33 protein-coding genes and 1 other annotated feature (1 of these 34 only partly in view) are annotated in these 44,608 nt (G+C 48.0%); of the genes, 26 read left to right on the top strand and 7 right to left on the bottom strand.

The genetic code is table 11. The features are described 5' to 3' along the window. Positions 1–91: 91 nt before the first annotated feature. Positions 92–649: an AAA family ATPase gene (locus B9Y93_RS11455; protein ID WP_085494532.1), complete on the top strand. Its 558-nt coding sequence runs from the start codon at positions 92–94 to the stop codon at positions 647–649. Between the two features lie 294 nt (positions 650–943). Here the strand turns inward: B9Y93_RS11455 and B9Y93_RS11450 are convergent, their stop codons facing one another. After that, the gene (locus B9Y93_RS11450; RefSeq protein WP_085494531.1) at positions 944–2,992 is read right to left on the bottom strand and encodes a methyl-accepting chemotaxis protein; all 2,049 of its coding nucleotides are present in this window, start codon (positions 2,990–2,992) and stop codon (positions 944–946) included. Between the two features lie 289 nt (positions 2,993–3,281). Here B9Y93_RS11450 and B9Y93_RS11445 point away from each other — a divergent pair, with 289 nt between their 5' ends. The 11 genes from B9Y93_RS11445 to B9Y93_RS11395 all read left to right on the top strand — a co-directional run bounded on the left by B9Y93_RS11445 (position 3,282) and on the right by B9Y93_RS11395 (position 23,723). After that, on the top strand, positions 3,282–4,052 hold the full coding sequence (locus tag B9Y93_RS11445; protein ID WP_085494530.1) for an ABC transporter ATP-binding protein: 771 nt from the start codon (positions 3,282–3,284) through the stop codon (positions 4,050–4,052). Further along, positions 4,027–5,952 (top strand): ABC transporter permease, encoded by a 1,926-nt coding sequence (locus B9Y93_RS11440; RefSeq protein ID WP_085494529.1) that lies wholly within the window; start codon positions 4,027–4,029, stop codon positions 5,950–5,952. The genes B9Y93_RS11445 and B9Y93_RS11440 overlap by 26 nt, the downstream gene beginning before the upstream one ends. 358 nt (positions 5,953–6,310) lie before the next feature. Then, positions 6,311–7,699 carry an alpha-L-fucosidase gene (locus tag B9Y93_RS11435; protein WP_085494528.1) on the top strand — a complete coding sequence of 463 codons (1,389 nt, stop codon included), beginning with the start codon at positions 6,311–6,313 and terminating at the stop codon, positions 7,697–7,699. 740 nt (positions 7,700–8,439) lie between these two features. Continuing rightward, entirely contained in the window at positions 8,440–10,176 is a 1,737-nt protein-coding gene (locus B9Y93_RS11430; protein ID WP_085494527.1) for a proline--tRNA ligase, read from the top strand. 360 nt (positions 10,177–10,536) lie between these two features. Further along, positions 10,537–12,453: a family 20 glycosylhydrolase gene (locus B9Y93_RS11425; RefSeq protein ID WP_085494526.1), complete on the top strand. Its 1,917-nt coding sequence runs from the start codon at positions 10,537–10,539 to the stop codon at positions 12,451–12,453. 324 nt (positions 12,454–12,777) lie between these two features. Continuing rightward, positions 12,778–12,980: a binding site (T-box leader), on the top strand. Between the two features lie 100 nt (positions 12,981–13,080). Further along, complete coding sequence (gene nhaC, locus B9Y93_RS11420) at positions 13,081–14,481, top strand: Na+/H+ antiporter NhaC (RefSeq protein WP_085494525.1); 1,401 nt, start codon at positions 13,081–13,083, stop codon at positions 14,479–14,481. A gap of 16 nt (positions 14,482–14,497) precedes the next feature. Next, the gene (locus tag B9Y93_RS11415; protein WP_085494524.1) at positions 14,498–15,358 is read left to right on the top strand and encodes an MBL fold metallo-hydrolase; all 861 of its coding nucleotides are present in this window, start codon (positions 14,498–14,500) and stop codon (positions 15,356–15,358) included. 167 nt (positions 15,359–15,525) lie between these two features. After that, positions 15,526–18,648, top strand: coding sequence for a hybrid sensor histidine kinase/response regulator (locus tag B9Y93_RS11410; RefSeq protein WP_176228906.1), 3,123 nt, complete (start codon positions 15,526–15,528; stop codon positions 18,646–18,648). 1 nt (position 18,649) lies between these two features. Next, complete coding sequence (locus B9Y93_RS11405; protein ID WP_085494522.1) at positions 18,650–19,861, top strand: response regulator; 1,212 nt, start codon at positions 18,650–18,652, stop codon at positions 19,859–19,861. Between the two features lie 234 nt (positions 19,862–20,095). Beyond that, positions 20,096–22,843 (top strand): S-layer homology domain-containing protein, encoded by a 2,748-nt coding sequence (locus B9Y93_RS11400; RefSeq protein ID WP_244903379.1) that lies wholly within the window; start codon positions 20,096–20,098, stop codon positions 22,841–22,843. A gap of 253 nt (positions 22,844–23,096) precedes the next feature. Then, the gene (locus tag B9Y93_RS11395) at positions 23,097–23,723 is read left to right on the top strand and encodes a DsbA family oxidoreductase (RefSeq protein ID WP_085494520.1); all 627 of its coding nucleotides are present in this window, start codon (positions 23,097–23,099) and stop codon (positions 23,721–23,723) included. A 135-nt stretch (positions 23,724–23,858) separates the two neighbouring features. Here the strand turns inward: B9Y93_RS11395 and B9Y93_RS11390 are convergent, their stop codons facing one another. Continuing rightward, positions 23,859–26,030 (bottom strand): glycosyl hydrolase family 18 protein, encoded by a 2,172-nt coding sequence (locus tag B9Y93_RS11390; RefSeq protein ID WP_244903375.1) that lies wholly within the window; start codon positions 26,028–26,030, stop codon positions 23,859–23,861. 263 nt (positions 26,031–26,293) lie between these two features. On the opposite strand from B9Y93_RS11390, the gene B9Y93_RS11385 reads away from it, so the two are divergent. The 6 genes from B9Y93_RS11385 to B9Y93_RS11360 all read left to right on the top strand — a co-directional run bounded on the left by B9Y93_RS11385 (position 26,294) and on the right by B9Y93_RS11360 (position 31,721). Beyond that, entirely contained in the window at positions 26,294–26,887 is a 594-nt protein-coding gene (locus B9Y93_RS11385; protein ID WP_085494518.1) for a GNAT family N-acetyltransferase, read from the top strand. Between the two features lie 95 nt (positions 26,888–26,982). After that, positions 26,983–27,744 carry an alpha/beta hydrolase gene (locus B9Y93_RS11380; protein ID WP_169027473.1) on the top strand — a complete coding sequence of 254 codons (762 nt, stop codon included), beginning with the start codon at positions 26,983–26,985 and terminating at the stop codon, positions 27,742–27,744. Positions 27,745–27,896: 152 nt separating this feature from the next. Further along, positions 27,897–28,517, top strand: coding sequence for a CmcI family methyltransferase (locus tag B9Y93_RS11375; protein WP_085494516.1), 621 nt, complete (start codon positions 27,897–27,899; stop codon positions 28,515–28,517). Between the two features lie 223 nt (positions 28,518–28,740). Then, positions 28,741–30,033 carry a globin-coupled sensor protein gene (locus B9Y93_RS11370; protein WP_176228904.1) on the top strand — a complete coding sequence of 431 codons (1,293 nt, stop codon included), beginning with the start codon at positions 28,741–28,743 and terminating at the stop codon, positions 30,031–30,033. 471 nt (positions 30,034–30,504) lie between these two features. Continuing rightward, positions 30,505–30,975, top strand: coding sequence for a coiled-coil domain-containing protein (locus B9Y93_RS11365; protein WP_085494514.1), 471 nt, complete (start codon positions 30,505–30,507; stop codon positions 30,973–30,975). 44 nt (positions 30,976–31,019) lie between these two features. Beyond that, positions 31,020–31,721 carry an AIM24 family protein gene (locus B9Y93_RS11360; protein WP_085494513.1) on the top strand — a complete coding sequence of 234 codons (702 nt, stop codon included), beginning with the start codon at positions 31,020–31,022 and terminating at the stop codon, positions 31,719–31,721. Between the two features lie 116 nt (positions 31,722–31,837). Here B9Y93_RS11360 and B9Y93_RS11355 read toward each other — a convergent pair whose 3' ends face one another. Further along, positions 31,838–33,655, bottom strand: a complete 1,818-nt coding sequence (locus B9Y93_RS11355) for a glycerophosphodiester phosphodiesterase (RefSeq protein WP_085494512.1) — start codon at positions 33,653–33,655, stop codon at positions 31,838–31,840. Between the two features lie 224 nt (positions 33,656–33,879). Between B9Y93_RS11355 and B9Y93_RS11350 the strand changes: the two genes are divergently transcribed. After that, entirely contained in the window at positions 33,880–34,731 is an 852-nt protein-coding gene (locus tag B9Y93_RS11350; RefSeq protein ID WP_176228903.1) for a VOC family protein, read from the top strand. A gap of 205 nt (positions 34,732–34,936) precedes the next feature. Here B9Y93_RS11350 and B9Y93_RS11345 read toward each other — a convergent pair whose 3' ends face one another. After that, entirely contained in the window at positions 34,937–35,563 is a 627-nt protein-coding gene (locus B9Y93_RS11345) for a nitroreductase family protein (RefSeq protein WP_085494510.1), read from the bottom strand. 141 nt (positions 35,564–35,704) lie between these two features. Between B9Y93_RS11345 and B9Y93_RS11340 the strand changes: the two genes are divergently transcribed. Next, positions 35,705–36,598 (top strand): hypothetical protein, encoded by an 894-nt coding sequence (locus tag B9Y93_RS11340; protein WP_085494509.1) that lies wholly within the window; start codon positions 35,705–35,707, stop codon positions 36,596–36,598. 154 nt (positions 36,599–36,752) lie between these two features. Here B9Y93_RS11340 and B9Y93_RS11335 read toward each other — a convergent pair whose 3' ends face one another. Then, entirely contained in the window at positions 36,753–37,229 is a 477-nt protein-coding gene (locus B9Y93_RS11335) for a glutathione peroxidase (protein ID WP_085494508.1), read from the bottom strand. A 211-nt stretch (positions 37,230–37,440) separates the two neighbouring features. On the opposite strand from B9Y93_RS11335, the gene B9Y93_RS11330 reads away from it, so the two are divergent. The 3 genes from B9Y93_RS11330 (at position 37,441) to B9Y93_RS11320 (ending at position 41,369) form a co-directional block, all read left to right on the top strand. Beyond that, entirely contained in the window at positions 37,441–39,567 is a 2,127-nt protein-coding gene (locus tag B9Y93_RS11330; protein WP_085494507.1) for a DNA topoisomerase III, read from the top strand. 265 nt (positions 39,568–39,832) lie between these two features. Continuing rightward, positions 39,833–40,696, top strand: coding sequence for a polysaccharide deacetylase family protein (locus B9Y93_RS11325; RefSeq protein ID WP_244903374.1), 864 nt, complete (start codon positions 39,833–39,835; stop codon positions 40,694–40,696). Positions 40,697–40,715: 19 nt separating this feature from the next. Next, positions 40,716–41,369: a YkyA family protein gene (locus B9Y93_RS11320; protein ID WP_085494505.1), complete on the top strand. Its 654-nt coding sequence runs from the start codon at positions 40,716–40,718 to the stop codon at positions 41,367–41,369. A gap of 321 nt (positions 41,370–41,690) precedes the next feature. On the opposite strand, the gene B9Y93_RS24880 is transcribed toward B9Y93_RS11320, so the two are convergent. Next, a complete protein-coding gene (locus B9Y93_RS24880; RefSeq protein ID WP_085494504.1) occupies positions 41,691–41,900 on the bottom strand; it encodes a hypothetical protein in 210 nt (69 codons plus the stop codon). A gap of 276 nt (positions 41,901–42,176) precedes the next feature. Between B9Y93_RS24880 and B9Y93_RS11310 the strand changes: the two genes are divergently transcribed. From B9Y93_RS11310 to B9Y93_RS25055, 3 genes are all read left to right on the top strand, one after another. Then, positions 42,177–43,154, top strand: coding sequence for an ROK family protein (locus B9Y93_RS11310; RefSeq protein ID WP_085494503.1), 978 nt, complete (start codon positions 42,177–42,179; stop codon positions 43,152–43,154). A 32-nt stretch (positions 43,155–43,186) separates the two neighbouring features. Next, positions 43,187–43,891, top strand: a complete 705-nt coding sequence (locus tag B9Y93_RS11305; protein ID WP_342351855.1) for a bifunctional 4-hydroxy-2-oxoglutarate aldolase/2-dehydro-3-deoxy-phosphogluconate aldolase — start codon at positions 43,187–43,189, stop codon at positions 43,889–43,891. Positions 43,892–44,073: 182 nt separating this feature from the next. Continuing rightward, positions 44,074–44,205, top strand: coding sequence for a hypothetical protein (locus B9Y93_RS25055; protein WP_277351685.1), 132 nt, complete (start codon positions 44,074–44,076; stop codon positions 44,203–44,205). 172 nt (positions 44,206–44,377) lie between these two features. Here B9Y93_RS25055 and B9Y93_RS11300 read toward each other — a convergent pair whose 3' ends face one another. Continuing rightward, positions 44,378–44,608: the 3' end of an HAD family hydrolase gene (locus tag B9Y93_RS11300; RefSeq protein WP_085494502.1), read on the bottom strand. It continues 510 nt past the right edge of the window; only the last 231 of its 741 coding nucleotides appear in the window; its start codon lies beyond the right edge, outside the window — the gene reads right to left on this strand; its stop codon occupies positions 44,378–44,380.

Raw genomic sequence — 44,608 nt, 5'->3', positions numbered from 1 at the left:
CTCTGTAACTCAAGAATAACAAAATCGCTCAAGGCTGACGGATTTCATTCCGTTTTGTGCCTTGAGCGAAGCGAAAGGAATGGGTATAACGATGATTATTTGGATTAACGGGGCGTTTGGTTCAGGCAAGACTTCAACAGCCTTCGAGCTGCATCGCCGTTTGCCGCAGTCGCATGTGTTTGATCCGGAGGAGGCCGGCTTCTACATTCGTGATAATGTGCCGAAGGAGATCGCAAAAAGTGATTTTCAAGACTATCCGATGTGGCGAGAGATTAACTATCATATGCTCTATCACCTCTCTCAGGAATATGAGGGTGCTGTAATTGTGCCGATGACGATCGTAGATCCGCTTTACTTTGAAGAGATTGTAGGCCGCCTGCGGACGCAGCAGGTGCCTGTGCATCATTTTACGATATGGGCCGAGAAGGAAACGCTGCAGAAGCGCCTTCAGAAGCGTGGAGAAGGAAAGGGTTCGTGGCCGGAGCAGCAGATAGAGCGTTGTCTAACGGGATTATCTCACGAGTGCTTTGAAACGAGGATTCCCTCTGATCAGATGAGCATCGAACAGCAAGTGGAGTGGATTGCCGTTAAGCTTGCGTTAGAGCTTGAGCCGGATGAGAGAAGCCTATTAAAGAAGCTCCATCAATAGGGGACAATGCTTGAGCATATCTGTTGGTTACAATGAGAATAATTGCTAAGGTGAATAGGGTCATATATTCAATGTAAGAATACCCCCAATAACCATATGGATCGGTGCATAGCGAATATAGGAGATTTCCTCAGATCTGTCGCCATAGAGAAATGATCATGTTGTATCCTCGCATCTACTTCTTTCTGAATGAGATTAGGTATATTTGGATAGTGTAAAAAAGCCTCTGCGTCCACTGCTGTGGGACGAGAGGCTTTGCATGTTTTATCATATGTTTATGGATTGTTATTCGGATTAAAGCTTGAATTTGTTCATTTCCTCGGACATGAGCTTGGTCATCTGAGACAAGGACTCACTTGTTGCTTGTACTTCCTCTGCCGAAGCAGCGGTTTCCTCAGATGTTGCCGCAATCTCCTGTGAAGAAGCAGAGATTTGCTCTGCAATAGAAGAGGAATCTGAGATTCTACCAATCATCTCATCCTTCATGTGCAGGATGGCGTTAGCATTCTCTTGCAGCAGCTCAATTTGCGGCGTAATGAGTTCAATAGCCGTCACAATCTGCTTGAACGATTGCGTCGACGTATCAATATCCGTAAATTGCTCTTCAATGGAATGCTTCATATTGTGTGCTGTATCAAGCATGATGCTCGAATCATCCGACACCTGCTTGATGCGCTCTGTGATCAGCTTGGCCGAGGTCTGCGCTTGTTCAGCCAGTTTGCGCACTTCCTGCGCTACGACTGCGAAGCCTTTGCCGGCTTCTCCTGCCCGTGCAGATTCGATCGCAGCATTTAGAGCCAGCAGATTGGTTTGCTCTGCAATGTTGTTAATGACATCCGTCATCTGTGTGATTTGCTTGAAGCTTTCACTCGATTGCTCGATGCTTACAATGAATTTCTCAAATCGAGCCTGCATTTCTTTTACCGAATGATCAAGCTTCTCCATATTGGCATTGCTCTCCGTCGCCATGTCAGAGATTTGTTCTCCGCTCTCGCCAACTTCCGAGATGGCATTTGTCATCCACGTTAGCTTATTACCATATTCGTTCATCGCTTCATTAATATGCACGAGATCATTGGTTTGCGACTGAACGCCGGTAGCGACTTCTTGGATCGACATGCTGACGGATTCCGTGGCAGTCGTCATCTCTTCTGCGGCTTGATTGAGCTGCAAAGAGGCCTGATCAATCTGATTGGATTGAGTTTGGACCGTGCCTAACAAGCTGCGCAGGGCATCCTGCATCTTGCGCATCATTGCTGCCATTTCACCAATCTCATCCGTGCGTGTCAAGAGCTTAGGATGAACCTGATGCGTAAGGTCGCCAGATGCTGTAGCATCAATAATGCTGCCAAATGAGTGCAGTGCTCGTGTCAGGCGTTTGGCAAAGATGATAACGAGACAAGCGCCAATGATAAATCCGACAATCGACATCATAAACAGCATATTGCGCACTTGGCGAGTGCCTGCGAGTACTTCGCTGTCGTCAATATAGACACCTACCGAGCCGCCTGTCTTGCTTACGGGTGCAAAGCCTACGCTCTTTGTTGTGCCGTCATAGCTGTAATTGCCAAAGCCCACTTCTCCCGCCACCATGCGCTTTTGAACCTCTGCTAGGCTGGTATATTGTGGATCTTCTTTTACCGCTTCGATGGAATTGAATTGCTTCTGAACGAGTTCGTTGTTTTCGTGTGCGGTGAGCGTGCCGTCCTTGCTTGCGAAGAAGGCATGTCCAGTTTCTCCTACATGAATATCAAGAGCGAATTGTTGGAGATCATCGGCAGAAGTCTCAAAGAACAGCACGCCAGCCACCTTGTCGTTATTGTAAATAGGGGCAGCGTAAACCATGCTCATGTAATCTTCTTTGACGTCTCGGAGCATATCTGAGGTGTTGGTTTCGCCTTGCAGTGCTTTTTTGAAGTAATCTCGGAAGGAGAGGTCGACTCCTTTGTCAGGGCCTAGCACTTTAGTCCCGGATGTGTTAAGAACTCCCCAGCTTAGCGCGCCGTAGTCATCCAAATACTTCTGAATTCTCTTCTCGACTTTGGCCGCTGCCTCGGGAGATTGGATCATCTGATTGAAGTTCTGGAAATCATCCAGTTGAGCCAGATGCTCAGCAAAGTCCAAATCTTGGGTCAAATATTGATCATACAGCTTGGCGGTCTGCTTCGCAATCTCCGGAAGAAGCGTCCGATTAGCATCATCGAGCTCATTCTTCGCGCTGTAATACGAGAACAGGGACAAGCTCAAGCAAAGAATTAATATGATCGTGCCAAAGGTAGAGATTAGCTGCTTCTGAATCGTGAACTTTTGAAACAGACGTAGTTTTTTCATGTTGAAGCGCATAAAAACCCTCCAGTGTCATCTATGAAATTGTGTCAACACTCTATATATCGTAGTTTAAATTTAAGAAGTTAATCACAAAAATATAACAGCGGCGTTTATATATGTAAATTTTCATGAAAGTTTGTGAAAATTGTGTAACAAATGAAAAAATAATTTCAGATTCGCCTCGAAAATTGTCGAAAAAGCTCACTCTTACATGCTTGTAAGCTTGATGAAAGGAAGTGCGATAGGAGCTTTTGGCATCCTCAAGTACACTTTGGATAACGAATGACAAAAAGGAGAATTAGCGATGGAAATGGTACGCGTTAAGGACCTGTGCAAGACCTACAATGAAAAAGTACCTTATACAGCCTTAAGCAATGTGGATATGACCTTGAACAAAGGGGAATTTGTCGGGATCATGGGCCCTTCTGGAAGCGGGAAGACGACTCTTCTCAACATTGTGTCGACGATCGATCATCCGACCTCAGGCGAGGTGCGCATCGAAGGCGACAATCCTCATGCGATGTCGCTAGAGGAGTTGGCCTTGTATCGCCGCAGAGAGCTTGGCTTTGTCTTTCAATCTTTTAATCTTCTATCGACGCTGACGGTGAAGGAAAATATTATGCTTCCCTTGACCTTGGACGGCTCTTCCATTAAGGAGATGAAGGAGCGTGTGCAAGAGGTCGCGCAGAAGCTTGGCATCACAGATATATTGGATAAGCGCACCTATGAGATCTCAGGTGGACAAGCACAGCGAACGGCTGTGGCCAGAGCTCTTATTCATAAGCCCAAGCTTGTGCTCGCAGATGAGCCGACAGGCAATCTCGATTCGAAGGCGGCAAGAGATGTGATGGAGCTGCTGACAAAGCTTAACAAGGAGATGCAGACGACGACCATGCTCGTTACGCATGATGCAATGGCTGCGAGTTTTTGTGACCGGGTTATTTTTATTAAAGATGGACAGCTTCATAATGAAATCGTATGCGGCGACAACCGTGAGGTGTTCTACCAACGAATCATCAATGTACTGTCTTTGCTGGGAGGCTTCCGCCATGACTTTTCGACAGTTCGCGTTTAATAACGTCATTCGCAATAAGCGGATTTATGTCGCTCACTTTTTGAGCAGCGCTTTTTCTGTCATGGTTTTCTTCGTATATGCGCTCTTGCTGTTTCACCCGGACCTGCAAGGGGAGCTTCAATCGACAAGCGAGACGATGAGCAAGCTCGCCAAGATGGGCATGAATATTTCCCAGTATTTGATCTTCATCTTCAGCTTCTTCTTCTGCATGTATTCGGTTAGTGCTTTCCTGAAGACGCGGAAGCGGGAATTCGGCATTCTTATGGTGCACGGCATGTCCACGAAGCAGCTGCATCGGCTTGTGTTTGTTGAGAATCTGATGATTGGCCTTGCCGCGATCGCTGCAGGGATTCTCACGGGGCTCGTGTTCGCGAAGCTGACGCTGCTCATTAGTGCGAAGGTGCTCTATATCCAGAATGGCCTTCCTTTTTACCTGCCTTGGAAGGCAGTGGCAGTGACAACACTTGCTTATGCCGTGATGTTCTTTTTGGTGTCGCTGTTTACTTCAAAAACGGTAAAGGTGACCGAACTCGTAGAGCTTATTCGCTCAGAGGAGAAGCCGAAGCCGGAGCCGAAGGCCTCCCTTGGCTTGTCTGTGCTTGGTATCCTCCTGATTCTAGCAGGCTACGGGACAGTGTTTTTCTTTGTCTTGCAAAGAGCATTTGTGCTTCCGCTGCTGGTTGCAGGAGTAGGCTTGACGGTGCTTGGCACTTACTTCTTGTTCACCCAGCTTAGCGTCTATGCGATTCGCTGGATGCGCGGCAAAGAAAGCTTGTTTCTCAAAAAGACCAATCTGCTGACGATCTCGGAGCTTGCATACCGGATGAGGGATAATGCCACGATGTTTTTTATGACTGCCATCATCTCAGCGGTTGCCTTTACAGGCATTGGCACCTGTGTCGCGATTGCAGATCCAGGGCTCGTGGAGATGGAAACGCCTTATGCTTATTCCTATTACTCCACTTCAGACAACGACAAGGAGTCACAGCACATCAAGATTATTCAGGATCGCCTTACAGAGGCGGGGTTTGCTTATAATATGGCGTATTATGTTCGGGAATTTATGGATGATGGCGGCATGCTGATCAAGCTGTCCGACTATAATGCACTTGCCAAGGCACTAGGTAAAGAGACTGAGAACTCACTAGAAGCCGGTAAAGTCATGCTTGTGCCTGTGAATTATCATGAACGGCAAATATGGCGGGAGGAAGCGAATCGTCCCGCACAAGTCGAGCTCAGCATGAATGGAATCGCTAAGACGCTGTCCGTACAGAAGGCCTCCTCTTTGATGCTCTTCCCGGACATGTACAAGGTATATGTCGTCAATGACGCGATGTATGATCAGATTGCATCTACACGGGAAGAGGGCGCGTCTACGAGCAAGATGTTTCACTTTGTCGTCCCAAATTGGGAGAAATCGCTCGATGTAACGAATCAAATCCTTAAGGAAGTGCCGCAGAATGATGCAGAAGGGAATTATTACTTAAGTCCGCTGGTTAGTTACTGGCTCATGTCGAAACAGCAAAATGGCATTCTGTTTATTTTAAGCTCCTTGGTCGGCATCGTGTTCTTTACCTTTGCGGCGAGCTTCCTTTACTTTAGACTATATACGGACTTGAGCAGGGATCAACAGCAGTTCCAACTGATCTCCAAGGTTGGCTTGACACGCAAAGAGCTAAAGCGGATTGTCTCGCAGCAGCTGCGTCTCATGTTCTTCCTGCCGATGGCGGTAGCCGTCATCCACAGCTCTGTTGCCTTTCTCGCGCTGCAGCAGCTGGTTGATTACTCTGTGCTGCTGGGTTCGCTTATCGTAATCGGAGCCTTCCTGCTCATTCAAGTGCTGTATTATAGCATCGTTCGCTCACGGTATACGAAGAGGCTGCTCGTTCACTTTATGTAATTCTTTTAGTCGGATGGACGAGGATTGTACGCACTATTGGGTTCATCATAGATAAAACAAGAAGGAATAATGGTCCTGCTTATCGGGTTAGCCTAATAAGGATCATTATTCCTTTTTTAACGTGATTGGAGTAAAGGCAAACTGAAAAGTGCCAGCCTGCACAGAAATTTTACATTTGATAAATGAAAGTTTCATGAATGACAAAGAAAATAAACATATGCAACTTTTGATGTTGAATTTGAAGCGCATACATGATATGTTCAGCTTGAACAAAATTGTTACCCATAACCCTAATGGGAATACAGAGTGCCCAGCACTCGTGAAATACCGATAGACAAGGACCAAGGAGGCACACGACATGTCAGAGGAACTGAAGCAAGAGCTAGAGCAAGAAGAGCAGCCGGTTGTCGTGCAAGGTGTACACAACTACAGCAGTGAAGACCATTACGTCCGTCCTGAAGAGCCTGAGCTGCAAGAGCGGCTGGAATGGTTCCAGGATCAGAAGCTTGGCTTGATGATGCACTGGGGAACCTACTCCCAGATCGGTATCGTAGAATCATGGGCACTAAGCGATGTAGACGTTGAATGGTCACGCAATGAAGTGGATTGGGATGTAACGGACGAAGATTTGAAGCGCCAATATTTTGAGCTGAACAAATCGTTCAATCCACTGCGCTTTCAGCCGGACAAGTGGGCAGAGCTTGCAGCCGAAGGCGGCTTCAAGTATTTGATCTTCACAACGAAGCATCATGACGGCTTCTGCATGTGGGATACGCATACAACGGACTATCGCGTTACCCATAAGGATTGCCCGTTCCACGGCCACAAGTATGCAGACGTTACTCGTGAAGTATTTGATGCATTCCGTGCGAAGGGAATTGCAATTGCGGCGTATTTCTCGAAGGCGGACTGGCATACGCCAACTTATTGGGCGCCAGGCATGGAGCGCGGAACGACAACATCCCGCGGGCCATCCTATGATCCAGAGAAATATCCGTGGCTGTGGAATGACTTCATTCAATTTACGCATGATCAAATTGAAGAACTGCTTACGCGCTACGGTCGCATCGATATCCTATGGCTTGATGCGGGCTGGGTAGGCAAAGGCAAGCAGGATATTCTGCTTGGCGACATCGTGGATCGCATGCGTCAGCATCAGCCTTGGCTTCTGGTCGCAGATCGCACAATCGGCGGCAAGTACGAAAACTATGTAACGCCTGAGCAAACGATTCCAGAACGCCCAGTGATGGTGCCTTGGGAAAGCTGCATTACGATGGGAAGAGCCTTCTCTTACCGCTTTGATGATGAGTACAAATCGACTCGCGAGCTTATTCATATGCTGCTTGAGATTGTGGCAAAAGGCGGCAACCTGGCCCTTAATGTCACACCGCAGCCAGATGGACGTCTGCCGGTTCAAGCCATTACGCGAATGAAGGAAATTGGCGCTTGGATGAACGTGCATGGAGAGGGGATATACGGCACTCGGGTATGCGCTCCGTATGTTACCGATAACGTTGCATTTACACACAAAGATGACACGGTGTATGCATTCCGCATGTATGGTGAAAATGAACAAGCGACAGCTACGGTTCATCTGCCTTACACCGAAAACGTGAAGCAGATTGATCTGCTTGGCGGCGCTGACAATCTTTCCTTTGAGAAAACGGAAAATGGCATTGTGGTGACACTGCCTGCGGATACTGACGTCGCTGCTCCGCCAATTGCACACGGCTTCCGTATTCGTTAATCTCGTTAATCCATATGTGATGAGGATTAAAAGAGTCCCGCTCCATACTAGGGGTTGTCCCTTATGTGTGGACGGGGCTTCATTTTTATATAAAACTCAGCTGGACACAGGTTTGCGGCATCGTATCATCTCTGCTCGACAGCAGCGCTGATAGCCTTGTGGGCTTCATTATCTTGAGTTCATGGATTGAACGTGATACACTACTGAGCAATAAGCTAGAGCATAGTGGAATAACAGCGATGACCAAGGACATATGTACATCGGACGTGTCTTTCAGAGAAGTGCCTGCGTGGTGAGAGGGCACAGATAACGAGATGTGCCTCCTACCTTGCAGCTGCGCGGGATTAAGCGCCTAATACGGCGATGTGAACGAACCGCTGCCGGCAACGGGCCGTTAATCCGTTCAAGCACGAGCTGAGCCTGCTTGCCTTGCAGCTCCTTCGAGCCTTTTGTTGTGAAGGTTTAAGTTTTTCCTTTCGCACCTAGCTCCTCGTGAAATAAGGGTGGTACCACGAACGCATTCGTCCCTGACGAGCGCGTTTTTTTGTTTTTCATCAAGGCGACGTGTTGTTTGCAGATGATGGCTGGTGCTTCACTGCATGGCTGATCGTGATGCTGATGGGAGCCGTATTTTGCTTCAGGGCAGTACTGTTCATTTGGCAGAAATGAAGGGTTGTTTGTATCGAGCCACGACTTGAACGAACAAGACCATCTATTTAGCAAAAGGGAGGAAACTTACAATGAAACAGCGTTTATTGCTCGCGCCTACATTAAGAGAAGCGCCTAGCGACGCGGAGGTTGTCAGTCATCAGCTCCTGCTGCGAGCAGGCTATATCCGGCAGGTTGCCGCCGGCGTCTATCACTATTTGCCGCTTGGGCGAAGAGTGCTTCGCAAGCTGGAGGAGATCATTCGTGAAGAGATGGATCGCATCGGCGCTCAGGAACTGCTGATGCCTGCGATTCAGCCGACTGAGCTGTGGCAGGCATCGGGGCGCTATGAGGTGTATGGTCCAGAACTGATACGCCTTCAGGATCGGCATGGCCGTGAATTCGCACTCGGTCCTACTCACGAAGAGGTCGTGACCACGCTGATTGGCCAAGAGATCAGCTCGTACCGGAAGCTGCCGCTTACCGTGTATCAGATTCAGACAAAGTATAGAGACGAGAAGCGTCCAAGGTTCGGGCTTCTGCGTGGAAGAGAGTTTCTCATGAAGGATGCGTACTCCTTTGATATCGATGAAGAGGGACTGGATGCCCAGTATTGGAGCATGCATAATGCGTATCATCGCATCTTTACCCGTGCGGGACTTCGCTACCTTGCCGTTGAAGCTGATGCAGGAGCGATTGGTGGAGAAGGCGATACGCATGAGTTCATGGCCCTGACTGACATTGGCGAGGATACGATTGTGACTTGCTCTTCCTGCCAATATGCTTCGAATCTAGAGCGCGCCTATGCGGGTGCTGAACAGCATGCATCTCAGGAGGAGCAAGCGCTGGAGCCTCCTCTTGCTGAAGCTCGTGCTTTCGTTCCGCCAATGGAGCAAGTGTCCACACCGCAGGTGAAGACGATGGAAGAGCTGATGCAGTTCTTTAAGCAGGAAGCGAAGCAGATGATAAAAACGATGATCGTCGTAGCGGATGGCAAGCCTGCGGCGGTGCTGCTTCGCGGGGATCATGAGATGAATGAGACGAAGGTGAAGAATGCGCTGCAGGCGAATGAGCTGGAGCTTGCGGATGAGGATACGATCATTAGGGTAACAGGGGCGCCGCATGGCTTTGCGGGTCCTGTAGGCTTGCAGGTGCCGGTGCTCATCGATGCACATGCTGCTGGGTTGCGCGAAGCCATTGTCGGCGCCAATCAGGTAGATGCTCATCTGAGACATGTTGTGCCTGGAAGAGACTTTGCTCTGCCTCAAGTTGGGGATTATCGCAACGTGGCAGAGGGCGATCCTTGTCCACGCTGTGAAGGCACGCTTCAGTTCCAGAAGGGCATCGAGGTCGGACATATTTTTAAGCTTGGCAAAAAATATAGTGAGCCGCTGCATGCCGCCTTCTTGAATGAGCAGGGACGCGAGCAGACGATGACGATGGGCTGCTACGGCATCGGTATTTCTCGGCTTCTTGCCACCTGTGCGGAGCAGCTGAATGACGCTAACGGCCTAACGTGGCCGAGTGAGATTGCGCCATTCCAGGTGCACATCATTCCTGTGTCGATTAAGGATGATGCGCAGCGTGACGCTTGCGAGCAGCTGTATGCGAAGCTAACCGCACAAGGCGTTGAGGTGCTGCTGGATGATCGGGATGAGCGTATTGGCGTTAAGCTGAAGGATGCGGATCTGATTGGCATCCCGCTTCGGATCGTATGCGGCCGCGATCTCGCAGAGGGACTTGTGGAAGTGAAAAAGCGCACGGAGGCGGATAAGCGATTATTTAGCATTGAGGAAGCCATGCAAGAAGCGCTCCAAATGAAGCGATAAGCTGATCAAGCTAGAGAATGACCGTTTTGACTAAAGATTATTTTAAGGACTCTCTGATCATAAAGAGGGTCCTATTTTCTATCTGAATATATCTATCATCTTCATAGGGGTTCGGAAGACATTGAGATGTGCCAAACATCATGATGTCGTCTTTATATGAGTTATGACTTGAGCAAGTGATCAAGAAGAACCTGCTCTTCTCGCAAACAGCAACCAAGATCTTAGCTCAGGGCTGTACGTGTATGGAGCGTGCGGCCATCTATTTTTAAACCGCTTATCTTTTTGGCTCCCAATATGTGCCGCTATCCCCTATAATAGATTCATAGACACTCATAATAATCCTGCAAGGGGGATTCAACGATGAAATTGCGCTTTGAAGGAAATATGGAATCGTTTGAACAGGGGATTCGTGAATTAGCTCATGAGATCCCTTTTGAATGTGCGGCGGATGATGGAATCTGCGTACAAGTGGAGGCGTCTCCAGGAGACGAGCTTGAGGTTGGACGAAAGGGCGATCATGCCTATATTCGCTATGGCAAAAAGCATCAGTTCTTCCGTGCATTAGGCCTCCTTGTTCAGCGCGGACATGAAGGCGATTTCGAGCTGAAGGAGACCCAGCGCTTTGACAATGTTGGACCGATGTTCGACTTGTCGCGCAACGGCGTGCTAACGGTTGACAGCTTCCAGCTGCTGCTGCGGAAGATGGCTCTTATGGGCATGAACACCGTAATGCTGTATATGGAGGATACGTATGAGCTTGAGGGAGAGCCATACTTCGGCTATATGCGTGGACGCTACTCGCAGGAGGAGCTGCGTGCGATTGATGATTATGCCGATCTATTCGGCATTGAAGCGTTCCCTAGCATCCAGACACTCGCTCATCTGGAGGAGTTCTTGAAGTGGGAGGCTGCGAAGGAATACAAGGATACGAAGGGTGCATTGCTTGCCAATGATGAGCGCGTCATGGCCTTCATTGAGCGCATGATTGAAGCTTCCAGCGCACCATTTCGCAGCCGCAAGATGCATATTGGAATGGATGAAGCGGAAGAAGTCGGTCGCGGCAAATATTTGGACAAGAACGGTTATACCGGACGCTTTGAGCTGATGGTCAACCATCTGGATAAGGTGCTTGAGATCGTGCGCAAGAAGGGATTGACTCCGATGATGTGGAGCGACATGTTCCTGAAGCTCGCCTCAACATCCTCTGACAACGAGCACTTCAGCCATGATACAAAGATTCCGGAGGAAATGGCAAGCCGCATCCCTAAGGATGTTGAGATGGTGTATTGGGATTATGCGCACATTGGCGAGGAGCACTACGAGCAGCTGATTGCGAATCATCGCCCGCTCGGAACGAAGCTGGCCTTTGCAGGCGGGGTATGGGTGTTCAATACCTTTGGCGTCAACTATGGCTTGTCCTTGCTTGCTACAGACGATGCCCTCAAGGTGTGCAAGCGAGAAGGCATTCGCGACGTGTACGCTACGATGTGGGGCGATGATGGGATGGAAAGCAATCCATACATTGCCTTGTTGGGGCTGCAATTCTACGCAGAGCATGCTTACACGGACGCAGAAGTGGACAAGGAGTGGCTGAAGGAGCGCGTTCAGTTCTGTACAGGCATCCCTTATGACGCGTATATGCTGATGAAGGATTTGGATGAGACCCCGGGCTCAGAACCGGATAACCGCAAGCAAAGCAATCCGTCCAAGTTCTTGTTGTATCAGGATGTTCTGCTTGGACTATTCGATAAGCAAATCGAAGGCCTGCCTATGAATGATCATTATGCGGCTTTGGAGCAGGCGATTACCGCTCAGCGCAATGAGCAGGCAGCTCTCGATTATATGTTCGATGTGCCAGAGAAGCTTGCGCATGTCTTGAAGCTGAAGAGCGAGATCGGCATTGAGCTGAAGCAAGCCTATGATGCCAGGGACCTTGAGACGATGCGTCATATTGCAGTCCATAAGCTCCCAGAGATTGCTTCAGCTGTAAAGCAGCTCCGTGCGTCGCATCGCACGCAGTGGCTGCGCATGTTCAAGCCATTCGGCTGGGAGGTCATCGACATTCGTTATGGCGGAGTCGTTCATCGGCTGGAGTCTGCCAGCGATCGCATCCTGGATTTGGTTGAAGGGCGGATTGCACAGATTGAAGAATTGGAGCAGGAGCGACTCGTATTCAGCTCCCGCAATCACTTGAATCATCAAGGAATCGGCTGGTCAAGCTACTACCTGCGCATGGCTTCGCCGAACGTCTTTTTCCATGTTATGAATCCGTTCTAATTGAATCCTATCCTGTAAATCATGGCCTGCTATGAGCATCCTGAGTGTGCTTAATAGCAGGCCTTTTTTTGCATGGAAATTCAGATTTACCCATTCATTATTTCTATAAATAAGCATTTATAGAATGATACGGATGAAAAAGGCGTGTAAATAAGTGCGAAATATCGCAAAACGGAATGCTGCTTTTATCGCGACAAGCTTCAGCTTTTTCAAATAAGAAAGCGATTACAGCTAGATCAACTGGAAATAAAATGAAATAAAATATGTGTTGACAATCGAAGGGATAGGTCTATAATGTGATTTATTACAAAAAAGCAGAATAGCAGAAAAGCGTTGAACTAATAAAGTAGCCGACTGCAGCGGGACAATCAGAGACTTAGTGGATGGTGCGAACTAAGCCCAAGCAAGCTGGCGAATTACAGTTAGGGAGCTGACATGTCAATGTCCGGCACATGCCGTTAAGGATTGAGTGAGCAGATGAATTCGTCTGTTAATCAGGGTGGTACCGCGGAACTTCCGTCCCTTTTTTGGGGATGGAAGTTTTTTTATTTTATACAAGGTTCAAAAAGTCGACTTATGAACAAATCAAGCAACAAGACAACTAAGATGTAAGGGAGTGAAATGAACATGAAACGACAAGTATCCATCGGTTTAGCGCTATTGCCTATTCTTGCGCTGATGATCGCGGGTGCAGCCTCTATCTTCACCTGGAAGGCTGGAATGTTTATCCCGCTCGTCATCGGCATCATCGTCACCGTTCTCGTAGGGGTGGTGAATGGTTATCGCTGGGATGAACTTCAGGACATGATGGTAAAAGGAGTAGCGAAGGCACTGCCTGCGATCTTTATCCTGCTTGTAATTGGGATGATCGTCGGCACGTGGATCTCAAGCGGGGTTATTCCTGCTATGATCTACTACGGCTTATCCTTCATTCATCCGGCCTTCTTCGTTCCAACTGTAGCGATTGTAACCGGGATCGTTGCCGTTACGCTTGGCAGTTCCTTCACTTCAATCGCAACGATAGGACTTGCCTTCATGGTCATTGGAGAAGGGATGGGCTTTTCTCCAGCGCTTATTGCGGGGGCAGTCATTTCAGGAGCATTCTTCGGGGACAAATTATCGCCCCTTTCTGATACGACGAATATTGCGCCGGCTATGGCAGAGACGGATCTATTCAGCCATGTGCGCCATATGCTGTGGGATACGATTCCGGCCTTTCTTATTACGATATTGCTATACCTCATCATTGGACAAGGCTCAGCCGCGCAAATGGCGGATACCGGCAACATCGATATGATCTTGTCTGGGATCGAGCAATCCTTTTTGATCCATCCGTTACTGCTGCTGCTTCCCGTACTGACGATTCTGCTTATGATGAAGCGGATGCCGGCACTGCCGACCCTGCTGCTCGTCGGCTTGCTGGGCGGAGTACTCTCTATCTTGATTCAAGGGGAGACGGTAACCGGCATGGTGAATACGATGACCAATGGCTTTCATATCGAATCGGGGATTCCATCCGTTGATTCCCTCTTAAACCGCGGCGGCATTGTATCGATGCTGAATACGATTGGGTTGTTGACCATTGCAACTGCGCTAGGAGGCTTATTGGAAGGAACGAAGATCTTCGAGGCGCTTGTCCGTCCGATTGTTCATCGGATCAAGAGCTCAAGCTCGTTGATTGCAACCACCATTGCATCAACATTCCTGGTGGCTTTTGCAAGCGGCGCTCAATTCTTGGCTATCATATTGCCGACAAGAACCTTTGTCCAAACGTACAAAGACATGAATCTCGATACTAAAAATTTATCTCGCTGCGTCGAAGCGGCGGGTACGGTGGGCATCACCTTGGTGCCATGGGGAGTTCCGGCAGTATTTGCTTCCAATATGCTTGGCATTGATGCTGTTGAATTTATCCCATACATTTTCTTTGCCTTCTTGGTTCCCCTCATTAACATTGTGTATGGCCTAACAGGGTGGACGATTGCGAAGAAAGATTACAGCAAAACAGATGAGCCAGTGAGCGAGTAAAGGAGAGGACATCATCATGGACAACGTTATCGTTAGCATCATCGGAACAGCGCAGGATGCAGGCGTTCCTCATCCCAATTGCTTCTGCGATCATTGCAAGGCTGCGATGGAGCAGCCTGAGCGGCGCCGATTTGCTGCTTCCTTGGCTGTTGTTACAGCTAATCAGTGGCATCTTATTGATGCCACGCCTGACTTCAGAGAACAGCTGGCGATGGTTCAACTCAAGTATGAGCGGATCGGCAAGCTGATGGATAGCATCTGGCTCACTCATGCACACATCGGTCACTACCCAGGGCTCATGTACTTGGGCAAAGAAGCGATCGGCGCGAAGGGGACTCCCGTCTTCTGCGGCACCAAGATGAAGCATATGCTTGAGAATCATGCTCCATGGAAGCAGTTGGTCGAACTGGGCAATATCAAGCCGCAGCTAGCGGAGAATGAGCAGGAACTAGAGCTGCCAGAGCAGGTCCGCATCATGCCAGTGGAGGTTCCGCATCGCAACGAATTCTCTGAGACGTTTGGGTTCTGGATTGAAGGTCCATCGCGCAAGCTGCTGTACATCCCTGATATTGATCGCTGGCATGATTGGGACCGTGATATTTATGACATGGCGAAGAAAGCGGATGTTTGTTTATTAGATGGGACCTTCCATTCTATAGAAGAGATTGAACGAATGGGGCGCAACTACAAAGAGATTCCACATCCTGTGATGACAGAGACGATGGATCGATTGCAGCGTCTCACGAGCGAGACCGACATTTACTTTACTCACTTTAATCATTCGAATCCCGTGCTTGATCCTGATGATCCGTTTGTGAAGCTTGTAATAGAGCGTGGTTTCCGATTGGCACGAGAAGGCATGGAGATCAAATTATAAGAGTGTTGTCCTTGTTAGCGATGATGGCATCGTAATGTTTCCGGAAGGGAGCATGACCATGCTGTCATCGCTTCTTTGCATGTCCATTATTTCCTCACTTGTGATTGCAGGCATTCGTTCGGTAATATATTCCTGTACTCCATATCATGTACTGAAGGATGAACGCAATGTTATCGATACTAAAACAATATCGACGGCCGCTTCTAGCCATCTGCTTATGGGCAGCATTGCTATTGCTGCTGTATGGCCTGCCTCTTCTGGATTCCTGCCCGCCGCCTTGCGCGATCGGGCAGCAGGGAGGAGTTGATTTGTCTCGCTGTTCCTTTGATAAAAAGGAGCCGATTGCACTGGAGGGGCGTTGGCAGTTCTATCCGAATCAATTCCTATACACGGAAAGAGCAGAGCCTAATGCATCCATCGGGAGCACGTATGTCGATGTGCCTCACAGATGGAACACTAGCAATTGGCCTCTTTTTCATAATAAGGTCCAATATGCCACATATAAGCTTAAGCTGAAGCTGCCTGAAAAAGTCTCAAACTATGCGATTCGCTTGGTTAATGTCAAAACGGCCAGTCAGGTGTTTGTTGATGGGAAGCTTGTGGGACAAAGAGGAAAGGTCGGAGCAACTTTCAAAGAAGCCGAGTCCTATAACCAGCCCTACACGGTATATTTTTCGGCTGCATCGGACGAAGTCGAGCTGCTTCTCCAAGTATCCAATTTTGATTTTAATGCGAACCGAGGAATTTCTGAGGCCATCTATATCGGTTCCCCCGAGTCGATTCATCATTATGAAAAGAGACAGGGCTTCTTTGATATCATATTGATTTCCTGCTTGCTGTTCATGGGCTTATATTTCTTTGGAGAGCATATTCATCGCAGAGATGGCCGTTCACCGATCTATTTTCCACTATTCTGCCTGTTCGGTGTTGTTTATTTTGCCAGTCATGGCGAGAAGCTGCTCATGGAGTGGCTTCCCCATCTTCCCAATGAGGTCTTTGTGAAGATTCAGATGCTGTCCAGCATGGGGGTCAGCTATTTCTTTCTCATTCATATCTACACCCAATTGAAGCCTTATGCTTCTGCTTGGCTTGTACGGGCATTAAGTTATTATACGGCAGGCATTGCCCTGTTTCTTATCATTGTACCGACGGCCTTCTATACTCAGTTCATGTATGCCTTATTGCTTGTTAATCTATTTGGCCTCGCTTATATAATCCTCATCTCCTTGCGGGCCGTTCAGGCTGGCATGGAGGGTTCATTCTACATCCTCATCAGTGTGCTGGCGGCCATGCAGGTGATTGTCATGATGGTGGCCAAAGCAGGCTGGATCGGCTATTACAATAATATACCGCCGATTGGCATTTTGGTGTTCGTGTTGGCGCAAGGCTTATTTTTCTCCAGCCGCTTCTCGAATGCCTATGAACAGATTAAGCAGCTGTCTCAGCAATTAATGAACAAAATGAAAGAGCAGGAGCAGTTCCTTGTTCGAACGTCACATGAGCTTAAGACGCCGCTGAATGCCATTATGAATATAAGTCAGTCGATGATTGAGGGGGCAGGGGGCCGATTAAATGCAGCACAAGAGTCCGATCTCAAGTTAGTCAACAGCACTGCTCATCGGCTGAGTCATCTAGTCAAGGATATATTGGATGCTGAACAGCTGAAGAATGAACGCATACGCCTCTATCCAAAGGCGATCGATATTTACCCTGTCGTATCTGTCATCGTCGATATCTTCCGGCATTTGAATATGAAGCAAGAGCTGCAGATTATGAATGAAGTAAGGGCTGATGAGCACTTTGTGGTTGGAGATGAGAATCGGCTCTCACAGATTCTGTACAATTTATTGGACAATGCGCTAAAACATACAGAAGCTGGGTCGATTCACATCGTGTGTGAGCATAGGGAAGGCTACGAGGCGGTAAGTGTGATCGATACGGGAGTAGGGATTGCAGAAGATCAATGGAATTCCATCTTTACGGAATACAAGCAGGTGGAGCGTTCGTCTTATACAGACACCTCAGGAATCGGAATTGGTTTGCCAATAGCCAAGCAGCTGGTTGAAAGGCAAGGCGGAGATATGAGGGTTCGTTCCGTGCTTGGTGCTGGAAGCACCTTTACCTTCACCTTGCCAGCAGCGAGTCGCTCTAACCAAGAAGAGGCAGCTCTCATGAACAGCACAATGGAGACTCTAATGGTTAGAGATATTGCGGCTGGCAAGGAAAGAGAGCGCCTCGATGAAGAAGCTGCAACCTCTCGCACAGCTGCAGCCTATCAAGGCCATGTACTGCTTGTTGATGACAGTTACCCCGGCTTGAAGGCGCTCAAGAACCTGCTGACGCTAGATGGCTATACCTGTGATGCGGTGACTTCAGGAGAGGCGGCGCTTGAGCTGCTGAAGCATGGCAATCCTTATAATTTGTGCATTATGGACGTGATGATGCCGAAGATGTCAGGCTTTGAGCTGTGCCGCTTGATCCGCCAATCCTATCATTCCTTGGAGCTGCCGGTCCTGATGGCTACAGCAGGCGCCAACTTTCAATTAAACAAGCTCGGCTTTGAGTCTGGGGCGAATGATTTTATTCACAAGCCTTATGACTGGACAGACCTAAGAGGAAGGGTTCGCACATTGGTAGAGTTGAAGGCAACAGCAGCAAAGCTTGTCCACTCGGAGCGTGATATGCTGAGAGCGCAGATCAAGCCGCACTTTTTGTTCAATGCCATCAATACAATATTGTGGATGAGCAAGCGGGACCCTGAGGAAACAAGGAAGCTTTTGTATCATCTAAGTGATTTCTTGAGAGGCAGCTTTGACTTCGACAATCATGATGCCGAAGTTCCATTTTCAGATGAATTGCAGTTAATTGAAGCGTATTTGTCGCTAGAGCGAGCACGCTTTGGCGAACGGCTTCAGGTCAAGTATGATCTTGAAGCTAAGGAGTTCGATATTCCTGCGCTGCTCCTGCAGCCAATTGTAGAGAATGCCGTTCGTCATGGCTTAATGGAGAAGGTGGAAGGCGGTACGGTCATGATTTCTTCGCGGCGTTCCAAGGACTGGATAGAAATCATGGTGGCAGATGATGGTGTCGGCATTTCACTTGAGCATCTTCATCATCTAAACAGCACTGCTGCATATGCCATGCCTGACAGGTCTCGTAAAGGAATTGGCCTCGATAATATTAATCGCCGTCTAAGAAGCTTATACGGCACTACCCTTCAGATAGAGCGAAGAGATGGCGGAGGAACAAAGGTGAGCATGTTTATACGTGCAGGAAAGGAGAACAAGTGACATGACCTACCGGATCTTAGTGGTTGATGACGAGCTGCCTGCATTGGATCGAATGAAAGATCTGCTTCAACAAGAAGAGCTTGTGGAAGAAGTGACGTTGTTTTCTCACGCGGAGCAGGCATTGGAATGGGCGGTATTGCATCAGCCGGATATTATCTTTCTGGACATTCAAATGCCTGGTATTCATGGACTGGAGTTCGCTAATCGCCTGCTGCAAGCCTCGCTAAGAAGTGAGGTTGTCTTTGTAACGGCTTATCATCAATATGCCCTGCAGGCGTTTGAGCTTAGCGCAGTGGATTATATTCTGAAGCCAGTGAAGCAGGAGCGGCTGAGTCAGACGCTGAGTCGCATTCATCGGCGTTATGCGTTTACTAGATTGGCTAATCGGGAACAGGGAGAGAGCAAGGAGGATAACCATTGTGTGCCTCCTTCGTCGAAAGATGGAGTGGGGTTAGATAAGAGTAGAGATCCGCATTTAAGTCCGGAGGTCGGAGAAGAGCACCCTTATCCCCGTATCTATTGCCTCGGTAGATTGAGGATACAGAGCGCAAATGGTGAAATGAAGTGGCATACCGCAAAGGTTAAGGAGCTGTTTGCGTATTTGCTGTACAAAGGCGAGGTAAGTCTGGAACAAATGATAGAAGACGTATTCCCTCATTCAGAGCCTAGCAAGGGAAAAGCTTATGTGCATACCTGTGTTTATCAAATTCGACGTGCGGTTCAGGAGCTGGACCTTCAGGAGTACATTCAGATTAAATACAGTGATCGTATGTACAGGCTGCAGTTAAGAGAGGTCTGGCAAGACCGTGAAGCCTTTGTTCATGGAGTGTCCAAGCGAGCAGGAATTGAAGCCATCGAGGAACAAACCTTGCTCTACCAAGGGGATTGGTGTGAAGGATTGGACAGCATGTGGATGCTCTCGTACCGAGAAGAGCTAAGGGATCGATTCCTATGGCTGATGGAGGATAAGATCGATTATTACCGCAAGCATGGAGATGGCCGAATGGCATTAGCGAATGCCCGCCGACTGCTGACGCTTGACCCATGGAATGAGCATTATGCTTTGCGCATTGCCGAGATCTATATGGAAGCACAAGAGAAAGGGCGGGCGAAGCAATTCATTCTAGACTATATCGAGCAGTACGAGCGGGAATGGGGAGAACCGCTGCCTGAAGCCTGGTATGAGCAAATGGAAGATATATTGGAACAATAAAAAGTGAATCAGAATAGGGTTGACGATAGGGATGTAACGACGATTACAGCGTTTAGTTGAGGGGTATAAGAGGCTGCTGCGAGAAATTCGCAGCGGCCTTTTTGTCATAAAGGGATGGATTAAAAAATGAGTTTTCAGCGTTTTTTCAGTGCCCTGCAATAATATAGTTCTCAAGCACTAGATTCATGGGGGATGCATTTCTATTTAACAATAAAGGGGTACGTGACTTTGACAATGAGCAAACATAAGAGCAGAAAATACGGACGCTGGATGATCATCTTTATGCTGTGCAGTACATGGATCATGTCTGCTTTCGCACCTCAAGCGTCAGCCAATCAAGGTGTTTCTTATATTGGCGGCAAGCTAACAGATGGAAAGCAAGATCCATTAACAGTTGAGCTTAACAGTCACGGAGAAGTGACGGCATATTTATGGCAGCAAGTGCACGGCACAACACAATATCAGCGCCAGCATTTTTCTACGATGGCAACGAATCTGTTTTTGAGTGAAAGTGATACAACCACCCGGTATTATACCCCAACAGCAGGAGGGGAGAATATGCAGGGAGTCGTGCATCAACTGCTGGGCGAAGGCACGCTGTCACAGCCGAATGCTGAGATGCTGGAAATGACGTGGGCGCTCGATCAGGGTAATGTGGAGCTGAAGCTGGCGATCAACTACTCTGGAAATGAGAGTTACTATGAGAAGCGGTGGACGATTCACAACAAATCGTCTGACAAGACGTATTCTAATCTAAGGCTGATTCACGGAGGGGATACCTTATTCGGCGGGGAAGACAGCGCTAGAAGCTACTGGGACCCTCTGCTGAATATGGTCTATCTCATCAACAGCAATATGAATCAATTTGGTGTAATGGGCTTTGCAGGAAAGAATACCTCGCCTGCGGACCGATACTTTGGCGGTCATTATGGCGTAGGCATTCAAGCAGCATCTCAAGGGAATTTGCCGAATACGGTGGAAGCGAATTATGCAGATGCAGGCTACCATCTCCAGTGGAATCGCGCTTCTCTAGCACCTCACGAAACCTGGGTGATTGAATCGACGGAGACATGGACTCCGGCCGGCGTGCTTCAAGTTATCGCGCCTCCTTCACAAACGACAGCGCCGGACAGTACCGTATCTTATTTGTTCAAGCTGCAGAACTTCCAAGCTGTAGATGATCAGTTCGAGGTTCAGGCAGTATCGGCCCACGGCTATCAGACGGGCATTCGAGAAGGCGCCATCATTGATGCTGCCAAAGACGGGGCAATTAAAAATGTGACCGTTGATGTTGTCATTCCCCCTGGAGCTGCAGGCAGTGACACGATTACGCTCAATGCCGTATCCAAAAGTGACAGCGCAATCAAGAACAGCGCTTCTGTCACTACGATAATTGATCAAAACATACCTGTCATAACGAAAGTTACGCCTTTACCAGCTCAAGTAAGCAAGGGGATACCTCAGATTGTCACGGTCGAGATCAATACGGCCAATGCTCCCGATGGGGCCAAGGTGCAAGTCGAATTGCTTGATGCAAACAAATCTTCTTTGCCACAGACCGTAACAGGTGAGGATGTCATCGCTGTTAATCAAGCAGCTGTCCCGTTGTCTATTCCCGGAGAGCTTGAATGGGGGGATTATTATATCCAAGTGAAGGTAGAGGGCATTAATGGCGTTCACAGCAATGCTTCCTTGAAGGTCGTTGACGAGGTTAATGCGGATTTGCGTCAATTGTCGATAGCGGAGGGTGTGCTAAGCCCTGTGTTTGCTAGAGAGATCACAGAATATGAGGCTTCGGTGAGTCATGATGTATACCATGTGACGGTTACAGCAGATGTCTACGACAGCCGTTCAACGTTGTTCATAAATGGAGCGTTGGTACAATCTGGAACATCCTCGGCACCTATCCCTGTTAAGGTTGGGCAGAATGCGATTAAGGTGGAAGTGCTTGCGCATGATGGCATCACGAGAAAAGCATACACAATTCTCGTTCGAAGTGCTCCAAGCCATGAAGCCAAGCTGCTGCATATGGCGGTTGCACCAAGTCGGCTTAAGCCTCATTTCTCAAGCGAGATCACCGAATACAGCATGCAGGTGGATTATAGCATCGAGCAGCTGTCCGTGACGGATCTTGTCTATTCGCCGTCAGCATCATTGACTGTTACAGGAGCAACGTATCAACCCTTAACAAACGGCTATATTGCCCCGCTTCAGGTTGGGAAGAATATGATTCTTCTTATGGTGACTGCGCAGGATGGCAGTACGCAAACGATGTATCGACTTGAAGTCATTCGCAAGCAAAAGGAAAGCGGCGGATATCCTGGCCCAATCCTCGAGCTTCCTAATCAAGAAGAGCCAAAGCCTGTCGTGATCGAACATGAATCCTACATAAGAGGCTACAAGGACGGCACATTTCGACCTGAAAAAGGAATCACACGAGCTGAGCTGGCATCTGTCCTCTGGCGATTGATCAAGGAGGACTTGGGACATGCTTCCTTGAAGCAACAAGCAAGCTTTATGGATGTGCCTTCCCACCATTGGGCCTACGAGGCGATTGAGGAACTTAAGGCTAGAGGCATCATGAAAGGGATGGATAAGAATTACTTTGAGCCTGATCGTCCGCTAAGCAGAGCAGAGTTTGCAGTGACAGCTGCTCGCTGGATGAAGCTTGCATCATCAGGAGAAGCCGCTTATCCGGATGTGAAGGGGCACTGGGCGGCGAAGGAGATCGCAGCTCTTGCCGAAGCTGGGGCAATGGAAGGCTATGACAATGGAGCGTTCCGCCCGAATGCGAATGTTAGCCGTGCTGAAATTTTGAAGATGCTCAATCGATTGATAAAGCGGGGACCGCTGCTTGAGGTTGCCGAGCCAACTTGGACGGATGTGCCGACAAGCTACTGGGCATTTGGCGACATTGAGGAAGCTTCACGTACCCATAAAGCTCAGATCGCACCTCAAGCAGGAGAACGATTCATCCCTTAACCCTGCAGGGATTATGGACAACAAGGTGAATACATCATAAGAAAGCAATGCCCGGCAGGTATATATAGAGTATCCTTGCCGGGCATTATAAGTATGTGTGCACATGGAATAGGAGTATTAGGTATTTACGAGAGCATCGCTCGAATCCCTCTGAATAGTAACTTTTAAAAATATACTTACATTTAGTAAGTATTTGTGCTATACTGATTTCATCATTGAATAACAGGTGTCATTCAAGGAGGTTGTTTTTAAGATGAAGATAGATCTATTCGTTGATATCGTATGTCCGTGGTGCCGCATCGGCAAGCAGCATTTGTTCCAAGCGATGGAGCAATGGAGCGGGGAAGCCGTGGAGGTTAACATTCACGCCTATCAATTGGACCCGAATATGCCGGCTGAAGGTGTAAAGCTCGCTAAGTACTTCGAGAAATTCGGCAATCCCGGCATGGTGAAGCAAATGACGGATCGTGTATGTGAAGCGGGAGCACAATGCGGCTTGCACTTTGACTTCAACCACGTGGATCATATGCCAAACACCCTGCGCAGCCATCAATTAATCAAGCTTGCACCAGCGGAGCAGAAGCTGACGGTGCTCGATGGCTTGTATGAGGCTTATTTTACAAAGGCGCTTGATGTGTATGACATGGATGTTATCTTGGATGTAGCCGAGCAGGCAGGCATGGAACGTGCAGATACTCGCGCTCGCCTAGAAGCAGGCGAAGGTACTGAGGCTGTTAAGGAGGATCTTGAATTTGCCCGTCGTGTGGGCATTCAAGGGGTGCCTTTCTTTATCATCAACGATAAGTATGCATTGTCAGGGGCTCAGCCTGTTGAAGCTTTCTTAAATGCTTTTGAAAAGGTCGGTTCACAGACGTCTTAAATCTGCGCTCCATATATATCTTCTTTAATCATAAGGAGTGGCCGGGTGATCTTGGATAGATCGCTCCGCGCCACTCCTTTTTATGCTTTTCGCTCTGTTGTGCAGCACAGCGGAGTGTTGTTATTCTTCATTGTCCTACTTCTTAACCCAAAGAGCGGGTACTGCTGGAGGCTCCCAGCCAGTAAGTGAGGTATGGGCAATACGGCAGGTATAGACGTCTCCGTTATAGCTTACCTCTTGGCCAACCGAATATGCGGTATTAAGCGCCCATGCAAGCGGCCCGCTAGGAGCGGCGTCGGTCGTCACTTGGATCGCTGTGCTTAAAGGCGATTGATTGCCCGCTGCGTCTGCTGCTGCAATCTGGATTGAATAGGCCGTTTCCTTGGTGAGCCCCGTTAGGGTAAAGGTTGTGCTTGATCCAGATGGAGAAGCAGAAAGGGCGCCGTTAACATAAATCGGATAGCTGGTGACACCCACATTATCAGTAGATGCGTTCCAGCTAAGCGAGATCGTTGTATCCGTGTGGGAAGTTGAGCTGAGATTAGCGGGTGTCGTCGGCGGAGTGGTGTCGGCAGATGCTGGAAGGGTGTTGAACGTAACAGGAGCGCTGGGTGTCGAGATGTTGCCAGCAGCATCCCTTGCTACTACGGATGCTGTGTAGTTTGTGTCGGCTGTCAATCCTGTTAAGGTGATCGAATGAGTGCTGGCCGTATTGTAGAGGGCATTCCCCAGATACACGTCATAGCCGACAACACCGACATTATCCTGTGAAGGTGTCCATGTCAGCTTGGCGGATGTGCTGGCCGTATCGCTAACGACGACGTTGGCTGGTGTTGTGGGAGGGAGTTTATCAACGGGCGGAGCGGTTATATTCAGATCTTGCGCGACGCGACCGAGCAGTGTATCGCCACTGCATTGATATTTCGGACTTGTTCGACAGTCCATGCTGATATCCCAATACATCGCACCGCCAAGCCCTTGGTTTTTGATATAAGACGTCTTGTAGCTGATGGATTGCAGGTCTTCATAACTAATAAAGGTTCCGGTGCTTGGTTGGTACAGGTACGGAACTTTGGCGGCATCGTTCCAATACCTTGTGAAGCCATTTTTATTGACCATATTGGCGGTTAAGTCGCCATAATCGAACATGCCCGTGGAGCCCGTCTCATAATTATCCCATGTGCCGCGTGCTGCTACATCGCCATTCCAATCTGGTGTACAGGATTGATACTGCCCGTCTTGATTAGGACCAGCCGCACAATTTTTCCAGCCTCGGCCATAAAAAGGAATGCCCAGTACAAGCTTGCTGCTTGGTACTCCAGCCTGTTTATAGGCAGTAATGGCATAATCCGTATAAAAACCAGGAGTCGTTGTTGGAGCTAGAGGGTCCTGATCGAGCGGGGCATTATGGTTTGTGCTGTTCTCCCAATCGCCGTGAAAGTCATAGGTCATCACATTCATCCAATCAACGAGGCTGGCGACCTGCACAATCTCTGTCGTTTCCAGGTAAGATTCATTAGCCCTTGTAGCAATCGTCAGCAGATAGCTGCGCCCATCCTCAGCGCCTGCTTGGTTCAGCTTCGTGCGGACAGCCTGCAGCAAGAGGGTGAAGTTCTGCTTATCTTCAGGACGCTCGCTATTGCCCGTTAATCCCCCTTCAACAGGATATTCCCAATCAATATCGATGCCGTCGAAGCCGTATGTTCGAATGACATGGACTGCAGATTGGGCAAAGTTCTGACGAGCAGCAGGATCTGCCGCTACATCGGAGAAGCGATTAGACCATGTCCAGCCTCCAATTGACAGCAGTGTTTGAAGATGAGGATACTGTGCCTTGAGCTGCCTTAGCTTATAGAAGTTGCCGCACAATCCTTTGGAGCAATCCTCCCATTCAAGCGGGATGCCATCATCGTGATTCACATCGGCCCAAGGGTCGCCTAGAACAATAGCGCCATTAGGTACATTGCCTGTCTGAGTAGGTACGCCGCTGTCTTTGCAGGGCCAAGTTTGCTTATTCGGATTGTCTGGTGCATTGGAGGCATTGCCATGCCGTCCGTTCCAACAAATATCCGCAAAGGCATAGTTCAGGTGAGTCAGCTGACTGCCATCGATATCCTCAACTTGATAATCCTGATCATAGATAGCCCATTCAATGAAATAGCCGACAGATTTGTAGGGCGGTGCTGCGGACTGAGCGCTGGCTTCTCTTAGGGGCCAACCCATCGATACAATGAAGCTGACCACAATACATAACAACCCCCCCCTTTTTGCATAGGATCGGAAAGTTAAAGCATGAGACTGTTTCACAATCATTCCTCCTTCATTGAAGTTAAATCCCTTTCATTTATATTTAAAAAATTTGATTTTAGAAAGCATTGATGCAAAAATTATTTTAGTACTGAATGAATCCTTGGGAGTCAATCCAATCAGCCAAAAAACACGGGAATCCATCACTAAATTGAGGTAGAATAAGGTAACCCATTATTCTAGGTGAACGAGATTCATGACGAGGAAGCCAGCATAGACGTCTCGAGTGTGAGCGGATGAAATAACAGAATAGGAGGCTTAAGATGAATTCCTATATCATTAAAACCTTCGCAGACTTAAGTAAATCGCAACAGCGGCAGGCGGCCATTGTTTTTGTCGATGGATTCTATCTTTATCTGAAAGCGCTGACGAAAGATAGAGACAAGCTTATCCGGCTTTTTATGGACACCTTTTCACCAGAGCATGTGCTCGTATGTCTGCATCATGAAGAGGTTGTCGGTGTTGTTGGCTATGCGACGCAGCAAGGGCGTGTTCACCTTTATGATCGAAAGGTCATGATCAGAGAGCTTGGCTGGCTGCGTGGAAGTGTGATGTTTATGCTGATGGATCGTTCTCAGACGCTGGCAGCGGAGCAGTGCTATATTGAATCGTTAACGACAGCAGAGGATGCAAGAGGCAAGGGGGTAGCGACAGCCCTAATCAATCATATCCTGCACGCTGTACACAAGAAGGAGTTTATTCTTGAGGTGTTCGATACGAATCACGAGGCCATCCGACTGTATGAACGACTCGGCTTTGAAGTCTATCATAGTAAAGCAAAGCGCTTCTTCCGCAAGAAAGCAGGCTATCAAGCTTGTCATTCAATGAGAAAACATCACATAAGCATGCAATCGTAAAGGAAGAACGAAGAGATCGACCAGCTGGGTGAGCTTGAAGATGTTGGGTCTGAAGACTCAAGCAGAAGATGCTGGATGAAATGGGAGGGGAGCATGTGAACAAGTTTAAAGGACAGCTGCGAGAAGAAAAGGTGGATGGCCGTCGTCTAACGGTCTATCTCCCTCCTTCCTATGAGAAGACGCTTGACACCTATCCCGTTGTCTATTTCCAGGATGGAGGCGATCTATTTGCTCCCGATCGCAGTGATGTCCTTCCACGATTGGAGAGGATGATGGGCTCATGCAAGCTGCCAGAGCTTATGCTGGTAGGCGTGGAGCCATGCCATCGTCTAAATGACTATTCTCCTTGGCCGGTACCAGCTCATGCATCCAGGTACAGCCGACATGCATTTGGCGGTCAAGGCGACAGGTATCTGGAGAAGTTGTCTAAGCTCATAAAGCCTTACGTGGACAGCCATTATCGGACCAAGCCTGAAAGGGAGCATACCGCCTTGGTAGGTGCGTCGCTAGGTGCGTTAATTTCCTTGTATGCGGCGTACACGCATCCGAGCATTTACAGCAGAATCGGCTGTTTATCGACATCGATCTGGTTTGAAGGATTCATGGATTATATGAATAGGCATCAGCTTGATAGCCAGATGCGCATTTACATGGATATAGGACTTCAAGAGAGCAGGTCCTCTTCATATCAGGACCAAGAGCTTCTCCGTCTCACAGAAGCTGCCTTCAAGCAAATAAAGGCATCGGGCGTTCCTGATGATCAGATCATTCTTGTGAGGGATGAGCATGGCAGGCATCGGCCCTCAGCTTTTATTCGTCGACTGCCTGAAGCTTTGGAGTGGCTCTATCATGATTAGGAATAGAGGTATTGTCATTCGCATGATGAACGCTTGATCCAGAATTTTTCCCAAGCAAGCAAAGCTCTTCTTGCATTTACTATGAAGAACGGGACCCTATCAATTTGCTGCTGTACAGAGTGGTTCCTATCATAGAAGGGAGAGCTGCCTTTATGCATAACGACTTTATAACGCCTTTCTATCTTCACTATTATAACAGTGGGGTGTGGGGCGATACCTACTGGCTTGGTCATCGCGTGTTGAAGTGCCCGCTAGATATGATCTTGTATCAGGAGATCCTATTCCAGTTGAAGCCGGATGTGATTGTGGAGTGCGGGACGAATGAAGGTGGAAGCACGCTGTTTCTGGCTAGCATCTGTGACTTGCTGAAGCATGGCAGAATCATAAGTGTGGACATTCAGGATCGGAAGCCTCCTCAGCATGATCGAATCACCTATCTTATTGGGAATTCAGCTTCGGAAGAGACCTTTATTAGGGTTAGAAGCAGCATTGCACCAGAGGAGAAGGTGCTTGTCATCTTGGATTCGGATCATTCTAAGAAGCATGTCTATCAGGAGATGAAGCTCTATCATCAGCTTGTCTCGGTAGGAAGCTATCTGATTGTGGAAGACACGATTATTGGACATCCGGTGGCTCCGCAGCTGCTGCCAGGCCCGATGGAGGCTGTTTATCAGTTTTTAGGAGAGAATGACAAGTTTGAGATTGATCCAACCAAGCACAAGTTTCATCTTACATTTAACCCAAATGGCTATTTGCTTCGAGTAAAAGAGTAAAAAATAAATAAATCGAAGAAAAATAAGCATATTGTACGAAAAATTGAACAATTATCTACAAAAAGAGAAGAATTTAGACGATATAATGAAATATCTTACATGGGAGATATACCCATATTTGCTCAACCGTGTTATGATCGCGATAGATCAATAATAGAAGTGGAACGAGTAGACGTTGTACACGCTCATCTGTGATAGAAGAGCGCATCCGGGGGGAATGACAGTGTTAGCAGGAATTCGCAAGAAAAAAGTATCTTTGCTTAGCGGCGTAACAGTCGCTGAAGGATATATTCAAGTCTCGAATGCGATTCAAGAACAGCTAGATATGATCGGAATGACACCACTTGATCTTGCTGTGTTAGCAAGATTGAAGCCTTATGCGGAAGAGAGCATAAATAAGACGATCGACTTTTTTTATGAGATGGTAGAAAAGCAGGCGGATTTGAAGGCGATTATTGCCCATCACAGTCATACAGAGAGATTGAAGCAAACGTTAAGGCCCCATCTGCTCCAGATGTTTGAAGGCCGACTTGATGAAGAATATATTAAACGACGTAGAATTGTTGCGCATATCCATGTCCGCATTGATTTGCCGACGAAGTGGTACATTGCTTCGTTCGAGCTGCTAAGCCAGTCTATTACGAAGCTCGTTCACAGCTTGGAGCTGCCAGAATCAGAGGTGCATCAGATCATGGATGCCTTGAAGCGGGTATTGAATCTGGAGCAGCAGCTTGTACTCGAAGCCTATGAGGCAGAGAATGACCGCATTCGCGCAGATGCAGATCAACAGAAGCAAAGCGTGCAGCATGTGATATCCGAAGCAAGCAAGCAGCTCACGATAAGCACCTCGGAGACGATGAGGGCTCTGAATGAACTATTGAATCGATCCGATCAGATGTTCAACAAGGTTCGCAGCAGCCGAGAATCCTTTACGGAGGTGGCTCACCTCTCGCAAGATGGCAGTCATATGCTGCATGCTCAGCAGGACCAGATGGATCATATCGCGTCTTCTATGAATGAGGCGATGAAGCGCATGGGAGAGCTGATCGCGATATCCCAAGAGATTCAAGAGATTATGACGATTGTAAAAGGAATCTCTGAGCAGACGCAGCTCTTGGCCTTGAATGCAACGATTGAGGCGGCTCATGCGGGGGAGATGGGCAAAGGCTTCGCTGTCGTTGCGAAGGAAGTACGGCGAATGGCGGAGCAAACGAATAATTCCTCAGGGGTTATTCACAATCTTATCGAGAAGACGAATGAAAAGATCGACAGCATTCACGCCATTATTCACGAGGTGAATGGACAGATTGTAGACAGCACGGGCGAGACTGGAAAAGCGAATCATTTCTTTGGCCACATTCAGCATCGTATTGAACAGAATCAGCTTCAGGGTGAGGAGCTCATGCAGGACGTAGAGGAGCTTACCCAATGGCTGGAGGATATTCGACTTGCTTCTAATGATGTGGGGCTTCAAGCCGATTCGCTTAAAGGCATGCTTGAGCAGTGGAAGCAATAGCTTGGTGACGGCTATTGACTAGCCAGTCATGAAGAAGGCTGCTCCAATTAGTGAATGCATGATCATATAAATATAAACATAAAGACCAAAGGTAGAGCATCCAAGCATGAAGCTTGGTGTGTCCCTTTGGTCTTTTTTTGTCCGTATAAAGTGAATAAGCCAGCTCTGCCAAAGACGAAACCAGCCTTCTATTTAGCGACAAAAATAGTCATGATGCCGTGCCGTCTACCTCTAAACCCAGTGGTTCCTCTCTGAATCGCTTCAATAGAGGCTTCCGCATGTGAGGGATATGATATGGTTCAGCTGCGGACAGCGCTAATTATTTTGCAGAAATGCAACCAATAATCGACAATTATCGTATTGTAGAAGGAAAACATGTTACGATAGGACAAAATGAGAACTTTTACAACAAAATCGATACACGGATGATTTGATAGATAGAAGACAAGTTGGGACCGAGGAGGATGATGGATGAAGCCTAATCAACGAATGAGACCGCTTCAGCTGCTGCTGCTGATACCGCTTATGTTCGTCTTGGGCCTTGGTGCTCCTTCACATGTTCAGGCAGGCTTTTGGGATTGGGTGACGGGTGTGTCGGAGATTCCTTCGGAATTCGATAAGCTAAAGGGCAAATATGAGCAAATGGAGCGTTCGCTGCAGGAAACACAAGATAAATATAACGAGATGACGGACAAATTCCGCACGGAGACGGATATGCTCAGGGCTCAGAATGACCAGCTGCTTGAGCAGAATTCGGAGCTGCAGAAGTATAACAAGGAGATGGCGGACAGGCTGATGCTGCTTGAAGAGAGGGATCAGCTGCAGCGGCAGCAGACGAAGCGCATTGTTACAGTGGTCATGGTCGCAATCGGCTTATTAGTGCTGTACTTTATTTTAACTCGTGTAATGAGAGTACTGGTGTGGCAGCGGAAGCGCCTATAGACAAAGAGATGCTTCAATGAATAGGATTATGGGGGTGAGAGGCTTTGCATATTGTAAGTGATCAGCAGACTGTGATGTCACAGGCCGTCACCGTTCAGTTGGAAGAGCAGGAGGCGGTATACGTGCTGCATCCTCAGCAAATTGTCAGCTTCCAAGGGCAATCCGAGCAGCGCGAGGATCACTTTATGGACATTGCGGGGATGTATCGCAAGCGGAAGTTTATCCAATCAAGAATTGCAGGGCCTGCTTCATTCTTGCTTGGGCTGCCGGCAGGGTTCTGCATTCAGATGCTGCCGATCACAGAAGGGACGGACCTGCTGTTCGAGTGGAAGCATATCTTGTTCTATACAGAAGGAATGAAGGTGGAGCGCCGAATCCAGACCCTGAAGAATGCCGTTATTACCCGGGAATTAGTCAAAATGAAATTCAGCTCGCCTGACGGCGTGCTTGGCATCGTATCCAATGGACCGCTTCATATTATGGAGCTCCATCCCGACAAGCCGACCTATGTGGATGTAGGCTGCCTGGTGGCTTATCCTGAGAACGCCGTACTGAAGCCGCGCGTATATGGAAATACGCTTGCGAGCCAATACATGAATTATCACTGGGAGATCACGGGCAGGGGTTATGTGCTCCTGCAGACAGGCAAGAGCGATGCCCAATTCGCGAAGGATCTGGAGGGCGATGGCATTGTGAAGCGAGTACTGCGCGAGGTCATTCCGTTTGGCAATGTCATTATCAAGTAACAGCATAGAAGGCGGAAGGACAAGATACAATGAAGCCTGCAGGATCAAGACCTTGTTGCGAACAGAAAGCACATGGGGTCATCTGCAGGCTTTTTTGTGTCGTATCAGTCGTATCGTTAGAAATCTGTTTTGATAATCGGGTCCATCAATTCATTGATGACCTGTCTCGCATCTGAAGCAATGTCGGTAATGATCCCGTCCACACCTAATGTGTAGAAATGCTGCACAGCATCGGTGGAATTGACGGTCCATACATACAAGGGTCTTCCGGCAAGCTTGGCCGAGGCGATGCGCCCTGCGTTGACAAAGGTCTCCTCAATGACAAAGAAATCGGCTTGAAACGATTGCAGCTTGGGCGCCAACGTGGCAAAAATGACATAGCCCACTTCAAGCTCAGGAGCGAGCTCTTTTACTCTCTGCACGATGTCGTAATCAAGGCTTTGTACAATGATATCCTGTTCCGCATGGAGCTTCCTTACGGTATCCACAAATGTCTCTACGTAATGTTCGTCCTCGAAGCCATGAGTCTTCAATTCTACATTTAAGCGAATGCGTCCCTGCATGGCCTGAAGAACACCCTCGAACGAAGAGACATAACCCTCGAATCCATTTTCCCGAAGCGGGATCTTCGTAAGCTCCTCCAATGTCAGATCGTATACATTCACATTCCGCCCTGCAAGCCGCTTCAAATTCGTGTCGTGGATGACAGCTAGCTTTCCATCCTTCGTCTGAAGCAGATCAAGCTCGATAAGATCAGCCTCGGCTCGTATTGCGCCTTCGAAGGCATCCATCGTATTTTCCACCCCTGAGCGGATATCTCCCCGATGCGCCATGATAACGAACTCATCAGGCAGTTCGCCAAGCGTATTCCATACCGTCGTAATTCCCCAAGCGACAGCTACGACAACAACGAGCAGAAAAGAGACCAGCTTGCTTTTGTTGCGCTGAATAAAGAGGCGGCTTCTTGGTCCCCGCAGCGAGGCTTGCCGATCCAGTTTTCTTAGGCTTGGATCAATGTCCTGCGGATTGCTGTAACGTCGATACAAGCAGGTGACAAAGGAAATAAATAACGGCGTGAACAGCAAGGATATGCCGTAAAGGCCAATACTGACGAGTGTGCTCAACAAGAAGCCGGTCCAGCCTTCATTCAGGCTTTCATAAGCGATAAGGAGAACACCGCCGACAATAACGGCTACGATCAAGAAGCCTGCAATGACAATCAGGAGCCCCCATTCAATCATTACCTTGATAAGGCTCCATTTGCTGCGCCAGAATAACCGTGCGCTTTTCTTCATCGCCGGCCAGAAGCGATTGGACCGTTCTAGCACAAGAATGGGCAGCGCATAGATGCTGATTAGGTTCAGGATTAAGATGATGATCCCGACCGCTGTCAGCAGGACAGCTCCAGACGTAGTCTTCAACAGCTCGCCAGTAATAAAGTTAGGAATCTGGATGCCTGGCAGCAGCGAAGCCCCGAAGCCGACATCAAGCAAAGGAAACAACAGCAGCAAGTATAGGATCGTGCCAAATGTACCGAACCGCCATACACGGGGCAGTCGGATCAGTACCTGCTGAAGCACAGCGCGTACTCGGGCGGTTTTACCCAGTGTTCCATAATAAGCAATATAAATAAGCACCGCGAATTCGGTGTAGATGAGCAAAAAGGCAATAGGCGCCATGACGACGATGCTGATTAGTCCGTATCTACTGAACACAAAGCGCAGCAGATCAAAGTTGGCGAGGGCATTCAGATTGCCCCAATCCAAAATTTTGTTGAACAGAATCGATAGCACAGGTACGAATACAACGATCGTTAATAATTTGTACACCAGTTCAAACAGCAGAAAAGGTTGCAGGGCATGCTTCCATACCTGAAGCATTTCCCGGGTGAACGCGAACCGAAGCCGCTTCGGCCGTGGTTTGGATGATTTCATAATGGACAGTCCTTCTTTTGCAGAGAATATCAATTGCAGCATTTCCTATTATAAAGCAAGAGCTTGTTGTTCCCAAATTAATGGAGTGTGGAAGAGTGTGAAAGAAAAGTTTGACAGCAATCAATTACTGTAATATACTTACTTACATAAAGTAACTAAATTTGTTTTTGTTAATTAATTGCTGATTGCAAATATATGAGAATCTCGAAGGGGAGGTTATGCAAATGAATCCATCCATCCATGCAAACACGGCGATTGGTCATGTGCATCTTAAGGTGAAGGATTTGAATCGTATGGTGGAGTTCTATACGAAGACAATTGGATTTGAGGTGTTGAAGCAGGAAGACAGCCGCGTCTATTTGGGTGTTGCTCCTGACCATGTGCTGCTTATACTGGAGCACCAGCCGAGCTATGTTGTGAAGCCTGCTCGTACGGTCGGCTTGTACCACTTTGCGATTCTGCTTCCGAGCCGAGCCGACTTGGCGCGTGCGCTGATGCATTTGGCAGAATCGAGAACTCCGATGCAAGGAGCCTCTGATCACGGCTTCAGCGAGGCGTTGTACTTGGCGGATCCTGAAGGCAATGGCATCGAGATCTATGCGGATCGTCCGAGAGAGCAGTGGGAAGGGCGAGTCGATGAAGTTGGAACAACCATCGCTTTGGATGTTGAGGACTTGCTGCGCACTGCAGCAGGAGATGAGACGTGGAACGGGATGCCAAATGGAACGATCATGGGCCATATTCATCTGCATGTGAGCGATTTGTCCTCGGCAGAGGCGTTCTATGTCGAACGTCTAGGCTTTGACATTATGACGGTGTATGGTGAGCAAGCCTTGTTTGTGGCAGCAGGTGGCTACCATCATCATATCGGGCTGAACACATGGGCAGGAACGGCGATGCCGCCAGCGGACAGCACGGGCTTGTATGCTTACAGCCTTGCTTTTGACTCTGAAGCGAGTCTTATGGAGACTATCCAGCGCTTCGAGTCCAAGCAGGTAGTCATTCATCAATCAAATGGTGTGCCGACGATTATCGATCCATGGGGCAATCGCATTGAACTTCATGTTCGCCCATAATAGCAATCCTAGAAGAAGAAACCCATATTTTTGACAACAATGGCAATGGCCCTCGACCTCCACTGATATGGAGATCGAGGGCTATTTACGTGTTAATGGGCTGCTCCCCTTTTATCCAATGGTTGGAAACAGCCATGTGTACATATTTTTAAGGAGAAAGTTCTATGGGATAGTTCACAGCGCAGCTGAATACAGCTTGTTACGCTTAGATGTGGTTATAGCTGACGAACTCACGGACAGGCTTGCGGTATCCTCTTGTGCGGAGCTTGGATTGATCCTCCTTGCCTATTGCGATCAGCATAGCCGGGACATAGCGGTCTGGTACTTGAAGGAGCTCCATCATCTGATCGCTATCAAAGCCGATCATGGGGCATGTGTTCCAGCCTTTGTCTTGAGCAATCAGCATAAACTGCATTGCAGATAAGCTGGCATTGCGAATCGCTTCATCATGTAGGAAGGAATCCCCTCGCTGCTCGTAGAACTCTATCGTATCTGCAACCATTTGATCGTATTCCTGCTTCGATAGAATTCCGAGATGCATCATTCCCTCGTATAATCTGCCCGCTTCCTTGTGAGCTTGTGTATCCCCAAGAACGAGAATAGCCGCTGAAGCAGACTTGACCTTGTATTGCTTGTAGGACGCTTCATATGCCTTGTCCAGCAGCTCAGGTTCATTAATTACAATATAATGGGTATGCTGAAGATTGAAGCAGGACGGCGCATATTTGACCAGATTGAACATCTCGTCTAGTTCCTCTGTGCTGATCTTAACTTCCGGAAGGAATTTCAGCGCAGATCTGCGTTCTTTTATTACCGTTTCAAGAGTGTTCATGTATGTATTCTCCTCTTCATCATGTTTGTATATATTTTATCATAGTTACTGAATAATAGTAAGTTAATTTCATCACTCTAAAAGGAATAAAAGTGATGAATTTATGAACAATTGATAGTAGATATGGAGGAGGAAATGATGATGGCACATACACATTTGGAGCGGGCTGCTGCGTACATGAAGCAAGGAGCAAGACCGCTTGAGCGAGCAAGGTATGAGTGGGAGTTTGAAGCAGGGAGTGTGGAGGCTGTGCTTGACGCTTTGCGTGCTTATCAGAACAAGGACGGCGGCTTCGGGCATGGCCTTGAGCCTGATATTCGCCTCAAGGATTCTTCTGTGATCGCCACGACCACAGCACTTCAAATCATGTCGGATCTGCAGCTAGATCCCGAGCATCCCATGGTTGCTGAAGCGATAAGATATTTGCTTGATGTGTACGATACAGGCAAGCAAGGATGGGAGATCGTTCCGTATCATGTTGATCAAGCCCCTCATGCTCCCTGGTGGAATTATCGCGATCTGTATGACGGGTGGGGGAACCCGAACCTTGAAATTGTCGGGTACCTCTATGAATTTCCCCATGGTCCGCTCGAATTTCGTGAGAAGATTACAGAGCATGCGGTTCAATACATGCTTGAGCGTTCACCGCTGAATGAATTCCATGAGCTCTTGTGCGCGCTCCGAATGATCGAGCGCATGCCGGATGAAGACCTGGCACAAGTGCTTCCGAAGGTCGATGAGATGGTTAGCAGCTGTGTTTCCACGGATTCTTCCCAATGGAAGCAGTATGTTCTGACTCCGCTTCAGATCGTTAGGGATGAGGATTCACGTTATTTTTCTCAGTTTCAAGAGTACATTCAAACGAATTTGAAGCATTTGACGTCTAATCAGCAAGCAGATGGCGCATGGCATCCCGTATGGAGTTGGGGACAGCATGAGGAAGCTTGGGAAGAGGCAAAGCAGGAGTGGAAAGGCCTATTAACCTTGGATGCTATTCGTTCATTGAAGCGATTCGAAGCCTACTGGACGGCTTGAGCGTGAAGCGGATCCCAAGAATGATTCATCCACCAATATAAGTACACAATGAGGCTGCACTTATACCTGTTCGGGTACATGTGCAGCCTCATTTGCTGTTGAAATATTTGCTGGCATTAAGATGTTATCGGCAGCAAGTGCTAGATCATCTCTATTACAGCAGCTTCTCAATGTCCTTGGCAATTTTGGATGGCGCCGTCTGAGGGGCGTAGCGATCAACGACCTCGCCTTGGCGATTGATCAGAAACTTCGTGAAATTCCATTTGACCTCTGATCCGAGCAGTCCCTTCTTCTCTTCCGTAAGAAGCTTAAACAATGGGGAGGCCTGCTCTCCCTTGACGTCTACCTTGGCGAACATTGGAAATGTAACGCCATAATTCACTTGGCAAAACTGGAGGGTCTCGTCCAAATGCTCAAACTCCTGATTGGCAAATTGGTCACACGGAAAGCCTAGAACAACGAGTCCTTGATCCTTGAATTTCTCATGCAGTTCCTGCAATTCCTTAAATTGCGGCGTGAAGCCGCATTTGCTGGCCGTGTTGACAACTAAGATTACTTTGCCTTCATAATCGCGCAGGGATTGTCCTGTCCCGCCAGAGGTCTTGACTTCTATATCATAAAGCTTTGCCATCTTGATCGCTCCTTTCGGATTACCATTTCATCGATACCTTTTAATGGAAGCATAGCATACCCTAATGCCTAGTTCAACGAAAGCTGCTTGCTTATCATGCTCCATAGAGATGCCAGAAGCAAAGTCTGGAACATGTTATAATGAAAGTACTTAAACCTTGGGAGCTGTCAAGCAGCATTAGCCTCACTCCCGTGTAAGAAAGGATGTACCCATGAAGTCATTAGTTCTGGCTGAAAAGCCATCTGTAGCTAGAGAGATAGCCCGTGTATTAGGTTGCAGCAGCAAACATAAGCAGTACATGGAAGGACCTGATTACATTGTAACCTGGGCGCTTGGTCACTTGGTTGGCCTTGCTGAGCCAGAGGATTACGATAAGAAGTACCAGCAGTGGAAGCTAGAGGATCTTCCGATGATGCCTGAACGGATGAAGCTGAAGGTGTTAAGAGAATCTTCTCATCAGTTCAAGGCTGTGCAGCATCTATGCAAGCGCAGCGACATCAAGGAATTGATCATTGCGACCGACGCCGCGCGTGAAGGGGAATTGCTTGCGCGTTGGATCATGCAAATGGTGAAGTGGAATAAGCCTTTTCGTCGCTTGTGGATCTCTTCTCAGACGGATAAGGCGATCAAGGAGGGCTTCCGCAAGCTTCGTCCTGGATCAGACTTTGACCGTCTATATGAATCTGCGCGCTGCCGAGCAGAGGCGGATTGGCTCATTGGCCTGAATGTGACGCGGGCCCTGACTTGTAAATTCGAAACACCATTGTCCGCTGGTCGGGTGCAAACCCCAACCCTTGGTATGCTGATGACGCGTGAGCAGGAGATCAAAAACTTCCGCTCACAAGAGTATGAGATGATCATCGCGGACTGCGGCGGCTTCGAGGCAATATGGCGCGGAAGCAACGGTGATGCGAGACAATTCAATCTAGAAGCTTCACAAGCGCTCGTGAAAAGGCTGGCTGGTCAAAGTGCGACCGTTACCGATCTGAAAAAATCGAAGAAGCAGGAGCCGCACCCGCTCGCTTATGACTTAACGGAATTGCAGCGCGATGCGAACCGCAGATATGGATTCTCTGCCAAGCAGACCTCTAATGTGCTTCAACGCTTGTATGAACAGCATAAGATCGTAACCTATCCAAGAACAGACAGCCGACATCTGTCTTCTGATATGACTGGCACGCTTAAGGAACGCTTGTCCGGAATGGCGGTTGGTCCCTATGCAGCGCTGGCGAAGCAGCTTATGAAAGAGAAGCTTGTGATTACAAAGCGCATTGTAGATGACAGTAAGGTCACGGATCATCATGCGATTATCCCGACTGATGAACCGCTCCGACTGCATAATCTTACAACAGAGGAGCGCAAGCTGTATGACCTGATCGCAAGACGCTTCTTGGCTTTGTTCCTACCGGCTGCCCAGTACGAGCAGGTGGTGTTGACCTTGAGCATCGGAGGAGAGAGCTTTAGCGCCAAAGGACGGACGATGCTGTCGAATGGCTGGCGGCAAGCCTACGATGAGCACTGGGAGGATGACGATGATTCGAATCAAAAGAGTGAGCGTGAACAGGAGCGCATACCTAAGCTGTCCGTAAATGACAAGCTCTCGGTAAAGCGAATCTATGTGCAGCTCGACCGTACGAAGCCGCCTGCACGTTATACGGAGGCAACGCTGCTTACCCAGATGGAGAAGCATGGGCTTGGAACCCCAGCCACTCGTGCAGACATCATCGAGAAGCTGGTTGGCAGCGACACCATCGAACGAGAAGGCGTCCACCTGAAGCCGACAGGAAAAGGCGTGCAGTTGATTGAACTTGCGTCACCTGAACTTCGTACGCCTGAGCTGACCGCCAAGTGGGAAAAAGACCTGGAGCGCATTGCACGAGGCGAACGGCGCTCTGGGGAGTTTATGAAGGGAATCCGCCAAATGACGGAACAGCTTGTCAGCGGGGTGAAGACCAGCGAAGCGACTTACAAACCGCACAATCTGAGCCACAGTCATTGTCCTACATGTGGATCGCGCTTGATGGAGAAGAAGACGAAGCGAGGAAAGCTGCTCATCTGTCCAAACCAAGACTGTGATTACAAGCGCAGCAACGAGAAGCAGTTGGCGAATCGCCGCTGTCCACAGTGTCATAAGAAAATGGAGATTAAGAACGGCAAAGCTGGCAAGTACGTACAATGCCTATCCTGCAATATTGTAGAGAAGTTAGACGGCGGAGGCGGCAAGCTTAAGAAGCATGAAGAGCGCAAGCTGATTAAGAAGTACGAGCAAAAGGAATCTATTGGCTCGAATCTAGGAGAACTGCTGAAGGCCGCCTTGGATAAGCAATCTGATTCCTAGTTTTTTCGACAAAATTAATATTTTCCAATTCACATCCAAATGAATAGATTGTAACCTATAAGAGAGCTTCAATGAATGGTAAGGCAGACCTGCACTTGCAATCATTGGAGCTCTTTTTCATATGGGATATATTAGGGTAATAATGGAGGTTCACCTAAGATCTGTTGAAATTGTTGTAACATTTCTGTAACGCGACAATCGTAGATTCATAGTATAGTTATGTCGAAGTATGCACAATGAAGTCAAGGATTAGGAAGTGAGTGAATTGGACGGTCATAACGTAGTATCCCGAAGCTCCCGTCATCGGAAGAAAAGAAGAATGGGCCGCATCTTTATGCTGCTTGTAATGCTGATTATCGTCGGTGTGGGTGTTTATGCAGGTGTGAAAATGCTTCTGAGCGGTGACTCATTAGCTTCCGCATCAACCATTCGTGAGGATTTCGTGGTCACGGAGGTTGCCGCAATGGGTTCGGCAGCCAAAGACAAGACCGCGCCTACTTTATACAATGGCATGAAGCGCAAAGTTGTGTATCTGACCTTTGATGATGGACCTAATGCTCATACGTCAGAGCTGTTGGATATCATGAAAAACAATGACATTAAAGGAACCTTCTTTATGCTTGGGGAAAATGCAAAAAATAACCCGGACATGGTTAAACGGATGTACGAAGAAGGGCATTATCCCGGGCTTCATAGTATGACTCATGATTATTCTAAATTGTACAAAAGCGGTGGCTCCAAGAATTTCATTGAAGAGTTCCAAGAAGCGCAGAGCATCGTAAATGATATTACGGGTTATAAGCCAACACTGATTCGTGCGCCTTATGGCAGCGCCCCACAGATTGGCGAGGAATTCAGAGGAGATATCGCGAATGCAGGCTTTAAAATGTGGGATTGGACAATCGATTCCTATGATTGGAAGTATCCTGGCAATCCAAGCGCCATTCTAAGTCAGGTCCAATCGCAGCTGACAGAGGACACGGAAGTTGTCTTAATGCACGACCGGGAGCAAACAGCTCAGATTCTGCAGCAGGTCATTGATTATATTCGATCTCAAGGATATGAATTTGAAGCATATCATCCGGATCAGCATTTTATATGCAACTTTAGACATGATGAACGGCTGTAATCGTTAGGGAGGCAATAACATGTTTATGCGCAAGATCATCAGCTCTACAGCGGTTATTCTCACCATGCTGGTCGTCCTGACGGGCTGCGGCACGCCTGCTATCGACCTGTTTATTGATCATGTGGAGAAGGCGTCTGCTGCTGAGACAGAAGTACCCGCGTTATTTGAGCAATTGAAGCAATTAGAGGAGAAAGACCAAGCGCATTATGCGAACATTTTGGAACAAGGCAAGGATTCCAATGTGAACGTGCAGACGTTAATTGACAACAGCGCAAAGGCGCTTGAAGAGCGCAAGCAAGCCATGGACAAAGTAAAACAACAGTTGGATGAAGCAATGAAGCAGCTTGGAGACCAGACTTCAACGGTTAAGGACATCAAGGATGATGGCTTGAGACAGCAGGCTCAAGATGTGCTTGGCGCTTATAACGGAAGATATGAGGCATTTCAGCAGTTCTATAAGAGCTATGATGAATGGGTAAAAGCGGAGCAAGCGGTGTATGAGCAGCTTAAAGCCACGGATACGAAGCTCAAAAGCATCCAAGAATCCGTTGCTGCTCGCAACCAAGCCTTCAAGCAGGCAGAGCAGTTTAAAGAGCAGTTTAACGGCTTTACTGAGCAATTTAATGTGAAGAAGCAGGCCCTGTACGCTGCAGCAGGCGTTAATCAAAAATAAAAGAATAGATCCAAGTCTACATATGGAATGTTGATCTATTCATCTAATCAATCATGCTTTGACATAGAAAAGGGGTGTCCCAAAAGATCTTATATCTTAAGGGACACCCCTTTTTTGGCTGTTGAGCGACGCTGCGCATACGAATCATTCGTCCCATCGTTCTTGTATTCTAATTACACCAAGCTATATGCCATGCTTGTGCCCGGATAGGGGCCTTATGAGAACAAAAAAGCCAATGCTCGTTGAGCACTGGCCCTGCTTCCATGCATATGTACTTGTTCAGCTCATCGTATCACATGCGTACACATATTCGAGACCATGTTAAGTCCATGTCCTTGCGACAAAATCGGCAATGAGAATAAACAAGATATAGGATATTATCGCTGATGCGATATAAGTTATTCCTGTTTTGGTTTTGTGCTGAAATAATCTTACGATGCCAAGACTTACAAGCGGACAAACGATAAGCAGAAAAAAGAGCACGGTTACGAATAGCTGCGGACTAATACTGCTAATATCGACATAAGTCAATTGAGACCCACCTTTCGGTTATGCATCCAAATGTCATTTTCGAGTACCGCATTGGAAGATGAAGCAGAAAAGTGTGATATAAATCATAAAGAATATTATATCGCGACATTGTATGCTCGTGTAGTCATGTCCATTCCAAAATGTGTCAATTTATCGTCAATTTCATGAAGGATACTATTGCGCTTACATTTACATCTCTATCAGGTTACCATTGATGCTATAATGGATCGCAGAGTGTAGTATAATCCGGTTAATGGTTAGAGGAGGAGCATTTTTATGCGTTATATGGTAGGCATTGATCTCGGAGGGACGAATATTGTAGCGGGTCTGGTCAATGAGCAGTATGAGTTAGTACACAAGGTGAAGCAGCCGACGGAGGTTGCACAGGGGAGCGACTATGTATTAAGCAAGATGGCCAAGATGGTCGATGAGCTGCTTGAGATGGCAGATCTAACACGGCAGGATCTTATTGCTGTAGGGGTAGGCTGTCCAGGAATCGTTGATCCGATTCAAGGGATCGCAGTATTCGCCTCTAACCTAAAGTGGAATAACATTGAAGTGTCGCGCATTCTAGGAGAGAAAATTGGTGCACCTGTATTTATAGATAATGATGTTCGCATGTATGTATTTGGCGAAGCGATGAGCGGAGCCGGCAAGGGAGCTGATGTTGTTCACGGCGTAACCATCGGCACGGGACTTGCTGCAGCAACAGTTGTTCATGGAGAACTCTATTATGGAAGCAAGTTCATGGCTGGGGAGCTTGGACATGTTGTGATTGAAGGCGAGAAAACGCCATGCGGATGTGGTCTTAAGGGCTGCCTTGAAACCGTTGTCTCCGCAACAGGCATTGTGCGCCAAGCACGTGAGGCTTTGGAAGCTGGACGGGAGAGCATTCTGAGAGAAGCTTTTGAAGCGGGTGAACTGAGCGCGGCCCATGTGTCGATGGCTTATGATGAAGGGGATGCACTGGCACAAGAGATTCTTGACTATACAGGGAAGGTGCTTGGCAAAGGCTTGGCATATTCCATTACATTGTATAGCCCGGATGTTGTTGTCATCGGCGGCGGATCGGCGTTAGCTGGAGATCGGATCTTGGATTCAACACGCAAGACACTGACCGAGATGGTTTACAGCGGCTACATGAACAATGTTACGCTCAAAATTGGCGAGTTGATTGACGATGGCGGTGTCATCGGCAGTGCAGCATTCGCTAAGAGTCGTGTGGAAAAGATGGAGGCGGTATCCGCTAAATAGCTAGTGGAGCGCTTGCTGAATGGAGGAAGAGGATGACGCAGATGCAGTCGCAAGGGATTGATCGATTACAGCGTTCAGAGAATCAGAACATCGTAGAATCTGCACAAGATATGACTTCTCACTTATTAAGCGAGCGTATAGTTGCAATATTTAGAGGATATACAGGAGTGCAAGCAGACAGCGCAGCAGGTGCATTGATTCGTGGTGGAGTGAAGCTAGTTGAGATCACGCTGAACACGGAAGGTGCATTGCATATTTTGCATCGCTGGCGTGAGCGTTTTGAGGGCATGGCCTGGATTGGGGCAGGTACGGTATTGGACGTGGATATGGCGAAGAAAGCGATAGATAGCGGAGCGCAGTATCTCATTTCCCCTAATCTGGATGAACAAGTTGTTGCTTATGCTGCTGATCGAGGGATTGACGTATGGCCAGGCGTGCTCACTCCTACGGAAATGGTGCGTGCTTGGAAGGCAGGGGCAAAGGCACTGAAGCTGTTCCCTTTGGGCACGCTAGGCCCAGACTATATTAGAGAAGTAAGAGGACCACTCTCCCATATTCCAATCATGGCAACCGGTGGAGTCGATCTTGGAAATATAGAAGCCTACTGGCAGGCTGGAGCCTCAGCATTTGGCCTCGGCTCGAAGCTTGTACGCTCCGATTGGATTCAAGCTGGCAATTATGAAAAGTTAGAGGAGCATGCTTCTCTTTGGGTAACTAAAGCCCAAAGCTTGGCATAAGGACGACTAAGAAAAATAGAGAAGCAGGCTGTGTCGGCAGCCTGCTTTTTTGTGCTTGTTGATTTGGGCGTAGTTGTTTTCTCTAATTCTTCCTTACTATTGAGCGACGAAGAGACAAAGCAGCGTTTTCACCAATTTATAGCCAAGATGCGTGTGCCGGGCGTCTGAAGCATATCGGATGGATGAAATCAGAGCATCGTTTGGAAAAGTATAAGCGTTATATGAAGCTTGATCCATGCAGCCGATATGGATGGAAGGAGCAATATCGCTCGATTATGGATGAGCATCCGAACTTGATCGATTGGGTCGAATAGGAAAGCGCGGTGACTCGTATAGTCTTCTAAATAAAATACGACACGAAGCCGTGAAGCAAAACTCCCACTCGTGTCGTAATGATGTATCCTATAGGAACAACATGCCGATGCCGTTGCTTCGATAGAACTCGCTGTCGCTGCTGTTCCTCTTTTTGACGTCATTCCTGCTAGGTTATCGATAAATGGGCTCTGCCAGCAGTTCGCTTTGGATATCTGCATAGGAACGGACTTCTGCATGAGGAAGGTGCGAACTCTCCCGATCAGCATGGCGATGGTTGAACCAGATCATGGTCATTCCGGCTTCCAGGGCACCAATAACGTCGTTGCGCCATGAATCCCCGATATAGACAGCATTCTCCGCTAGAATCTTTGTTTCACTCAGCACATGGTGAAAGATTCGTGG

It is taken from the genome of Paenibacillus aquistagni (assembly GCF_900177815.1).
Lineage (GTDB): Bacteria > Bacillota > Bacilli > Paenibacillales > Paenibacillaceae > Paenibacillus_B > Paenibacillus_B aquistagni.
Note: the sequence above shows the minus strand (reverse complement) of the source record. Positions and strands in the feature narration are given on the sequence as shown.

What these genes read in the sequence shown, in the direction of transcription:
- B9Y93_RS11435 (WP_085494528.1), top strand. Translation starts at nt 6,311, where the DNA reads ATGTCAGAGGAACTGAAGCAAGAGCTAGAGCAAGAAGAGCAGCCGGTT.
- B9Y93_RS11320 (WP_085494505.1), top strand. Translation starts at nt 40,716, where the DNA reads ATGTTTATGCGCAAGATCATCAGCTCTACAGCGGTTATTCTCACCATG.
- B9Y93_RS11450 (WP_085494531.1), bottom strand. Translation starts at nt 2,992, where the DNA reads ATGCGCTTCAACATGAAAAAACTACGTCTGTTTCAAAAGTTCACGATT.
- B9Y93_RS11415 (WP_085494524.1), top strand. Translation starts at nt 14,498, where the DNA reads ATGGACAACGTTATCGTTAGCATCATCGGAACAGCGCAGGATGCAGGC.
- B9Y93_RS11310 (WP_085494503.1), top strand. Translation starts at nt 42,177, where the DNA reads ATGCGTTATATGGTAGGCATTGATCTCGGAGGGACGAATATTGTAGCG.
- B9Y93_RS11340 (WP_085494509.1), top strand. Translation starts at nt 35,705, where the DNA reads ATGGCACATACACATTTGGAGCGGGCTGCTGCGTACATGAAGCAAGGA.
- B9Y93_RS11330 (WP_085494507.1), top strand. Translation starts at nt 37,441, where the DNA reads ATGAAGTCATTAGTTCTGGCTGAAAAGCCATCTGTAGCTAGAGAGATA.
- B9Y93_RS11455 (WP_085494532.1), top strand. Translation starts at nt 92, where the DNA reads ATGATTATTTGGATTAACGGGGCGTTTGGTTCAGGCAAGACTTCAACA.
- B9Y93_RS11425 (WP_085494526.1), top strand. Translation starts at nt 10,537, where the DNA reads ATGAAATTGCGCTTTGAAGGAAATATGGAATCGTTTGAACAGGGGATT.
- B9Y93_RS11335 (WP_085494508.1), bottom strand. Translation starts at nt 37,229, where the DNA reads ATGGCAAAGCTTTATGATATAGAAGTCAAGACCTCTGGCGGGACAGGA.
- B9Y93_RS11365 (WP_085494514.1), top strand. Translation starts at nt 30,505, where the DNA reads ATGAAGCCTAATCAACGAATGAGACCGCTTCAGCTGCTGCTGCTGATA.
- B9Y93_RS11375 (WP_085494516.1), top strand. Translation starts at nt 27,897, where the DNA reads ATGCATAACGACTTTATAACGCCTTTCTATCTTCACTATTATAACAGT.
- B9Y93_RS11410 (WP_176228906.1), top strand. Translation starts at nt 15,526, where the DNA reads ATGTTATCGATACTAAAACAATATCGACGGCCGCTTCTAGCCATCTGC.
- B9Y93_RS25055 (WP_277351685.1), top strand. Translation starts at nt 44,074, where the DNA reads ATGAAATCAGAGCATCGTTTGGAAAAGTATAAGCGTTATATGAAGCTT.
- B9Y93_RS11440 (WP_085494529.1), top strand. Translation starts at nt 4,027, where the DNA reads ATGACTTTTCGACAGTTCGCGTTTAATAACGTCATTCGCAATAAGCGG.
- B9Y93_RS11350 (WP_176228903.1), top strand. Translation starts at nt 33,880, where the DNA reads ATGAATCCATCCATCCATGCAAACACGGCGATTGGTCATGTGCATCTT.
- B9Y93_RS11395 (WP_085494520.1), top strand. Translation starts at nt 23,097, where the DNA reads ATGAAGATAGATCTATTCGTTGATATCGTATGTCCGTGGTGCCGCATC.
- B9Y93_RS11355 (WP_085494512.1), bottom strand. Translation starts at nt 33,655, where the DNA reads ATGAAATCATCCAAACCACGGCCGAAGCGGCTTCGGTTCGCGTTCACC.
- nhaC (WP_085494525.1), top strand. Translation starts at nt 13,081, where the DNA reads ATGAAACGACAAGTATCCATCGGTTTAGCGCTATTGCCTATTCTTGCG.
- B9Y93_RS11430 (WP_085494527.1), top strand. Translation starts at nt 8,440, where the DNA reads ATGAAACAGCGTTTATTGCTCGCGCCTACATTAAGAGAAGCGCCTAGC.
- B9Y93_RS11445 (WP_085494530.1), top strand. Translation starts at nt 3,282, where the DNA reads ATGGAAATGGTACGCGTTAAGGACCTGTGCAAGACCTACAATGAAAAA.
- B9Y93_RS11305 (WP_342351855.1), top strand. Translation starts at nt 43,187, where the DNA reads ATGACGCAGATGCAGTCGCAAGGGATTGATCGATTACAGCGTTCAGAG.
- B9Y93_RS11400 (WP_244903379.1), top strand. Translation starts at nt 20,096, where the DNA reads ATGAGCAAACATAAGAGCAGAAAATACGGACGCTGGATGATCATCTTT.
- B9Y93_RS11405 (WP_085494522.1), top strand. Translation starts at nt 18,650, where the DNA reads ATGACCTACCGGATCTTAGTGGTTGATGACGAGCTGCCTGCATTGGAT.
- B9Y93_RS11385 (WP_085494518.1), top strand. Translation starts at nt 26,294, where the DNA reads ATGAATTCCTATATCATTAAAACCTTCGCAGACTTAAGTAAATCGCAA.
- B9Y93_RS11345 (WP_085494510.1), bottom strand. Translation starts at nt 35,563, where the DNA reads ATGAACACTCTTGAAACGGTAATAAAAGAACGCAGATCTGCGCTGAAA.